General features: G+C 61.1%; 61 protein-coding genes, 1 tRNA gene and 3 pseudogenes (1 of these 65 only partly in view). 17 read left to right on the plus strand and 48 right to left on the minus strand.

Annotated features, from left to right (window positions below; all coding sequences use genetic code 11):
* A partial coding sequence (locus AWT75_RS12230; protein WP_193394079.1) for an MBL fold metallo-hydrolase occupies nt 1–550 on the plus strand: 550 nt, incomplete at its 5' end.
* Between the two features lie 161 nt (nt 551–711).
* Nucleotides 712–2,429: pseudogene (gene argS / locus AWT75_RS12235) on the plus strand (arginine--tRNA ligase).
* A gap of 72 nt (nt 2,430–2,501) precedes the next feature.
* Here the strand turns inward: argS and AWT75_RS12240 are convergent.
* The 6 genes and pseudogenes from AWT75_RS12240 to tyrS all read right to left on the minus strand — a co-directional run bounded on the left by AWT75_RS12240 (nt 2,502) and on the right by tyrS (nt 9,277).
* Entirely contained in the window at nt 2,502–4,289 is a 1,788-nt protein-coding gene (locus tag AWT75_RS12240) for an aminopeptidase P family protein (protein ID WP_420835423.1), read from the minus strand.
* 172 nt (nt 4,290–4,461) lie between these two features.
* Complete coding sequence (locus tag AWT75_RS12245; protein WP_045848663.1) at nt 4,462–5,817, minus strand: DEAD/DEAH box helicase; 1,356 nt, start codon at nt 5,815–5,817, stop codon at nt 4,462–4,464.
* A 363-nt stretch (nt 5,818–6,180) separates the two neighbouring features.
* Nucleotides 6,181–6,735: pseudogene (locus AWT75_RS12250) on the minus strand (TIM barrel protein); the annotation flags it as partial.
* 34 nt (nt 6,736–6,769) lie between these two features.
* Nucleotides 6,770–6,967, minus strand: coding sequence for a hypothetical protein (locus AWT75_RS22185; RefSeq protein ID WP_204377018.1), 198 nt, complete (start codon nt 6,965–6,967; stop codon nt 6,770–6,772).
* Complete coding sequence (locus tag AWT75_RS12255) at nt 6,961–7,842, minus strand: NAD(P)-dependent oxidoreductase (protein WP_062789350.1); 882 nt, start codon at nt 7,840–7,842, stop codon at nt 6,961–6,963. Before AWT75_RS12255 ends, AWT75_RS22185 begins: the two co-directional genes overlap by 7 nt.
* A gap of 157 nt (nt 7,843–7,999) precedes the next feature.
* Nucleotides 8,000–9,277 (minus strand): tyrosine--tRNA ligase, encoded by a 1,278-nt coding sequence (gene tyrS / locus AWT75_RS12260; RefSeq protein ID WP_062789351.1) that lies wholly within the window; start codon nt 9,275–9,277, stop codon nt 8,000–8,002.
* A gap of 277 nt (nt 9,278–9,554) precedes the next feature.
* On the opposite strand from tyrS, the gene AWT75_RS12265 reads away from it, so the two are divergent.
* Complete coding sequence (locus AWT75_RS12265) at nt 9,555–10,208, plus strand: cytochrome b/b6 domain-containing protein (protein WP_062789352.1); 654 nt, start codon at nt 9,555–9,557, stop codon at nt 10,206–10,208.
* Nucleotides 10,209–10,284: 76 nt separating this feature from the next.
* Here AWT75_RS12265 and AWT75_RS12270 read toward each other — a convergent pair whose 3' ends face one another.
* The gene (locus tag AWT75_RS12270; RefSeq protein ID WP_045848667.1) at nt 10,285–10,722 is read right to left on the minus strand and encodes a c-type cytochrome; all 438 of its coding nucleotides are present in this window, start codon (nt 10,720–10,722) and stop codon (nt 10,285–10,287) included.
* Between the two features lie 93 nt (nt 10,723–10,815).
* Nucleotides 10,816–11,256: a c-type cytochrome gene (locus AWT75_RS12275; protein WP_062789353.1), complete on the minus strand. Its 441-nt coding sequence runs from the start codon at nt 11,254–11,256 to the stop codon at nt 10,816–10,818.
* A gap of 145 nt (nt 11,257–11,401) precedes the next feature.
* Between AWT75_RS12275 and AWT75_RS12280 the strand changes: the two genes are divergently transcribed.
* From AWT75_RS12280 to AWT75_RS12305, 6 genes are read left to right on the plus strand one after another with little or no spacing between them, the layout of a single operon-like run.
* Nucleotides 11,402–11,836 carry a Fur family transcriptional regulator gene (locus tag AWT75_RS12280; protein ID WP_045848669.1) on the plus strand — a complete coding sequence of 145 codons (435 nt, stop codon included), beginning with the start codon at nt 11,402–11,404 and terminating at the stop codon, nt 11,834–11,836.
* Nucleotides 11,824–12,750 carry a CobW family GTP-binding protein gene (locus AWT75_RS12285; RefSeq protein WP_045848670.1) on the plus strand — a complete coding sequence of 309 codons (927 nt, stop codon included), beginning with the start codon at nt 11,824–11,826 and terminating at the stop codon, nt 12,748–12,750. The genes AWT75_RS12280 and AWT75_RS12285 overlap by 13 nt, the downstream gene beginning before the upstream one ends.
* Nucleotides 12,751–12,758: 8 nt before the next feature.
* Nucleotides 12,759–12,980 (plus strand): hypothetical protein, encoded by a 222-nt coding sequence (locus tag AWT75_RS21690; RefSeq protein ID WP_062789354.1) that lies wholly within the window; start codon nt 12,759–12,761, stop codon nt 12,978–12,980.
* Complete coding sequence (locus AWT75_RS12295; protein ID WP_045848672.1) at nt 12,977–13,720, plus strand: metal ABC transporter ATP-binding protein; 744 nt, start codon at nt 12,977–12,979, stop codon at nt 13,718–13,720. Before AWT75_RS21690 ends, AWT75_RS12295 begins: the two co-directional genes overlap by 4 nt.
* Nucleotides 13,720–14,595, plus strand: a complete 876-nt coding sequence (locus AWT75_RS12300) for a metal ABC transporter permease (protein ID WP_045848673.1) — start codon at nt 13,720–13,722, stop codon at nt 14,593–14,595. Before AWT75_RS12295 ends, AWT75_RS12300 begins: the two co-directional genes overlap by 1 nt.
* A 10-nt stretch (nt 14,596–14,605) precedes the next feature.
* Complete coding sequence (locus AWT75_RS12305; RefSeq protein ID WP_062789355.1) at nt 14,606–15,493, plus strand: metal ABC transporter substrate-binding protein; 888 nt, start codon at nt 14,606–14,608, stop codon at nt 15,491–15,493.
* 49 nt (nt 15,494–15,542) lie between these two features.
* On the opposite strand, the gene AWT75_RS12310 is transcribed toward AWT75_RS12305, so the two are convergent.
* On the minus strand, nt 15,543–16,214 hold the full coding sequence (locus tag AWT75_RS12310; protein ID WP_062789356.1) for a sulfite exporter TauE/SafE family protein: 672 nt from the start codon (nt 16,212–16,214) through the stop codon (nt 15,543–15,545).
* Between the two features lie 299 nt (nt 16,215–16,513).
* Here AWT75_RS12310 and AWT75_RS12315 point away from each other — a divergent pair, with 299 nt between their 5' ends.
* Together AWT75_RS12315 and AWT75_RS12320 are read left to right on the plus strand one after the other, a co-directional pair.
* Nucleotides 16,514–17,293, plus strand: coding sequence for an enoyl-CoA hydratase (locus tag AWT75_RS12315; RefSeq protein WP_062789357.1), 780 nt, complete (start codon nt 16,514–16,516; stop codon nt 17,291–17,293).
* Nucleotides 17,294–17,556: 263 nt separating this feature from the next.
* A complete protein-coding gene (locus AWT75_RS12320; protein WP_082696084.1) occupies nt 17,557–18,468 on the plus strand; it encodes an N-acetylmuramoyl-L-alanine amidase in 912 nt (303 codons plus the stop codon).
* 101 nt (nt 18,469–18,569) lie between these two features.
* Here the strand turns inward: AWT75_RS12320 and serS are convergent, their stop codons facing one another.
* Together serS and AWT75_RS12330 are read right to left on the minus strand one after the other, a co-directional pair.
* Nucleotides 18,570–19,856 (minus strand): serine--tRNA ligase, encoded by a 1,287-nt coding sequence (serS, locus tag AWT75_RS12325; RefSeq protein WP_062789358.1) that lies wholly within the window; start codon nt 19,854–19,856, stop codon nt 18,570–18,572.
* Between the two features lie 283 nt (nt 19,857–20,139).
* Entirely contained in the window at nt 20,140–21,450 is a 1,311-nt protein-coding gene (locus AWT75_RS12330; protein WP_062789359.1) for a replication-associated recombination protein A, read from the minus strand.
* Nucleotides 21,451–21,538: 88 nt separating this feature from the next.
* Between AWT75_RS12330 and AWT75_RS12335 the strand changes: the two genes are divergently transcribed.
* A complete protein-coding gene (locus AWT75_RS12335) occupies nt 21,539–22,456 on the plus strand; it encodes an alpha/beta hydrolase (protein ID WP_082696085.1) in 918 nt (305 codons plus the stop codon).
* A gap of 30 nt (nt 22,457–22,486) precedes the next feature.
* Here the strand turns inward: AWT75_RS12335 and lolA are convergent, their stop codons facing one another.
* From lolA to AWT75_RS12350, 3 genes are all read right to left on the minus strand, one after another.
* A complete protein-coding gene (lolA, locus tag AWT75_RS12340; RefSeq protein ID WP_045848680.1) occupies nt 22,487–23,095 on the minus strand; it encodes an outer membrane lipoprotein periplasmic chaperone LolA in 609 nt (202 codons plus the stop codon).
* 159 nt (nt 23,096–23,254) lie between these two features.
* Nucleotides 23,255–24,262, minus strand: coding sequence for a hypothetical protein (locus AWT75_RS12345; protein ID WP_153013318.1), 1,008 nt, complete (start codon nt 24,260–24,262; stop codon nt 23,255–23,257).
* A 71-nt stretch (nt 24,263–24,333) separates the two neighbouring features.
* Entirely contained in the window at nt 24,334–25,929 is a 1,596-nt protein-coding gene (locus AWT75_RS12350; protein ID WP_062789395.1) for an NAD+ synthase, read from the minus strand.
* A gap of 73 nt (nt 25,930–26,002) precedes the next feature.
* On the opposite strand from AWT75_RS12350, the gene AWT75_RS12355 reads away from it, so the two are divergent.
* Complete coding sequence (locus AWT75_RS12355) at nt 26,003–27,133, plus strand: GNAT family N-acetyltransferase (protein WP_239689570.1); 1,131 nt, start codon at nt 26,003–26,005, stop codon at nt 27,131–27,133.
* A 63-nt stretch (nt 27,134–27,196) separates the two neighbouring features.
* Nucleotides 27,197–27,287: transfer RNA gene (locus tag AWT75_RS12360), tRNA-Ser, on the plus strand.
* 671 nt (nt 27,288–27,958) lie between these two features.
* On the opposite strand, the gene AWT75_RS12365 is transcribed toward AWT75_RS12360, so the two are convergent.
* Genes AWT75_RS12365 through AWT75_RS12375 form a run of 3 tightly spaced genes read right to left on the minus strand, consistent with a single transcriptional unit; the run spans nt 27,959 to nt 29,746 of the window.
* Nucleotides 27,959–28,267, minus strand: coding sequence for a YciI family protein (locus AWT75_RS12365; RefSeq protein ID WP_062789362.1), 309 nt, complete (start codon nt 28,265–28,267; stop codon nt 27,959–27,961).
* A gap of 26 nt (nt 28,268–28,293) precedes the next feature.
* Nucleotides 28,294–28,899: an FMN-dependent NADH-azoreductase gene (locus tag AWT75_RS12370; protein ID WP_062789363.1), complete on the minus strand. Its 606-nt coding sequence runs from the start codon at nt 28,897–28,899 to the stop codon at nt 28,294–28,296.
* A gap of 25 nt (nt 28,900–28,924) precedes the next feature.
* On the minus strand, nt 28,925–29,746 hold the full coding sequence (locus AWT75_RS12375; RefSeq protein ID WP_153013319.1) for an alpha/beta fold hydrolase: 822 nt from the start codon (nt 29,744–29,746) through the stop codon (nt 28,925–28,927).
* Between the two features lie 727 nt (nt 29,747–30,473).
* Between AWT75_RS12375 and AWT75_RS22190 the strand changes: the two genes are divergently transcribed.
* The gene (locus tag AWT75_RS22190) at nt 30,474–30,863 is read left to right on the plus strand and encodes a helix-turn-helix domain-containing protein (RefSeq protein ID WP_204377028.1); all 390 of its coding nucleotides are present in this window, start codon (nt 30,474–30,476) and stop codon (nt 30,861–30,863) included.
* A 168-nt stretch (nt 30,864–31,031) separates the two neighbouring features.
* On the opposite strand, the gene AWT75_RS12385 is transcribed toward AWT75_RS22190, so the two are convergent.
* The 9 genes from AWT75_RS12385 to AWT75_RS12415 form a co-directional block, all read right to left on the minus strand.
* Complete coding sequence (locus tag AWT75_RS12385; RefSeq protein ID WP_062789365.1) at nt 31,032–31,862, minus strand: DNA cytosine methyltransferase; 831 nt, start codon at nt 31,860–31,862, stop codon at nt 31,032–31,034.
* Nucleotides 31,834–32,025 carry a Com family DNA-binding transcriptional regulator gene (locus AWT75_RS20940; RefSeq protein WP_082696086.1) on the minus strand — a complete coding sequence of 64 codons (192 nt, stop codon included), beginning with the start codon at nt 32,023–32,025 and terminating at the stop codon, nt 31,834–31,836. The genes AWT75_RS12385 and AWT75_RS20940 overlap by 29 nt, the downstream gene beginning before the upstream one ends.
* A 150-nt stretch (nt 32,026–32,175) precedes the next feature.
* A complete protein-coding gene (locus AWT75_RS12390; protein WP_062789366.1) occupies nt 32,176–32,700 on the minus strand; it encodes a phage tail assembly chaperone in 525 nt (174 codons plus the stop codon).
* Complete coding sequence (locus AWT75_RS12395) at nt 32,697–33,512, minus strand: hypothetical protein (protein ID WP_062789367.1); 816 nt, start codon at nt 33,510–33,512, stop codon at nt 32,697–32,699. The genes AWT75_RS12390 and AWT75_RS12395 overlap by 4 nt, the downstream gene beginning before the upstream one ends.
* A gap of 9 nt (nt 33,513–33,521) precedes the next feature.
* Nucleotides 33,522–33,935, minus strand: coding sequence for a hypothetical protein (locus AWT75_RS12400; protein WP_062789368.1), 414 nt, complete (start codon nt 33,933–33,935; stop codon nt 33,522–33,524).
* Nucleotides 33,936–34,076, minus strand: coding sequence for a hypothetical protein (locus tag AWT75_RS22910; RefSeq protein WP_239689571.1), 141 nt, complete (start codon nt 34,074–34,076; stop codon nt 33,936–33,938).
* The gene (locus tag AWT75_RS12405) at nt 34,025–34,504 is read right to left on the minus strand and encodes a putative phage tail protein (protein ID WP_239689572.1); all 480 of its coding nucleotides are present in this window, start codon (nt 34,502–34,504) and stop codon (nt 34,025–34,027) included. Before AWT75_RS12405 ends, AWT75_RS22910 begins: the two co-directional genes overlap by 52 nt.
* Nucleotides 34,501–35,565 (minus strand): baseplate J/gp47 family protein, encoded by a 1,065-nt coding sequence (locus AWT75_RS12410; RefSeq protein ID WP_062789369.1) that lies wholly within the window; start codon nt 35,563–35,565, stop codon nt 34,501–34,503. The genes AWT75_RS12405 and AWT75_RS12410 overlap by 4 nt, the downstream gene beginning before the upstream one ends.
* Complete coding sequence (locus AWT75_RS12415; RefSeq protein ID WP_062789370.1) at nt 35,565–35,918, minus strand: phage GP46 family protein; 354 nt, start codon at nt 35,916–35,918, stop codon at nt 35,565–35,567. Before AWT75_RS12415 ends, AWT75_RS12410 begins: the two co-directional genes overlap by 1 nt.
* Before the next feature lie 81 nt (nt 35,919–35,999).
* Here AWT75_RS12415 and AWT75_RS21305 point away from each other — a divergent pair, with 81 nt between their 5' ends.
* On the plus strand, nt 36,000–36,701 hold the full coding sequence (locus tag AWT75_RS21305) for an ETEC_3214 domain-containing protein (RefSeq protein ID WP_153013320.1): 702 nt from the start codon (nt 36,000–36,002) through the stop codon (nt 36,699–36,701).
* Here the strand turns inward: AWT75_RS21305 and AWT75_RS12420 are convergent.
* From AWT75_RS12420 to AWT75_RS12435, 5 genes are all read right to left on the minus strand, one after another.
* Nucleotides 36,698–37,324, minus strand: coding sequence for a phage baseplate assembly protein V (locus tag AWT75_RS12420; protein ID WP_062789371.1), 627 nt, complete (start codon nt 37,322–37,324; stop codon nt 36,698–36,700). The two genes, AWT75_RS21305 and AWT75_RS12420, sit on opposite strands and share 4 nt — an antisense overlap.
* Nucleotides 37,325–37,457: 133 nt before the next feature.
* A complete protein-coding gene (locus AWT75_RS22915; protein ID WP_239689573.1) occupies nt 37,458–37,964 on the minus strand; it encodes a hypothetical protein in 507 nt (168 codons plus the stop codon).
* A complete protein-coding gene (locus AWT75_RS22920; protein ID WP_239689574.1) occupies nt 37,895–38,470 on the minus strand; it encodes a phage baseplate assembly protein in 576 nt (191 codons plus the stop codon). Before AWT75_RS22920 ends, AWT75_RS22915 begins: the two co-directional genes overlap by 70 nt.
* Nucleotides 38,454–39,725 (minus strand): DNA circularization protein, encoded by a 1,272-nt coding sequence (locus tag AWT75_RS12430; RefSeq protein ID WP_062789372.1) that lies wholly within the window; start codon nt 39,723–39,725, stop codon nt 38,454–38,456. The genes AWT75_RS22920 and AWT75_RS12430 overlap by 17 nt, the downstream gene beginning before the upstream one ends.
* A complete protein-coding gene (locus AWT75_RS12435) occupies nt 39,725–41,737 on the minus strand; it encodes a phage tail tape measure protein (protein ID WP_062789373.1) in 2,013 nt (670 codons plus the stop codon). Before AWT75_RS12435 ends, AWT75_RS12430 begins: the two co-directional genes overlap by 1 nt.
* A gap of 9 nt (nt 41,738–41,746) precedes the next feature.
* Here AWT75_RS12435 and AWT75_RS21310 point away from each other — a divergent pair, with 9 nt between their 5' ends.
* Nucleotides 41,747–41,932, plus strand: coding sequence for a hypothetical protein (locus tag AWT75_RS21310; RefSeq protein ID WP_153013321.1), 186 nt, complete (start codon nt 41,747–41,749; stop codon nt 41,930–41,932).
* Nucleotides 41,933–41,974: 42 nt separating this feature from the next.
* On the opposite strand, the gene AWT75_RS12440 is transcribed toward AWT75_RS21310, so the two are convergent.
* The 17 genes and pseudogenes from AWT75_RS12440 to AWT75_RS12520 form a co-directional block, all read right to left on the minus strand.
* Nucleotides 41,975–42,448 (minus strand): hypothetical protein, encoded by a 474-nt coding sequence (locus AWT75_RS12440; protein WP_062789374.1) that lies wholly within the window; start codon nt 42,446–42,448, stop codon nt 41,975–41,977.
* Between the two features lie 3 nt (nt 42,449–42,451).
* Nucleotides 42,452–42,823 (minus strand): hypothetical protein, encoded by a 372-nt coding sequence (locus tag AWT75_RS12445; protein WP_062789375.1) that lies wholly within the window; start codon nt 42,821–42,823, stop codon nt 42,452–42,454.
* A 63-nt stretch (nt 42,824–42,886) separates the two neighbouring features.
* Nucleotides 42,887–44,356: a phage tail sheath subtilisin-like domain-containing protein gene (locus tag AWT75_RS12450; protein ID WP_239689575.1), complete on the minus strand. Its 1,470-nt coding sequence runs from the start codon at nt 44,354–44,356 to the stop codon at nt 42,887–42,889.
* The gene (locus AWT75_RS22195; protein ID WP_062789376.1) at nt 44,356–44,610 is read right to left on the minus strand and encodes a hypothetical protein; all 255 of its coding nucleotides are present in this window, start codon (nt 44,608–44,610) and stop codon (nt 44,356–44,358) included. Before AWT75_RS22195 ends, AWT75_RS12450 begins: the two co-directional genes overlap by 1 nt.
* Nucleotides 44,607–44,852, minus strand: coding sequence for a phage protein Gp37 (locus AWT75_RS22200; protein ID WP_062789377.1), 246 nt, complete (start codon nt 44,850–44,852; stop codon nt 44,607–44,609). The genes AWT75_RS22195 and AWT75_RS22200 overlap by 4 nt, the downstream gene beginning before the upstream one ends.
* A gap of 56 nt (nt 44,853–44,908) precedes the next feature.
* Nucleotides 44,909–45,271 (minus strand): annotated as a pseudogene (locus tag AWT75_RS23855) (DUF1834 family protein); the annotation flags it as partial.
* Nucleotides 45,271–45,693, minus strand: coding sequence for a gp436 family protein (locus tag AWT75_RS12470; protein ID WP_062789379.1), 423 nt, complete (start codon nt 45,691–45,693; stop codon nt 45,271–45,273). The gene AWT75_RS12470 and the pseudogene AWT75_RS23855, both read right to left, overlap by 1 nt.
* A gap of 84 nt (nt 45,694–45,777) precedes the next feature.
* Nucleotides 45,778–45,978 carry an HI1506-related protein gene (locus AWT75_RS12475; protein WP_153013322.1) on the minus strand — a complete coding sequence of 67 codons (201 nt, stop codon included), beginning with the start codon at nt 45,976–45,978 and terminating at the stop codon, nt 45,778–45,780.
* A gap of 13 nt (nt 45,979–45,991) precedes the next feature.
* Entirely contained in the window at nt 45,992–46,900 is a 909-nt protein-coding gene (locus AWT75_RS12480; RefSeq protein WP_062789381.1) for a Mu-like prophage major head subunit gpT family protein, read from the minus strand.
* A gap of 10 nt (nt 46,901–46,910) precedes the next feature.
* The gene (locus AWT75_RS12485) at nt 46,911–47,315 is read right to left on the minus strand and encodes a hypothetical protein (protein WP_062789382.1); all 405 of its coding nucleotides are present in this window, start codon (nt 47,313–47,315) and stop codon (nt 46,911–46,913) included.
* Between the two features lie 3 nt (nt 47,316–47,318).
* Nucleotides 47,319–48,389, minus strand: coding sequence for a phage protease (locus AWT75_RS12490; protein ID WP_062789383.1), 1,071 nt, complete (start codon nt 48,387–48,389; stop codon nt 47,319–47,321).
* Nucleotides 48,390–48,523: 134 nt separating this feature from the next.
* Entirely contained in the window at nt 48,524–49,324 is an 801-nt protein-coding gene (locus AWT75_RS12495) for a hypothetical protein (RefSeq protein ID WP_161937748.1), read from the minus strand.
* Nucleotides 49,266–49,763 (minus strand): DUF488 domain-containing protein, encoded by a 498-nt coding sequence (locus AWT75_RS12500; RefSeq protein ID WP_062789385.1) that lies wholly within the window; start codon nt 49,761–49,763, stop codon nt 49,266–49,268. The genes AWT75_RS12495 and AWT75_RS12500 overlap by 59 nt, the downstream gene beginning before the upstream one ends.
* A gap of 167 nt (nt 49,764–49,930) precedes the next feature.
* Entirely contained in the window at nt 49,931–50,494 is a 564-nt protein-coding gene (locus AWT75_RS12505; RefSeq protein ID WP_062789386.1) for a phage virion morphogenesis protein, read from the minus strand.
* Between the two features lie 267 nt (nt 50,495–50,761).
* On the minus strand, nt 50,762–51,238 hold the full coding sequence (locus AWT75_RS12510; RefSeq protein ID WP_062789387.1) for a hypothetical protein: 477 nt from the start codon (nt 51,236–51,238) through the stop codon (nt 50,762–50,764).
* Nucleotides 51,163–52,038, minus strand: coding sequence for a phage head morphogenesis protein (locus tag AWT75_RS12515; RefSeq protein WP_062789388.1), 876 nt, complete (start codon nt 52,036–52,038; stop codon nt 51,163–51,165). Before AWT75_RS12515 ends, AWT75_RS12510 begins: the two co-directional genes overlap by 76 nt.
* Nucleotides 52,025–53,247, minus strand: partial view of a DUF935 domain-containing protein gene (locus tag AWT75_RS12520; RefSeq protein WP_062789389.1) — the 3' portion only. It continues 361 nt past the right edge of the window; 1,223 of the gene's 1,584 nt are visible here — the last part of the coding sequence; its start codon lies off the right edge, out of view — the gene reads right to left on this strand; it ends in the stop codon at nt 52,025–52,027. Before AWT75_RS12520 ends, AWT75_RS12515 begins: the two co-directional genes overlap by 14 nt.

Below are 53,247 nucleotides of genomic sequence, written 5' to 3' on the forward strand. Positions count from 1 at the left end.
CGCCGCTGGCCGTTGTCCCGCTGGGCGTGGCGCGTGCCTTGCGGCGCGCGGTTCCCTCGCCCGGCGCATCATTCAGCTTGACTGGTGGCAGCAGCATCAGCACGGGGCGGTCCGTGTGCAACTTACCCCGGCACACCATTGGAGCAATCGCGGGCCATGGGGCGACCTGAACCGGGCCTTGTGGGGTGGTTTCCTGTTGCAAGGGGCAGGCTTGAAAATCTGGTTTCCCGGCGATACCGGTTATCAGGCGCAATTGTTTGATGAAGTCGGCCAGCGCATCGGGCCGGTGGATTTTGCCTTGCTGCCGATTGGTGCTTACGAGCCGCGCCATATCATGCGGCAGCAGCATGTGAATCCGGAGGAGGCGGTGCGCATCTTCCGGCAGGTGAAAGCCCGGAAGGCGTGGGCAGTGCATTGGGGGACTTTCATCCTGACTGATGAACCTATCCAGCAGCCTATGGCCGAGCTGGCCATGGCGCTGCGCGAGCAGGGCGTGTCTGCGCACGATTTCCAGTTACCCGCGATCGGGGAAACCATCTGGCTATCATAATCCGCCACGATCAGCTGCCGTTCGCCGCGCTTTGACGACTGTTATCCCGTTTTGCTGCGATGCAAACATTGCCCGTCAAGGCCTGGGGGCATACAATCGACACTGTTAAATTTTTCGAAAACGAAGGCGTTTTTTCGTTTTCACGGCAATATGGGGCAAGCATGACAATTTTGCAGTTGATCAATCAACGGGTACAGGCAGCACTGGCAGCTGCCGGTGCGCCGGACGCGCCGGCAGTGATCCAGCCGGCTTCCAAACCGGAATTCGGTGACTATCAGGCTAATGGTGTGATGGGTGCGGCCAAGGCGCTCAAGACCAATCCGCGTGAGCTGGCCCAGAAAGTAGTGGCCGCGCTGGACCTGCAAGGCATTGCCGACAAGGTGGAAATTGCCGGTCCGGGCTTCATCAACATTCATCTTGCCCCTGAATACCTCGCCCGTCGCAGCGAAGCAGCCCTGAAGGACGACAAGCTGGGCATCAGCCCGGTGACAGCCCAGCGCGTGATGGTGGAGTACTCCTCGCCCAACCTGGCCAAGGAAATGCACGTTGGCCACCTGCGCTCGTCGATTATTGGTGATGCACTGGCGCGGGTGATGGAATTCCTGGGTCACGATGTCGTGCGTGCCAACCACGTGGGCGACTGGGGTACCCAGTTCGGCATGCTGACCGCCTATCTGGTGGAAATCCGTCAGGCGGGTGACAACGCGCTGGAGCTTTCCGATCTGGAAACCTTCTACCGCAATGCCAAGGTGCGTTTTGACGAAAGCGAAGAGTTTGCCGACCGCGCCCGTGACTACGTGGTACGTCTGCAAGGTGGCGATGAAGAAGTGCTCAAGCTGTGGGCGCAGTTTGTCGACATTTCGCTCAAGCATTGCGAAGCGGTGTATCAAAAGCTGAATGTCGGCCTGAAGCGCGAGCATGTGCGCGGTGAGTCCGCCTATAACGACGACCTGCCGGTGATTGTGGAAGAGCTGCGTGCCGCAGGCTTGCTGAGCGAAAGCGAAGGCGCCGAGGTGGTGTTCCTGGAGGAATTCCGCACTCAGGACGACGAGCCGATGGGCGTGATCATCCGCAAGAAAGACGGCGGCTTCCTGTACACCACCACCGACCTGGGCGCAGTGCGCTACCGTCACAAGGTGCTGAATCTGGACCGCGTCATCTATGTGGTGGATGCGCGCCAGAGCCAGCACTTTGCCCAGATGTTCAGCATCTGCCGCAAGGCTGGTTTCGCCCCGGAAAGCATGAAGCTGGAACATATCGGCTTTGGCGTGATGATGGGCGACGACGGCAAGCCGTTCAAGACTCGCTCCGGCGGCACCGTCAAGCTGATCGAGCTGCTGGACGAGGCGGAAGAGCGTGCCTATGCGCTGGTGTCGGAAAAGAACCCGGAGCTGTCCGAGAACGAGAAGCGCGAAATCGCTGCGGCGGTGGGCATTGGTGCGGTGAAGTATGCCGACCTGTCCAAGAACCGCATGAGCGATTACATCTTCAACTGGGACACCATGCTGGCCTTTGAAGGCAATACCGCGCCGTATCTGCAATACGCCTACACTCGCGTGCAGAGCGTATTCCGCAAGGCGGAAAACGTGGACGCCAATGCGCCCATCGTGATTACCGAGCCGGCAGAAAAACATCTGGCTGCGGCACTGGCCCAGTTTGAAGACACGCTGTTGTCGGTGGCAGAAGGTTGCTACCCGCACTACCTGTCCAACTACCTGTACCAGATTGCCACGCTGTTCTCGCGCTTCTACGAAGCCTGCCCGATCCTGAAGAGCGAAGGCGATGTACGTGCCAGCCGCCTGCAACTGGCTGCGCTGACTGCCAGACCCTGCGCACCGGTCTGGACCTGCTGGGTATCAAGGTGCTGGAAGCGATGTAAGCCATTCTGTCTGGCTTGGCATGAAAAAACGCCCTGGATTCCAGGGCGTTTTTCATTGTGGGTTTGTCTTGCTCAGATGGCTTGGGTGGCGTGCAGCAGCCAGTCACGGGCAGCGCCTGTCACCAGTGGCAGCAGACGGCGTTGTACCTCGGCGTGGTAGTGATTCAGCCAGTCCACTTCCTGACGGGACAGCAGGCTGTGCTCGATGCAGCGGGTGTCGATCGGGCAGAGCGTCAGTGTTTCAAAGCGCAGGAAGTCGCCAAAGCCGTTTTTCTGTGCTGGCACATTCAATACCAGGTTCTCGATGCGCACCCCCCACTGGCCGGGGCGATAGATGCCCGGTTCCACCGAGGTGATCATGCCTTCCTGCATTGCCATGCTGGCATCCGGCAAGCTGCGCGAGATGGTTTGCGGGCCTTCATGCACATTGAGGAAATAACCCACGCCATGGCCGGTGCCGTGGCCGAAGTCGATATCGTGTTGCCACATCGGGGCGCGGGCCAGTGCATCCAGCATCGGCGACAGGGTGCCACGCGGGAAGTGGGCCATCGACAGATTGAGTGTGCCCTTGAGCACCAGGGTGAAGTCGCGCTTTTGTTCCGGGCTGGGCGTACCGACCGCCACCACGCGGGTGATGTCGGTGGTGCCGCCATGATACTGACCGCCGGAGTCGATCAGCAGCAGGCCGTCACCGGCAATGCTGGCATGGGCCTGTTCCGTGGCGCGGTAGTGCGGCAGGGCGCCGTTGGCATTGAAACCGGCAATGGTGGCAAAACTGGGTGAGACAAAGCCGGGGCGGCGGGCGCGGGCGGCGGTAATCTGCGCGTCGATGGTCAGTTCGGTGATGGCTTCGCGGTTGACCACCTGTTCGAACCAGGCGAAGAACTCGCACAGCGCAGCGCCATCCTGCTCCATGGTGTGGCGGATGTGTTCTGCCTCGGCGGCGGTCTTGCGGGCTTTCAGCAAGGTGCTGGGGTTGATGGCCTGCACGCGCGGCATGCTTTGCGGCATGGCCTGATGGAAACCCAGCGTGATGCGGCGCGGGTCCAGCAGCATGGTGCTGCTGTGGGGCAGGGAAGTCAGTACCGACTTGGCACTGTGGTAATCGGCCAGTTGCACGCCGTCGGCTGCCAGTTCGGCTTGCAGCTTGGCATCCACTTTCTTGCCATCAACAAACAGGGTGGTGCTGTCCGGGCCCAGCAGCAAGTGGCTGATGAACACCGGGTTGTAATTGACATCCGCACCGCGCAGGTTCATCAGCCAGGCAATATCGTCCAGCGTGGAAATGAAGTGGTAATCCGCGCCGTGCTGCCGCATGGCCTGTCGTACTGCGGCCAGTTTGTTCTGGCGGCTGGTGCTGGCAAACGGTGGCAGGTGCGGGTAGATGGCGACTTGCGGCAATGAGGGGCGGTCGCTCCAGATCTGCGCGGGTAAATCCAGCTCGGTGCGCAGGGCAATGCCGCGTGCGCTCAGGCTACTGTGCAGCGCATTGGCTGCGGCCAGGCTCAGTACGTCGCCTGCCACCGCTACGGTTTGTCCGGCTTGCAGGTTTTCTGCCAGCCAGTCCAGATGCTGGCTGCTGGCGGCGGTCTGGATTTTCATCAGGGCGATGCCGCTGCCGTCCAGCTCCTTGGCGGCCTGTTCCCAGTAACGGCTGTCTGCCCACAGTCCGGCCTGATCCTGCGTGACAATCAGCGTGCCCATCGAGCCGTGAAAACCGGACAGCCACTGCCGGGCCTGCCAGTAGGCGGGCAGGTATTCGGACAGATGCGGGTCGGAAGAGGGAATCAGGCAGGCAGCAATATGTTGTTGTTGCATGGCCTGGCGCAAGGCGGCCAGGCGCTGGGGAATGGTGAGCAGGGTAGTCATGCGTTATCCAGTGCTGTGTGTACAGCTATTCTGGTGCGCGCATGGCAGGCTGACAAGCGAGTTTATGCCGGGGTCGCCATGCATTTTGTGCATGCCTGAGACGGCAAGGCGCAAAAAAGGCGATCCGTGGATCGCCTTCTTGTCTTACTGAACGACTGGGTGCTTAGTCGGCACGCTGGGTGCTGCGCTGACCCTGACCGGCAGAGCGCGGGCCACGACGGTCGTAGCTGCCACCACCATTGCCACCGGTGCCACGGCCGTAGCCGCCTTCGCGACGTTCGCGGCCATAGCCGTTACCGTTGCCGCTACCGCCACGACGTTGGCCCTGGGCACCGTAGCCACCCGGCTTGCCATTGCGACGCGGGCCTTTCGGCGGACGACGGGTCGGTTCCATGCCTTCGATCACGCCTTCGGTGATCTGACGCTTCAGGTATTGTTCGATGCGGCGTACCTTGTGGAATTCTTTCGATTCCGCCAGGGTGATGGCAGTGCCGTCACGACCGGCACGACCGGTACGGCCGATACGGTGTACATAGTCTTCAGCCTGTTTCGGCAGGTCGAAGTTCACCACGTGGGTGATGGTGGGTACGTCGATACCGCGCGCAGCAACGTCGGTGGCCACCAGAATCTTGATACGACCGCGACGCAGGTCGTTCAGGGTGCGGTTACGCCAGCTTTGCGGCATGTCGCCATGCAGGCAGGCGGCGGAGTAGCCCTGGTCGGACAGCTTGTCAGCCAGTTCTTCGCTGTAAGCCTTGGTGGCGGAGAAGATCACGCACTGGTCAAAGCCGGACTCTTTCAGAATGTGATCCAGCAGGCGATGCTTGTGGTTCAGGTCGTCCGCGTACAGCAGGTGTTCTTCGATGGTGCCGCCGGAAGTTTCGGTACGGGCAATTTCGATACGCTGCGGTTCGCGGGTGATTTTTTCAGCCATGCGGCCAACGGTGCCATCCAGCGTAGCGGAGAACAGTACGGTCTGACGGCTTTCCGGAGTGGCCTTGACGATGGTTTCGATGTCTTCGATGAAGCCCATGTCCAGCATGCGGTCGGCTTCGTCCAGCACCAGCATTTCCAGGCGGGAGAAGTCAACACGGCCGGAGCGCATGTGGTCCATCAGACGGCCCGGAGTGGCCACGATCAGGTCGATCGGGCGGGACAGGGCGCGGGTCTGGTAGCCGAAGGAGGCGCCGCCAACCAGGCAGGCGGTACGCATCCAGCGCAGGTCCTTGCCGTATTCCAGGGCGTTCTTTTCCACCTGTTGCGCCAGTTCGCGGGTCGGGCACAGCACCAGAACGCGCGGGCCCTGGCCTTTGCCGGTGGAGCGCTCGGACAGCTTGGTCAGTGCTGGCAGCAGGAAGGCTGCGGTCTTGCCGCTACCGGTTTGAGCGGAAACCAGCAGGTCGCGGCCAGCAATGGCAGCAGGAATGGCTTCGGCTTGTACGCCGGTGGGGGTGTCGTAGCCGGCAGCTTCGAGTGCACGCAGGATGGTCGGGGCAACGCCCAGGTCGGAGAAATGCATAATGTCCTTTCAAACCGGAGTAGAGCCGGTGTCGCTTGGCCAGGAGATGTGGCGGTTAGCAGCCTCGTGTGAGGCTGTCGGTCATCGGCACCAACCTGTGCAAGCGGCGAACAGCAGTCCAGTCAAAAGAGACACTACGTGGACGAAGCCTGGAATATCGGTCAGGGACGATGAAGCATCACGCCGGCAGTTGCTGCATTGCTGCTGCTGAATCTGCCGGTGGAATTTGGAAATCAGAAGGGTTCGCACTGTACGGTAAAAAATAGCCGTTTGCAAGCCTTTTCTGCAAAATGGCCTGCTAAGTGATTGATTCCCTGTCAGGAGATGTGGCGGAAAATCAAAAATTGCAGCCGGCTGCAAGTTTCAGTGCCGCAGTGCAGCATCGTCCTGCTGGCCTGGCAGTGAGACCAGCCACCCCATGTCGCCGTTATTGTCACGGTATTCTGCGCCACTCCAGAAGGCATAAGGCAGTACCTTGATTTGACTGAACAAGCTGGCAAAGTCCAGCGCACCGCTGCCCGGTGCGCCACGGCCGGGGTAGTCGGCAAACTGCAAGTGGCCGATGCGTTGCCAGTGTTGTGCCAGCAAGGGGGACAGTGCTTCGCCCATGCTGGCCATGTGATAAAGGTCGATTTGCCAGAAAAGATCGGGGTGAGCGGGCAGTTGCTGCAATTCGGCCAGGGTACTCACCAGAAAACCGGGCATGTCGTGGCGGTTGATGGCCTCCACGGTGCAGCGGATGTGATGCTGGCCAAGCAGATCAGCAGCCATCAGCAGATTGGTATTGAGTGTGGACAGGGCCTGTGTGCGGCTGCAGCCTTCTGCCAGCCGTCCGGGCAGGATGTTCACCGCTTCCACGCCCAGTTGCGTGGCGTAATGCAGGCATTGCTGCAGGCCGCTGGCAAATTCTGCTTCCTTGCCGGCTGGCCGGCCAGCCCGGCGCCGCCTTGCATCAGGTCTCCGGCCGAGCGTTGATCAGTACCAGCTTCAGCTGATGCTGATTCAGCCAGCCTTGCAGCTGTTCCACCGTATGTTCATAGGGGAACTGGATTTCCACTGCAGTAAAACCGGCGGCGCGGGCGGCGGCAAAGCGCTCCGGCCACGGCAGGTGGCTGAACAGCATGCTGAGGTTGGCACAGAGTTTCAACATGGTCTGGTTTCCTGATGATGGTCCTGGTACAGATTGATGACGCTGCTGAGGTCGGCTGTGGCATGGCCTTGTGCGGCATGCAGGCGCATTAGCTGGCTGGCCAGCGCAGCCAGCGGGGTGGCGGACTGGCTTTGTTTTGATAGCTGACTGGCGTTGTCCAGATCCTTCAGCAGAGTGGCCACCTTCCACTGTACCGGCTCGGCCTGACGCGCTGCCATGCGCGGAGCGAGAATCTGCAAGGGAAGCGAATCGGCAAAGCCGCCAGCCAGCGCTGGTGCCAGCAGGCTGGCATCCACACCATTGTTTTCGGCCAGCGCCACGGCTTCGGCAATCAGCATGGCATTGGCGGCCACAATCAGCTGGTTACAGATTTTGGTCACCTGCCCGCTGCCGACATCGCCCATGCGGGTAATGCGCTGCGACAGCGGCTGCAGTGCCTGGCTGGCTCGGCGGATGTCCTCTGGACTGCCACCGGCCATGATCACCAGTGTGCCTTGTTCCGCCCCCCTTACCCCGCCGGATACCGGCGCATCCACCCAGCTGGCACCCTGTTGGCCAAGCTGCTCTGCGCAGCGGCGGGTGGTGTCGGGGTCGATGCTGGACAGGTCAATGATGAGCTGTCCGGCGCGCAAGACTGGAAGCAATTGCGCCACCACGCTTTGCACCGCAGCGGCATCGGCAATGCACAGCATGATGATGTCACTGGCACCCGCCAGTTCCACCAGCGATGTTGAGACTGACATGCTCTCGGCGCGGGCCTGTTCCAGCTTGTCCGGCGAACGGTTCCAGACGGTGAGCGGGAAGCCGGCAGCCTGCAGCCTGCGGCACATGGGCAGGCCCATCAGGCCCAGTCCGATAAAACCGATTCTTTCCATGGTGTCAGCCTTGCGTGGCGGAGGAGTGGGCAAAATTCTAGCGGCATGGCAGCCGTGGCGTCGAGCATTGGGATGTCGGCATGAAAAAACGGCCCGTCTGCATGTGCAGAAGCGGGCCGCCGTGGCATTGCCCGACAAAGCGGGCATCAGGCCGGAATCAGGCCTTCCATTCAATCAGCGCATAGTTCTTCTTGCCGCGCTTGAGCAGGCTGAAGCGACCGAACAGTCGGTCATCGGCGGTAAAGCGATGCTCGATGCTGTCTGCCTTGTTGCCGTTGATGCTGACCGCGCCACTCTGGATGAAGGTACGTGCCTCGCTCTTGGACTTGGCCAGGCCGCCATTGGCCACCGCGTCGATCAGGCTGTCCTCGGCCGCATTCAGCACGAAGTGCGGCAGGCCGTCCTGTGCCAGTTGGGCGAAGTCGTCTTCGGTCAGGCTGGACAGGTCGTTGCTGAACAGGCTGTGGGTGATTCGCTGGGCGGCGGCCAGGGCTGCCTTGCCGTGTACCAGTTCGGTCACTTGTTCGGCCAGGATGCGCTGGGCTTCCGGCTTGCCATCACGGGCCTTGTCGGCTTCTTCGATGGCGGCGATTTCCGCTACCGACAGGAAACTGAAGTAGCGCAGGAACTTGTACACGTCGGCATCGGCGGTACCCAGCCAGAACTGGTAGAAGGCGTAGGGTGAAGTCTTGCGCGCATCCAGCCAGATGGTGCCGGATTCGGTCTTGCCGAACTTGGTGCCATCGGACTTGGTGACCAGCGGCATGGTCAGGCCGAACACCTGCTGCTGGTTCAGGCGACGGGTGAGGTCGGTACCGGCGGTGATGTTGCCCCACTGGTCGGAACCGCCGATTTGCAGCTTGCAGCCCAGACGGCGGTTCAGCTCGGAAAAGTCATAACCCTGCAGCAGGCTGTAGGAGAACTCGGTGTAGGAAATGCCCTGATCGTCGCGGTTGATACGCTGTTGCACCGCTTCTTTCTTGATCATGGCGTTGACCGAGAAATGCTTGCCGATGTCGCGCAGGAATTCCAGTGCGCCCATGCCGCCAAACCAGTCGTAGTTATTGGCCATGACAGCGGCGTTATCGCCTTCGAAGGACAGGAAGGGCGAAACCTGGGCGCGGATTTTGTCCACCCAGCCTTCAATCACGTCCGGGGTGTTCAGCTTGCGTTCGGTGGCCTTGAAGCTGGGGTCGCCGATCATGCCGGTGGCACCGCCCACCAGGGCGATAGGGCGATGGCCCGCCAGCTGGAAGCGTTTGAGCATCAGAATGGGAACCAGGCTGCCGATGTGCAGGCTGTCAGCAGTCGGGTCGAATCCGCAATACAGGGTTACCTGTTCCTTGGCCAGTAGTTCGGACAAGGCGGCGGCGTCTGTGGTTTGCGCGATCAGGCCGCGGGCCTCCAGATCCTCGATCAGTGAAGCTTGGGTCATTACTTTCTCCAACTCAATGCGTGAAAACACAGCCGCAGCGGGCTGTCAGTGCGTTGGCCGTCTGTGGTCAGCCGTGCTTGGGCAAGCTGCGCTATCACGGACGGCGAAAGGGGTAATACTACCCGAAAACGGCCTGATCAGAATCCAATTCCGGCATTTTTCCGGCATTGTCCATACGGCTGGCCTTAGCAACAGTTCTTCAACACTTGGCAGTAGGCAGTAAGTGGGCAGCTGGTTAAACTGCGTGCTTTGCACTGTTTGCTGCACGAGGTTGCGCATGGAAAAGAGCATCAAGGTATGGGATTGGCCAACCCGCCTGTTTCACTGGAGCCTGGTTGTGCTGTTTGGCGGCATGTGGTTCACCGGCGAGCAGGGTGGCGACTGGTTGCAGTATCACATCTGGAGTGGCGAGGCGATTGCCGTGCTGCTGCTGTTCCGGCTGATCTGGGGCGTGATCGGTAGCGAAACCGCCCGTTTCAGCCAGTTTGTCAAAGGCCCGGCGGCCATTCGCGCCTATCTGCAAGGCAAGTGGACGCCGCGTCCCGGACATAATCCGCTGGGTGCGCTGATGGTGCTGGCCTTGCTGGCGGTGCTACTGGTGCAGGTAGGGAGTGGCCTGTTTGCCACCGACGTGGACAGCTACACTTTTGACGGCCCGCTGGCCCGGCTGATTTCGGGCGAGCTGTCCGAATCCGTCACCCGCTTTCACAAGCTGTTGTTCAACCTCATCCTGCTGCTGGTAGGCCTGCACATTGCTGCCATTGTGGCTTACCGTGTGATCAAGAAGCAGAACCTGGTGCGCGCCATGCTGACCGGCTGTCAGGCGGTCGATGGCCAGACGCCGGCTCCGTATTTCCGTGCCTGGCAGCTGGCCTTGCTGAGCCTGCTGTTGTCGGGTGGCGGGGTGTATCTGCTACTGACCCGCTTGTGAGCATGATCTTGTATCAACGAAAAAGCCCTGAGTTGTCAGGGCTTTTTGTTTTGCTGTCGTGTGGCTGGCTACAGATTCATTTTTCCGGGCCACGGAAACTGTCGTGACAGGCTTTGCAGCTTTGTGCCACCACGCCGTAGCTCTTCTTGATGCTGGCCAGGTCTCCATTGTGGGCGGTGCTGTCCAGGTCGTTGACGGCTTTCAGGAAGGTGTCGCGCGCAGCCTGGAACTTGGCCGGCTGGCTCCAGATTTCCGGCTTGGCGCGGCTCTTGCCATCAATGCTGTTAGCCGGGAAATGATTGAACGGTTCGGCAGAAACCTGCTTCAGGCTGTCGGCCATGGCAATGAATTTTGCCTTGTTGTAAGGGTCGCGGTCGCGTACCACCATGCCCATCGGCTCGAAGGCACGCAGGATTTTCTTGAAGCTCTGGGTGCGGATTTCCGCCGGAGAGTCGGCCATGGCGGCAGGAATGGCTAGGGCAGCCAGCAGCAGGGCAGTAACAGTGTGTTTCATGGATTCTGTGTCGGGGTGATGTTGGCAAGATGGATTGCAGGTGCGCGCCAGAATGCAAGCCCTGGCCGCACCTGCGACAGGTGGAAAATTCTATCAGTCTTTACGGAAGGCGTCGTGACAGGCCTTGCAGGTCTTCTGAACCGCGGCGAACTGGTTCTTGATGCTGGCGGTGTCACCGGCTGCCGCAACTTGCTTCAGCTTGGCGGTCTCTGCCTTGAAGGCATCTGTCGCCTTGGTCCATTCGGCGGGCTTGCTCCAGATTTCGGCCTTGGCTTCGGTCTTTTTGGCGGTTTGACCACTGGCGGTGCCAGCCGGGAAGTGCTGCCACGGTTGCTGGGCGACTTCATCCAGATGGGCAGCCAGCTTGCTGAATTCGTCCTTGTTGATGGCATCGCTCTTCACCATCTTGCCCATGGCACCGGCGTCTTTCTTGAACTGCTTGAAAATGTCCTGACGGGCGGATACCGGATCGGTGGCGGCGAAGGCAGAGCTGGCCAGAACGGCGCAAAGGCTGAGCATGAGGGCTTTTTTCATGTGAACTCCTTTGAAGGTTGCAAGCTGCTACAGGGGATAACGCAGGCTAACACGGACGGATGACAGACAATACCCACTGAGTGTTAATGGTTGTATTGTCGTGATGTTATACAGTAACATTCGCCATCGTTAACAGGAGTCGTCAATGAACCGCACGGATTACATCCAGGCCGCCGAAGCGCATTGCGAGCGCCGTGGCTGCAAGCTGACCGCCTTGCGCCGTCAGGTGCTGGAGCTGGTGCTGCGCCATCAGGGCGTGGTGAAGGCTTATCAGGTGCTGGCCGATTTGCAAAAGGAACGCGGCATTGCCGCCCCGCCTACCGTATACCGCGCGCTGGACTTTCTGGTGGAGCAGGGCCTGTTGCACCGGGTGGATGCCTTGAACGGCTTTGTTGTCTGTGACCATTTCGAGTGTCAGCACGAAAGCATGATTCTGGTATGTGAAACCTGCGGCAAGGTGCAGGAAGTCGACGTGATGGCGGCACTGGCCGGCTTGCACGATGTGGCAGACGCCGCCGATTTTACCCTGAGCCGCCAGAACCTGACGCTGACCGGACTTTGCAAGGCATGCCGCATATGAAAAAAACCATTGTCAATCTGTTTACCGGCTTTCTGGGCGTGGGCAAGACCACGGCCCTGCGTCATCTGATTGCTACTCGTCCGGCCAGTGAAAAGTGGGCGGTCATCGTCAATGAATTCGGTGAAGTGGGCATCGACGGTGCCGCGCTGATGAACGACGACCTGCCGGTGGCGGAAATCGCCGGTGGCTGCCTGTGCTGCGTGGCCGGTCCGCAAATGACCACCACCGTGGCTACCTTGCTGCGACGCGAGCGGCCGGACCGCCTGCTGATCGAGGCCAGCGGTCTTGCCCATGCTGCCGGGGTGATCGACGAGTTACGCGCCAAGCCCTTGGGCGATGCGCTGGAAGTGGGCGCGGTGCTGACGCTGGTGGACCCGCGCCAGTTTGTCAGCCCGGACTACCTGCGTCAGCCGCTGTACCGCGACCAGGTGGCCATTGCCGACGTGCTGGTGGCCAACAAGATCGACATGGCCGACGTGGAAACCCTGCAAGCCTTCCATGCACAGGCGGGCAAGCTGTTTCCACCCAAATCGGTGATTGCCGAAGTGCGGGATGGCCTGGTGGATGTGCAATGGCTGGATGCCGCCGTCACCGTCAAGCCGCGCTACCGGCCAGCCATTCCGGCTGATAGTGGCAATGGCTGGGATTCCGCCGGCTGGACCTTCCCGCCGGAGCAGTCCTTCAGCGGCGAACAACTGACCGACTTTTTTGACCGGCTGCCCAAGCTGGTGCCCGGACTGGTGCGCGCCAAGGGCGTGTTCAAGGTGCTGGACAGCTGGGTGTGGCTGAACTGGGCCGAAGGGCAGTGGGGAGCCAGTCAGGTGTCCTGGCGGCGTGACAGCCGCTTCGAGCTGATTGCGCCAGCCCTGGATAACGCCGCGGTCGAGGCCGCGCTGCAAGCCTGCTTCGAGTAAATCAAACAATGAAACATCAACATTCTTCACCCGATGACCATGCGCATCTGCATGAGCATGCCCATGGCCATCAGCATGGTGCCGCCCCGCACCAGCACCTGACTGCCGCCAACCTGCGTCCCCCCATCAGCCTGCTGGCCATGTCGGCCTGGCAACGGCTGGCCCTGGTGGCGCTGGTGCTGGCCGTGTTGTGGGCGGTGGTGCTGTGGGCATTGCAGGAGGTGGCATGAAGGTCGCACTGGATAATCTGACGGTGTCTTACCAGCGCCATCCGGCCGTGCATCATGTCTCGGGCAGCTTTGTCACGGGCGATGCCACGGCCATCTTCGGCCCCAATGGCGCGGGTAAAAGCACCTTGCTCAAAGCCATGATCGGCGCGCTCAAGCCCGATTCCGGCCATGCCCGGCTGGATGGCTTTGTCCGTCAGGACATTGCCTACCTGCCGCAGCAGTCGGAAATCGACCGCTCCTTGCCGGTCAGCGTGCTCGACCTGGTGGCCACCGGCCTGTGGCACCGTACCGGGCCGTTTGGCCGGGTAGGGCGTGCCGGCCTTGGCCAGGCCATGGATGCACTGGAACAAGTGGGCCTGGCCGACTTTGCCACCCGCTCCATTTCGGCGCTGTCCAGCGGGCAATTCCAGCGCGTACTGTTCGCCCGCATCCTGCTGCAGGATGCGCGGCTGATCCTGCTGGACGAGCCATTCACCGCCATGGATGCCAAAACCACCTTCGACCTGCTGGAACTGGTGCGGCGCTGGAAGGAAGAAGGCCGCACCATCATTGCGGTTCTGCACGACTACGAGCAGGTACGTGCCTATTTCCCGCACACGCTGCTCTTGGCGCGTGAAGTGGTGGCCTGGGGTCGTACCGAGCAGGTACTGACCGATGCCAATCTGAAACGGGCGGTGGATACGGCCGCCCACTGGCAAGACCGTGCCGCGGTGTGTCAGGTCGATGGAGTCAATGCCTGATGCAACACCTTTACGATGTACTGATTGCACCTTTTGTCGACTTTGCCTTCATGCGCCGGGCGCTGGCCGGCTGCCTGGCCCTGTCGCTGGGCAGCGGCCCCATCGGCCTGTTCCTGGTGATGCGCCGCATGAGCCTGATGGGGGATGCCATGAGCCATGCCGTGCTGCCCGGCGCTGCCGTCGGCTTCATGCTGGCCGGCCTCAGCCTGCCGGCCATGAGTCTGGGTGGCTTTGTTGCCGGTGTGCTGGTGGCGGTGCTGGCGGGCCTTGCCACGCGCTTTGCCGGTATCAAGGAAGATGCCAGCTTTGCGGCGTTCTACCTGTTGTCACTGGCCATCGGCGTGCTGCTGGTGTCCAAGAGCGGCAGCAATGTGGACCTGATGCACATCCTGTTCGGTTCGGTGCTGGCGGTGGACGACGCTGCCTTGTATCTGGTGGGTGGTGTTGCTTCGGTCACCCTGATCACCCTGGCCTTTATCTATCGCCCGATGTTGCTGGAAAGCCTGGATCCGGTGTTCCTGCGCTCGGTAGGCGCGCGCGGTGGCCTGTGGCACATGGCCTTCCTGATGCTGGTGGTGCTGAACCTGGTATCCGGCTTTCAGGCACTGGGTACGCTGATGGCGGTGGGCCTGATGATGCTGCCCGCCATTACCGCCCGGCTGTGGTCGGAAACGGTGGAAGGCATGCTGGTGATGGCAGTAAGCGTGGCCTTTGGCAGTGGTCTGGCCGGCCTGTTGTTGTCCTATCACTTCGAGCTGCCTTCCGGCCCCGCCATCATTCTGGTGGCCGGCTTGTTCTACCTCTTTTCCCTGCTGTTCGCTCCGGCGGGCGGTGCCTTGCCGCGCTATATCCGCGCGCGGCATTTTGAATCCTGAGGAGTTCGGTGTGAAAAAAAGTCTGTTGAGCCTGTTGCTGCTGGGTTTGCCCATGGCGGCCATGGCGGCAAAGCTGCCGGTTGTTGCCAGTTTCAGCATTGTGGCGGACATGACCCGTGAAATCGGTGGCCAGCGGGTGGATGTGGTATCGCTGGTAGGGCCGGATCAGGACGCCCACGTGTTTCAACCTTCCCCGGCCGATGTGAAGGCGCTGTCGGCGTCCCGTGTGTTTGTCACCAACGGGCTGGGGCTGGAAGGCTGGATGGGTCGGCTCACCAAGGCATCCGCCTACAAGGGGGTGATGGTGGAAGCCGGCAAGGGAATCAAGACCCGCATGGCACCGGAGGAAGAGGGCGAAGCGCATGGCCACGATGTGGTGGATCCGCATGCCTGGCACGACCCGCAACGGGTGCAGGTGTACATCCGCAATATCACTGCCGCGCTGATCAAGGCCGATCCGCAAGGCAAGGATGAATACAATCGTCGTGCGGCTGACTTTTCGGCCCGGGTGAAGCAGGAAGATGACTGGGCGGCCAGGCAGTTTGCCGCCGTGCCGCAGGCCAAGCGCAAGATGCTGACTTCGCACGATGCCTTTGGCTACTTTGGTGAGCGTTATGGCATCAAGATGCTGGCCATCCAGGGCGTGAGCACCGAAGCAGAAGCATCGGCCAAGGGCGTGGCGCAGTTGGTGAAACAGGTCCGTCAGGAAAAGGTGAATGCGGTGTTCATGGAAAACATGACCGACAAGCGCCTGCTGGAACAACTGACCCGCGAAGCCAAGGTCAGGATTGGCGGCGAATTGTATGCCGATGCCCTGTCCAAGCCCAATGGCCCGGCCAGCAGTTATCTCAAGCTGTTCCACCACAATGTGGAAACCATCATGCAGTCCTTCCGCTAAACTGCGCGAGGCATCCTAAAGCCGCCCCGATCACACCGGGCGGCTTTTTTCATGCCTGCATTGCCAGTAGCAGCAAGCGGGTCAGCCCCATGCCTGCCACCAGCAAGCCCGCCAGCAAACGCACCGGCTTGCGCTGGATGAACTGGCGCAGCGTGTCGGCAAACACCCCCATCAGCAACAAATTGGGCAGCGTGCCCAGGCCGAATGCCAGCATCAGCAGGCCGCCTTGCAAGGCCTTGCCGCTGGCCAGTGCTGACAGCGAGGCGCTATACACCAGGCCGCATGGCAACCAGCCCCACAGCATGCCGGCCAACAAGGCGGCTTTGGCACTGCGGATGGGCAGCAGGCGGGCGAGCAAGGGTTGCAGTTTGCTCCAAACCGGACGGCCGATTTTTTCCAGGGTGGTAATGGCGCTGGAGAGCCCGGCCAGATACAGGCCCATGGCAATCAGCATCAGGTTGGCCAGTACCAGCAAGGCCATTTGTGCCGGTCGGGTGGCAATCAGGCTCAAGCCGGCTTCAGCCAGGCCACCCAGCAACACGCCTGCGCTGACATAACTGAGCAAGCGCCCGCTGTTGTACGACAGCATGATTTGCCAGCGTTGCTGCCCGGCAGGCAGATTCAGGGTCAGCGCCGTCACAATGCCGCCGCACATCCCCATGCAATGTCCGCCACCCAGCAGGCCGGCCAGGAAAATCACCCAGAAACCCGTTTCTAACATGCGACAACCTGTTGCTTAAATCCCTATTCTACCAGAGGGCTTGTTAGCTCGGCTTGCCTGATTTTTAAGCAAATTGTGACAATGTAATAGTAAAAAAAAGCCAAATTCTGTTTGGCATTGAGGAGGAATGCCAGCTAGAAAAAAAGTACGGGGAAACGGTTATTCGCGCTGGAAAAAGGCGGGCCAAGCCCTGAGAATGCTCATTCTTTCCTGCCGTAATCGGGGAGGCCACAAATAAAAAGGCCAAACGGACAGGTGCTGCAATGTGTAACGACCCACAAAGAAACTGAGGAAACTACATGGCCAAGTATTTGACGCTCGAACATCTGGGCCAGTCTGCAATCATCACGATCAACAATCCTCCCGCCAATGTGTGGACCATCGACAGCCTGCATGAACTGGCTACCGTAATGGCCAAGCTGCAAGCGGACAGCTCGGTGCGCGCAGTGGTGATCACCGGGGCTGGAGATGCTTTCTTCTGTGCTGGCGCTGATCTGAATCTGTTCAGCAAGGGTAGCAAGCAGGATGTAGCCGAAATGCTGGACGCCTTTACCGCCGCATTTGCAGCGCTGCGCAACTATTCAGGCGTGACGGTTGCCGCCATCAACGGTTATGCCCTGGGCGGCGGGCTGGAATGCGCGCTGATGTGTGACTACATGGTGGTGGAACGCGGCGCCAGGCTGGGTTTGCCGGAAGCCCGGGTTGGCCTGTTGCCGGCCGGTGGTGGCAGCAAGACGCTGGCCGACAAGGTAGGTGTGTCCTGGGCCAAGCGCATTCTATTGGGTGGCGAGATCCTGAGTGCGGAAAAGGCTTATGAAATAGGTCTGGTGGAAGAAATTGTCGATCCGGGTTTTGCCAAGATCATGGCAGTAAGCCTGGCGGGCAAGGTGGCGAATCAGGCGCCGCAGGCGGTGGCACGTGCGCGCCAGCTGATTGAAGCCAGTGCTGGTGCCACGCTGGAAGAGCACCTGCAACGGGAACGCGAGGCCTTGCTGTCCCTGATCGGGGAAGAAGAGCAGCTGGAAGGGGTGTCGGCCTTTCTGGGCAAGCGGTCCCCAAGCTGGGCAGACGAAGATTGATACTGATTTGTCGATGGAAGTAGACCATGAAACAGCCGGGCGAGTCCCGGCTGTTTTATTGTCCGAAGCGGCTGTTGAACGGCAGTGATGTGTCGGGGCTGAGGTGTTTGCCAAGCTGGTTGTGATTCACAATTTCCTGATTTGCAGAGAAGAAAACTGGAACTTTGGTCAGTACCGTCTGATTTTCATGTTGTTGATAATTATTATCAATCAAAAAGTAAGTATTGATTGTTTTTTTAATTGATCAACAAAGCCAGAGCCCCATGAAAACCAAAAAACCAGTTCTTTCCCGCAGTTATCTGTATCAAACCATTGTCCTGAGCACCAGTCAGCTTGTTCTGGCTGGCTGCAGCAACACCATGTCGGCCAAGCAGGCTGAACCGGCAGCAAGCCGGCCTGCCTACGAAAAAATGGCGGAGCATTACTTGCTGAATACCAGCTTTACCGCCCAGGGCCAGGACGAGCGCATCCGTTTTGTCATCCTGCATTACACGGCACTGAATCAGGCAGATTCCCTCGCCATGCTGACCGGTCCGCAGGTCAGCACACATTATCTGGTGCCGGAAAACCCGCAATGGCGTGGTGGAGAGCCAGTCATCATGCAGCTGGTGCCGGAAAGCAAGCGTGCCTGGCATGCCGGTGTCAGTAGCTGGGGCGGCTGGCGTGCGCTGAATGCGTCTTCGGTGGGCGTGGAAATGGTCAACCGTGGCTACACTGAATTACCTTCTGGCTGGCGTCAGTGGTATCCGTATACGCCTCAACAGATCAAGGCCGTGTCTATCCTGCTCAAGGATGTGATTGCCCGGAACCAGATCCAGCCCTACAACGTGCTGGGTCACAGCGACGTGGCACCCTTGCGCAAGTCCGACCCCGGCCCTTTGTTTCCCTGGGAGCAATTGGCCGGCATGGGAATCGGCGCCTGGCCGGACCCGCAAACGGTGGAAAAACATCTTGCAGGGCGCGCGCCCAAACAGGCGGCCGTGGTGCTGGAAGTGCAGAAAAGCCTGAAACGCTATGGCTATGACCAGATTCCGCAAACTGGTGAGCTGGATGAAGATACCCGCAAAACCATCAGTGCATTCCAGATGCACTTTCGCCCGGCAGACTACAGCGGTAATGCCGATGCGCAAACCGAGGCCATTGCCAAAGCCTTGCTGGAAAAATACCGCCAGTAACAATTGCCTGACTTCCGCCCAGGCCCGTCAAGCAGACTTGCTTCACCAAACAAAAAAGCCACGACATGTCGTGGCTTTTGGGCTGGCAGAACCGGCGGATATCAGCCGCCGATTATTTCCTTGCCGCCCATGTACGGACGCAGCACGGCCGGAATGGTCACGCTGCCATCGGCATTCTGGTAGTTTTCCAATACCGCCACCAGGGTACGGCCTACAGCCAGACCGGAACCGTTCAGGGTGTGCACCAGCTGGTTCTTGCCGTTTTCGTCCTTGAAGCGGGCCAGCATGCGGCGCGACTGGAAGGCTTCACAGTTGGAGCAGCTGGAAATTTCGCGGTAAGTGTTCTGTGCCGGCAGCCATACTTCCAGATCGTAGGTTTTGGCAGCGCCAAAGCCCATGTCGCCCGTGCACAGGGTAATCACGCGGTAGGGCAGTTCCAGTGCCTTCAGGATATTTTCGGCGTGGCCGACCATTTCTTCCAGCGCAGCATAGGAGTGGTCCGGATGCTCGATACGCACCATTTCCACCTTGTCGAACTGGTGCTGGCGGATCATGCCACGGGTATCACGGCCATAGCTGCCGGCTTCGGAGCGGAAGCAGGGCGAGTGGGCGGTCAGCTTGAGCGGCAGCTCTTCCATTTTCAGGATGCTGTTGCTCACGGTATTGGTCAGGGTGATTTCCGAGGTGGAAATCAGGTACTGGTCTACCGTGCCTTCTTCACCGCCCTTGGTCACCTTGAACATGTCTTCGGCAAATTTCGGCAGTTGGCCGGTGCCCAGCAGGGCGCTGTCATTGACGATGTAGGGGGTGTAGTGCTCGGTATAGCCATGCTCGCCGGTATGGGTGTTGAGCATGAACTGCGCCAGCGCGCGGTGCAGACGGGCAATGTCGCCCTTCAGCACGGTGAAGCGGGCACCGGACAGCTTGGCACCGGTGTCGAAATCCAGGCCCAGCGGGGTGCCGATGTCGACATGGTCTTTTACTTCAAAGTCGAACTGGCGCGGCACGCCAACACGGCGCACTTCCACATTGTCGTTCTCGTCCTTGCCCACCGGAACGGATTCGTTCGGCAGGTTGGGAATGCTCATCAGCAGGGCGTCCAGCTTGGCTTGCACCGCTTCGAAGGCGGCTTCGGCTGCTTTCAGTTCATCACCCAGGTTCGCCACTTCGGCCATGATGGCAGACACGTCCTCACCCTTGCGCTTGGCTTCGCCAATTTGCTTGGAAGTGGCATTGCGGCGCGATTGCAGTTCCTGCATGCGGGTTTGCAGGGATTTGCGGTCGGCTTCCATTGCGGTGAAAGCGGCGGTGTCCAGGGTGTAGCCACGGCTGGCCAGGCGGGCAGCAACAGCGTCCAGATCGTTACGGAGCAATTGAATGTCTAGCATGGAAAATCCTGATGGTATTGAAGTGTCTTGCTGGTAGCGGGCTGTGCAACAGCATCAGCCCCTTACTGAATCCTGCATGCGGAGGGAAAGCAACCGCTGTGTGGTGCTGCACTGTCTGCCTGTGGCTGGCAGCACCCACTCATTCTGTAAAACGCAAGTGTAACGGTAACAGGCGGGCTTTGTCCTGCCTGTTGCTGGCAAAAACAGCATTATAAGCAATGCTGGCGGGCTTGTAGATGCTGGCAGGCGACGTCCTGTTGGCTAGCCCTTGGTCGCTGCGGCCTTACTTCTTGCCGGCTTCCTCATCCCACTTTTTCAGCAGGGCCAGTTTTTCCCCGATCTTGATTTCCAGCCCGCGCGGCACCGGCTGATACCAGCCCGGTTCCGGCATGTCATCCGGCAGATAGCTTTCACCGGCGGCATAGGCATTCGGTTCGTCATGGGCATAGCGGTATTCATGGCCATAGCCCAGCTCTTTCATCAGCTTGGTGGGCGCATTGCGCAGGTGTACCGGCACCGGGCGGCTCTTGTCCTGCTTGATGAAGGCGCGCGCCTGGTTGTAGGCCATGTAGCCGGCATTGCTCTTTGCCGCCACCGCCAGGTAGATGGCGGCTTGCGCCAGCGCCAGTTCGCCTTCCGGGCTGCCCAGCCGCTCGTAGGTGGTGGCGGCATCGTTGGCAATCTGCATGGCGCGCGGGTCGGCCAGGCCAATGTCTTCCCAGGCCATGCGTACCAGGCGGCGCGCCAGATAGCGCGGGTCCGCGCCGCCATCCAGCATGCGGGTGAGCCAGTACAGGGCGGCATCCGGGTTGGAGCCGCGCACCGATTTGTGCAGGGCGGAAATCTGGTCGTAGAAGGCATCGCCGCCCTTGTCGAAGCGGCGGGCGTTGACGCTGAGCACTTCGGCCAGAAAGTCCTGCGTGATCTGACCGGTTTTGCGTGCCAGCGCGGCGGTGCGGGTTTGCTCCAGCAGGTTAAGAAAGCGCCGTGCATCGCCATCGGCATAGCCGGTGAGGGCAGCGATGGCCTGCTCGTCGAATTCCAGCCCGTCCAGCGCGCCCTTGTCGCGCGCACGCTGGAACAACAGCACCAGCTCGTCTTCCCCCAGGCTGTTCAGCACATACACTTGCGCCCGTGACAGCAGGGCGGAGTTCACTTCGAACGACGGGTTTTCCGTGGTGGCACCAATAAAGGTGAGCAGGCCGGATTCGACAAAAGGCAAAAACGCATCCTGCTGGCTTTTGTTGAAGCGGTGGACTTCATCGACAAACAAAATGGTGTGACGGCCAGAGCGTTGCAGCGCGGCATGCGCCTGTTCCACCGCGTCGCGAATGTCCTTTACCCCGGAGAACACGGCAGAGAGCGGAATGAACTCGGCATCGAAACTGCCGGCCAGAATGCGCGCCAGCGTGGTTTTACCCACGCCGGGCGGGCCCCACAGAATCATCGAGTGCAAGGTGCCGGATTCCACTGCCAGCCGCAGCGGCTTGCCGGGGCCGATCAGGTGCTGCTGGCCAATCACCTCATCCAGTGCGGCGGGGCGTAGGGCCTCGGCCAACGGTTTTTTGGCTTCCTGGGCAAACAGATCATTCATGGCGGCTGACACGGCAAAAGAAACAGGCTGCTAGTATATCAGCTGTGTTCTGCCTGCCGCAGGCGCTATGAATCGGGAGGGGAGTGGAATGAAGCCGGTTGTACTCTGTTTATGGCTGCTGCTGGCATTGCCGGTGCAGGCTGGCCCCCTGCAGAACTGGCTGCAGCAGCGGGCGGCCAGTCACGATGCTCTGGCGGAGGAGGATGTTGCCAGCAGTGGCCGTTTGCCTGCTGGTGCACGCAAGCTGGCGGACTTGGCGTATGGACCGGATGTGCGCCAGCGACTGGATGTTTATCTGCCTGCAGGCGAAGGGCAGGGTCGGCCATTATTGGTCATGGTGCATGGCGGGGCATGGCGCTTGGGCAGCAAGCAGGCGTCCAATGTGGTGGATAACAAGCTGGCGCACTGGCTGCCTGCCGGTGTGGTGCTGGTGTCGCTGGATTATCGCCTGCTGCCGCAGGCCCCGGTGGAGGAGCAGGCGGATGATGTGGCCCGCGCGGTGGCCTGGGTGCAGGCGCATGCTGCCGAATGGGGTGCAGACAAGCGGCAACTGGTATTGATGGGCCACTCTGCTGGCGCGCATCTGGTCGGCTTGCTGAGTACCGATACCGCACTGCGCCAGCGCCATGGCGTGCAGCCCTGGGTGGCCAGCGTGCTGCTGGACAGTGCAGCGCTGGAGGTGGCGGGCATCATGCGCGGCCCGCATTTCCCCTTGTATGACAAGGCTTTTGGTAGCGATGCCGCGCTTTGGGACCGTTTGTCGCCCACCCGTTTGCTGGGCGCGGGCACACCGCCACTATTGGCCGTGTGTTCCATGCAGCGGGCCCAGTCCTGCCAACAGGCACATGGCCTGGCTGACAAAGGCAGGCAGGCCGGGGTGGTGGTGCAGGTATTGCCGCAGGACCTGAGCCACGCGCAGATCAACCAGCAGCTGGGCGTGACTGGTGACTATACCCGCCAGGTTGACCGTTTCTTGCAGCAGTCCGGCTGGAAGCCGTCCCCCTGAGCCGGCCGCTACATGTCAGTTGGCGGTTGTTCAGTCGCCGCTGACCACATCCGCGCCCTTGGGCGGGGTGAAGCTGAAATGGCTGGCTGCCAGGGCAGGGTTTTTCTGCTGATTGGCAAAACGGATGCGGGTGTTGTTGCCAAAACTGTCGGTCAGCTCCATTTCCACCAGCATCTTGTTGCTAAAGCCCATGCGGATGGCGTTGAAGGTGTTGTCCTGTTTTTTCGGGCTGGCGCTCAGCCACTCCACGTCGCCTTGCTTGCCCGCTTCTTTCAGGATGTAGTCGCGTTCGATGGCATTATTGCCGGCCAGCAGCGCGGCCGGGCTGCTGCCCAGTGCGCCGTCCAGGTTCTTGCGGGTGACCTGGGCCAGGTCCTTGTCGTAAATCCACAGTGTCTTGCCATCACCGACAATCAGCTGTTCGTACGGCTTGTTGTAACTCCAGCGGAATTTGCCGGGACGGGAGATTTCCAGCTGACCGGAGACTTCTTCTTTCTTGTTCTTGGCGCTGACCACCTGGGTAAAGCTGGCGGACAGGGTTTTGGTGTCATTGACAAAGGCCTTGAGCTGGGCGATGGCGGCAGCCTGTACCGGCAAGGTCAGCACGGTGGCCAGCATGGCCAGGGCGAATTTTTTCATCTGGGGTCCTTGAGGCAATTGCAAGTGACTGTCATGGCAGTGCCGGCAACCGCCGTATGGCAAACGCGCCCCTGTCATGCTCACCTTGCTGGGCAGCAAAGTGTGACAGCAAGTGGGGGCGGCGGTTCGGATCATGCTGTTAAGGAGTGTTGGCCATGCTTACTTGGCCAGGTCCTGCAGCCATTGCGGCTTGGACAGTTTGTCGTAGTCGATGATGTCTGACGCTGCAGGCTGGTAGGCAAACACCGGCTTGCCGTGATTGCTGTAGCGCATGTGGAGATAGGCCAGGCCGCGCAGCTGCGGGGTGTCCAGCGTGATTTCCTGGTTTATCCCCAGCAACTGGCCCTGACGGTTGGCATACAGGTGCGACACCGTGCGCGTGGCTTGCAAGTCGGCAGCCGAACGCTGTGTCAGAGCGCGAACCAATTGCGCGGCGGCGGCAGCTTGCTTGCCATCTTCCGGACGGCCCTGGCGCTCGGCCTCCTGCTGGATCACCTTGACCAGGCCATCCACGATATGCACCACCACTTGGCTTTCCTGCAGCGGATTCATGGCAATGCGCAACTGGTAGCTGGCACCCAGCTGGCGGGCGGTGTCATCCAGCGGCTCCAGTGCAAATACCTGCTTGTCCACCGTGCCGTAACCTTCATCCACCAGGCCGGGCAGGGCTTTTATCATGGCATCCAGCGGAATTCTGGCGGCGATGTCGCTGGGCAGCTTGAAGCGGACAAAACGTGTTTGCTCGCTATACAGCTCGGGCACGAACAAGTCGAAAGCGGATGGGTCCACCAACAGCGAGAAATCCTGCAGGTTCAGCTCCAGCGGCAGACTGAGGCTGGCTTGCAGATTGCGCCGTTCAAAGCGGAAGGACGGAATCAGTTCCATCCGCTTGCTGGTCTGGTCCAGCGCGCCATTGATGGCCACCTTGGTGGAACGCGCTATCTGGTTGATGGTGTAGGACAGCTGCGGCTTGGCATCATCGGCGCTGCTGCCGTGCAGCGAGGTAAAGCCCAGCTCGCCGCTGAAGTTGTAACTGGCATGTTGCAGGTTGTCACGCAGTACCTGGCGGGTGGCGAGGTCTGCCGGTTTGCCGGCCAGCGGGCTGGCGCAGCCGGTAAGCAACAAGGCGGCAAGGGGAAGAGCGACGAGTGCAGGGCGAAGGTTCATGGTGATCCCGGAGTCATTTGTTATGTTATGGAGGTGCATGCGGGCTGCATGGCTGTGCAGCCCGCCAGACTTCAGCTGAACTTGTTGGTGATGGGGTAGCGCCAGTCCTTGCCAAAACCACGCTGGGTGACACGCGGGCCAACCGGTGCCTGGCGGCGTTTGTACTCGTTGATTTTCAGCAGGCGCACCACCTTGCGTACATCGGCTTCGGCAAAGCCATCGGAAATGATCTGTTCGGCCGACAGGTTTTCTTCCACATAGCGCGCCATGATGGCATCCAGCACTTCATAGGGTGGCAGGCTGTCCTGGTCTTTCTGATCCGGACGCAGCTCGGCAGACGGCGGGCGGGTGATGATGCGCTCCGGAATGATTTCACCCTGGGTATTGCGCCAGCGGCACAGGGCAAATACCAGGGTCTTGGCCACATCCTTCAGCACGGCAAAGCCGCCGGCCATGTCGCCGTACAGTGTGCAGTAGCCGGTGGTCATTTCCGACTTGTTGCCGGTGGTCAGCACCAGCTTGCCGGTTTTGTTGGACAGCGCCATCAGCAAGGTGCCGCGAATGCGCGCCTGCAGGTTTTCTTCGGTGGTGTCTTCCGCCAGGCCGTTGAAATTGGCAGCCAGCGCATTCATGAAGCTTTCGTACATCGGCCAGATTTCAATTTCGTCATACTTCACGCCCACCCGGCCTATCATGTCGCGCGAATCAATGACGGAAATATCGGCGGTATAGCGCGAGGGCATCATCACCGCATGCACCTTGTCCGCGCCCAGTGCATCCACGGCAATGGCCAGTGTCAGGGCGGAGTCGATACCGCCGGACAGACCCAGCAATACGCCGGGGAAACCGTTCTTGTTGATGTAGTCGCGCACACCCACCACCAGCGCGCGGTACACGCTTTCCAGCGGGTCGGGCAGGGCAGCCTTTGCGGGGGCGGCTTGCAGATCGCCCGCTGCAAAATCCACCAGCAGCAATTCATCATCATAGGCGGCGGCCTGGGCAACCACTTCGCCAGCCTTGTTGACGGCAAAGGATGCACCATCAAATACCAGCTCGTCCTGCCCACCTACCAGGTTGACATAGGCAAACGGCAGGCCGGTTTCTTCGCTGCGGTAGCGCAGCACCTCGTGCCGGGTTTCAATCTTGTTGCGATGGAAAGGAGAAGCATTGAGCACCACCACCACATCCGCCCCGGCGTCGGCGGCCTCGGCAGCAGGGTCTACCGACCATACATCCTCGCAAATCAGCACACCCACCTTGTGTTCGCCCTGCTGGAACACCAGTGGCGTGGCACCCGGAGTAAAGTAGCGGCACTCGTCAAACACTTCGTTGTTGGGCAGCAGCATCTTGTGATACTGGCCAAGGCGGTTGCCGTCGCGCAGCACGGTGGCCGCATTGAAACGTTCATGACCCAGCTTGACCGGATGGCCAATCACCAGCGTAATGCCATCCAGCTCCAGCAACTGGTCCATAGCGGCCGAACAGGCCTGATAGAAGCTGTCACGCAGCAGCAGGTCTTCCGGGCTGTAGCCGGTGAGCGCCAGCTCCGGCGTCACCAGCACATCCGCCCCCTGGGCGATGGCAGCCTGGGCCAGATCGAGAATTTTTCGGGTATTGCCGGCGATATCGCCAACAACGGGGTTGAACTGAGCGAGCGCAATACGCATGTTGAACACAACCATGGGTTTGGATAGTGTCGATTTTACCCCAAGAATGCGCACTTGCCCGAAAGGAAACCACGTGAATCTGCAACTGGCCGATCAACTCAATGCCCTGGATGCGGCAGAATGGGACCGCCTTGCCGCAAATGCCGGCCTGTTCATGCAGCGGCAATGGTTGACCGCCCTGCATGACAGCGGCTGTGCCACCGCGGCCACCGGCTGGCAGCCCCTGCCCATCTGGAGCGAGCAGCACGGCCAGCTGCAAGGCCTGGCACCCGCTTGGCTCAAAAGCCATTCGCGTGGCGAATACGTGTTTGACTGGGCCTGGGCCGAAGCCTGGCAACGCGCCGGGTTGGACTACTATCCCAAGCTGTTGCTGGCTTCACCCTTCACCCCGGTTACCGGCCAGCGCCTGCTGGGGCAGGGCGAAGCCAGAGCCGCGCTCATCGGCGGCCTGCAGCAAGTGGTGGCGGATTATCAACTCTCCTCCGCCCATGTCCTGTTTCCTGCGGCTGAGGAACTGGAGTTGTTGCAGCAGGCCGGCTGGCTGGTTCGCCACGGTGTGCAGTTTCACTGGCAAAACCAGGGTTATGCCGATTTCGATGCTTTTCTGGCAGCACTGTCGCAAAGCAAGCGCAAGAAAATCCGCCAGGAGCGGCGCAAGGTGCGTGATGCCGGCATCAGCATACAAGTCCTGCGCGGTGCAGAAATTACCGATCAGCACTGGCAGTTCTTCGAACGCTGCTACCGCCAGACCTATCTGGAACACCGCTCGCCGCCGTATCTCAACCTGGACTTCTTCCGCATGGCAGGTCGTTTACTGCCCAGCCACTGCGTTCTGTTTATCGCCAGCAGGGGAGATCAGCCCATTGCCGCCAGCTGGTGCCTGCAAGACGGCAGCACGCTCTATGGCCGTTACTGGGGTGCGCTGGAAAGTGTCGACTGCCTGCATTTCGAGCTGTGCTATTACAGCGGAATCGAATACGCCATCCAGCATGGGCTGCAATGTTTCGAAGGCGGCGCGCAAGGCGAACACAAACTGGCCCGCGGTTTTACCCCGGTCATCACCCACTCGGCCCACTGGATTACCCACCCGCAATTTCGCCGTGCCATTACCGACTGGCTGGCACGCGAGCGTGCCGCCATCGCCGATTATCACACCACGCTTTTTTTGCATGACGCTTACAAAAAGCCTTGCACAGCCGCTTAAGGGCTTATATACTGCGCAGCCTCTGAGGCCGAAACGCAGTAAACACAGCCTCAGCAGCCATCTGGAGAGGTGGATGAGTGGTTTAAGTCGCACGCCTGGAAAGCGTGTTCAGGGTAATACCCTGACGGGGGTTCGAATCCCCCCCTCTCCGCCAAACACCCCTAAAGTGTTGTTTTTACAGTAAGTTCAGGCTGCATAAGGCTTTTTTGCCCCTGAGTTCTACACAACACTCCTACACATTGGCGATAAGAGTTCAGTTTTTTTCTTGGCTTCCTATACTCTGGTGTAACTTTGCGGCAGTTTTGGCACTCGTTTGTGTAACGTCGCAGATTCTTTTGCACACTTTCGCGCGCGCTTTTGCACTGAATATGTAACTTTGCGGCAGTTTTGGCACTCGTTTGCACTTTTATTGTCACCGCCAATTTGCAGGGTTTTTGGCACGATTTGCGCTTTTTTTGTCACCGGTGCGCAAAAATCTAACGCTTCCTTTCTGCTACCTTTCCCTGTGATGGAGGAGGGTGGTCAAGTCCTGGTTCTCCGTTCTCTACCACTACCTGCAAATAAAAACACCCTGCTTCAAGGCAGGGTGTCGTGTCCGTAGTTTGGCCAAAGCTGCCTTTCAACCGATGACTGAGGAGCGGCTAATTTACACAGAATTCCAGACATCCTTCTGTTGAAACAGCACAAACCGATAAAGGCCATGCATGAATTTGCGCATGGCCTTTCTGTAATCTCGGTTGCCCCATTGTCAGGATAAATTGCTCTAAATCTCCCTTGCGAGACAAGGTCATTTTACATGGGGGCCAGACCTTGGCTGTCTCTGTGCTAAATCACCTTGGCTTGCTGGGCCCACATGTGGGGGAAACTTTCGGCACGGATTGCTGCTGTCATTACCTGAGTGTTGAAGCCGGCCAGTTGGTGAATGGCAAAGGGGTCGGCTGCAATCATCTGCTGTATTTCCGCCTCCTGCTCAGCATATGCCAGGATGAAGCCGCCCGTGCCTCCCAGCAGCGGGCCGGCGAACAGGATGCGGCCTTGGCGGATATTGTCGGCCAACCATGTCTTGTGGCTTTCCAGTTGTGCCTGGACTTCCTGCTCCGGGCGCAGATAGTGGAGGGTAATGGCAAATAGCATGTTTGTTCTCCGGTATGGAAGGTGAGTTACAGGCTGGCAATGGCGCTTTTGGCTTTGGCAATGCCTGCCTGACGGATTTCAGCGGCTTTGGATGCACCTTCCGCGCGGATGAATTGCACATCGTCTATGCCCAGAAAGCCGAAGAATGCCCGCAGATAGCCTTCCTGGAAGTCCATGTGTGCCAGCGGGCCTTCGGCATAGAAGCCACCACGGGCCGAGGCGACAATCACGCGCTTGCCACCGGCCAGACCAACCGGGCCGCGCTCGGTGTACTGGAAGGTACGCCCAGCCTGGGCCAGGCGATCCAGCCATGCCTTGAGCTGGGTGGGAACGGAAAAGTTGTACATCGGGGTGCCCACGACAATGACATCGCTGGCCATGAATTCCTGCAGCAACAATTCCGATAGCTGATGTTCCTGCAGCGTGGCTGCGTCAAACGTGCTTACGCCGCTGGGTCGGAATCCTCCGGCAATGGCAGCGGTAAGGTGGCGGATTTCCTGCTGCACCACATCGCGGTAGACCACGCGGGCGTCCGGGTGTGTGGCTTGCAACTGCTGCACGATGGCGGCAGACAAGTCACGGGTGATGGACTGTGCGCCAAGAATGCTGGCATCAATATGCAGAATATTCATGGGTATCTCTTTGCTGGGTGAGGTGTTAACGACTGGCAGCCTGGGCTGCCCGGTCTAGCAGGCGGGCGATGGTCGCCGGGCGGGAAATCATCGAAAGATGGCTGGCAGGCACCGACCACACGGTGGCACCGATTTGCCCGGCCATGCGTAGCTGAACCGCAGGCGGCAAGGCCTGGTCTTGCGTGGTATGCACATACCAACTGGGCTTGTCGTGCCAGGCCGCATGTCCCACCTTGCCGCCAAAGCTGGCGCTGGCAATGGGCTGCTGCACGGCGGCCAACAGCCGCGCCTGTTTGAGAGGCACATCGGCAGCCATCACCTGGCGGAACTGAGCCGGCTGGTCCAGCCACAGCATGCTGTGCGCGTCGGCAGCCAGCCCTGCCATCGGGGCCTGCAGGCGGGTCAGCAAATCACTGACCGATTCATCGTTATCCGGCACCAGGGCGGACAGGTAGACCAGGCCTTTCACATTGGCAGCATTGCCCGCCTGGGTGATGACGGCACCGGCCCAGGAGTGGCCAACCAGCAGCACATCTCCCGTCTGGCGCTGCAGTACCTTTTCGGTGGCGGCAACATCGTCCGCCAATGAAGTCAGCGGGTTTTGCACCGCCGTAACGTGATAGCCCAGCCGCTGCAGCCGGCTGATGACTGGTGCCCAACTGGAGCCATCAGCAAATGCGCCATGTACCAGCACGATATTGCGAATGGCAGGCGCGGCCTGGCCAGGCGTGCTGGCCAGTGTCAGCATCACACCGGCAAGGGCCAGCAGTTGCTGCTTCCAGTTGCGGGCTTGCCGTGCGTTGGCATTCTGGCTTGAAAAGCCTGTTGCATCATTTACTTGTGACATTTTTTCCATCCGGTGAGTCAATGTCATGCAGTGTAGCCGGGTGGATGAAGGCAAATAAGATGGCGAACTTGACATTGTTCATGCAAAATTCGCCAAACAGATAAGGGGAAAATCATGCAGATCGCCATCGTGGCACTGGAAGGCAGTTTGTTATCCGCCATCAGCGGCCTGGCGGACATGTTCTGGATCTGTAATCAGGCCAGCCGCAATCCGCCACCGGGGGTGGTGACAGCCCTGGCAGGCAGTCCCAGCCCTCTGTTTCATACCCGTATTGTCAGTGCCGATGGTCAGCCACTGCGTGACCCGCAAGGGCGGTGGATTCCGGTGGATGGCGCGTTTGATGCAGATACAGCCTACGATGCCATCCTGATTGCTGGCATGGCGCTGGGGCCTGATGGCCAGCCACCGCATAGTGCGGCACACGCGCAGGCTGCCTGCTGGTTGTCATCCCGCCATCAGACTGGCGTGCTGATTGGCGCGCGTGTGCCGGTACCTTTGTGCTGGGCGAAGCCGGTTTGCTCGACCGACGCCGTTGCACCACCACCTGGTGGTTACACCATGTGTTCAAGCAGCGCTTTCCGGCTGCCTGCCATGTATGGGGCAGCGCCCTGGAGGAGCAAGACGGCATCATTACCACCGGAGGGCCACTGTCCTGGGTGGACTTGGCCCTGCATGTCATCCGCCGACTGGCGGCCCGGAGCTGGCCAGGCTGGCGGCGGACATTTCGGTGGCCGACAGCCTGCCCCTGCCGCAATTGCTGTATGCCCCGCGTGGCTTCGTCAACACCGCCAATCCTCTGTTATTGCAGGCAGAGCAAATCATCCGCCATGCCCACCCCGGAATGACGGCGGAGGCCCTGGCTCAGGCATTACACCTGAGCGAGCGCACCTTGCACCGCCGCCTGAAGCAACTGACCGGAGAGTCACCCAAGGCCTTCATCACCCGCGTGCGTATCGAAACAGCGTGTGTGTTGCTGGGTACGCCAGGCATCAGCATCAAGCAGGTGGCCGGCCAGTGTGGTTATGGAGATGAAACTGCCTTCCGGCGCGCCTTCATTCAGGCCATGGGACTCACTCCGGTGGATTACCGCCGCAGGATGCAAAGCCACCAGAATTAACACGTGAAATTGCGTGCTCCCTACACCGTTCACTACAGCCTGAATGCCTTGTGACAGCTTACTCTCAGAAACGGACATCGCTACTTACGCTAGGGATGGCAGCTATAGCCGACATCCACCCAAACAGATGGGGGCCTCCGCCCCCTTCATCCTGCTTACCCTCCAGCCCTACACATAAGTCCCCCTCAGCTTCCGGGCGATCCATTCCACGACTTGCGGCACAACGGCGTTGCCGGCAGCTTGAGCCTCTGCAAAGTTGGTCGCATCCAGTCCGAGGCGAAGCCCATGATGCTCAGACGCTCTGGCCCGCTCAGCCATCGAATCCCGTCCGTCGGCTTGAGCGATGAGGCCTGCACCATGGATAGGGATCTGGCTGGGGGCTTGTCCGGCAAGTAGTGTAGGGAAAGGCTTGAGCCCGGATTGTTGCGCTGGCGGCGTGCCAGGAACAGCTGCCACTGGGCTGGCGTCAGCCAGCAGCTCGATGGGGGGATGCTCGCGAAGACCGGCAATAAGGAATACGCGACGGCGTTTTGTGGGGACTCCGAAGCATGAAGCATCCAGCACCCGCCAGCATCCCAGATACCCGCATTCGGCAAGCGTGGAAATGACTGTCTGGAAATCCTGGCCATCTCGGCAAGAGAGCAGCCCCGTGACGTTTTCAAGGACCAGCCAGCGAGGCTGTAGCTCGCGGGCGAGGCGGCAGACTTCAAAGAACAGGCCAGAGCGCTGGCCGGCCAGGCCTTGCCGGGCTCCCATGGTGGAAAGGTCCTGGCAGGGAAAGCCGCCGACCAGGACGTCAACGGCGCTAAGGTTGTGGGCGCCGACGGTGCGCACGTCGTCGAACTGGCGGGCGTGGGGGAAACGGTCGGCGAGGACGGCGCGGCAGACGGGGTTGATTTCGACTTGCCAGGCGGTGGTGAAACCGGCGTTTTCAAAACCGATGTCGAAGCCGCCGATGCCGGCGAACAGGCTACCGATGGTGGGGTGTGGGCCATGCATGTGCTTCCTTTGCAGTGGCGTGCGGTGACGCGCTGGCAGGAGGCTCGGTGGCCTTCAGGTGATTGTGTGCCCGGCAGCGCGGGCATTTGATGCAGAGGACCAGCACGTGGCCCTCGGCGAGTTTGCGGCCGCAATGGCCGCAGCGGATTTCGGGTAGTGACATCGGCAAGGTGGTCCGGGACCGTTTAACCGTTAGACTGTCGGGGCTTCAGCGCTGAAAGTGGCAGCCTTGGGGTGACTTGCAGGTATCGTCTGCGGGTCAGCTGGCCGGGTGGGTGTTGGTAGCACCCATCCGGTCGCTGTCTCTCTATTTCTACTCGGCTTGCTTTGTTGTGGCCGCTTGCTCCTCTCCCGTCAATGCCAGTGCGGGCCATTCAATCTGTGGCCAGTCCGGTGCAGTGCTCAAATCCCGCAGCTGCTGGCGGTAAGCTTTCACCGTGTCCAGGTCGGCCGCGCTGATGGGGTAGTCCGGCATCAGCAGGTAGTCGGTGGCCAGCAGGCGGCGGTCGCGTTCGGCGCGGGTCAGGCGTTCCTGTTCATCCGGCGGCAGCGGAGGTGGCCAGGCGATGGCATTGGCCGGGTCAAAGTTGGCGATGAAGGCGTCCAGCTCGGCACATTGTTCGGGATTCAGCTGCCAGGTGTAGTCGGCATCATCCAGCTCCAGCACCGACTTGTCGGCCGGTGTGGCAGGCAGGTAGCGGATGCGAACCGGCAGGCCTTGCCGGGTGCCGTCCTCGCTGGCCGGGCGCGGGGTGAGCTGTGCCTGTTGCCGGGTGTGGAAGGTTTCGCCGTCGCGCTGCAGGCGGGTGATGTGGCCATCGTAGATCAGGCTGTTCATGGTGCGTTTCCTCGAATGTCGCCGCGGTTGATCCAGCCAAAGGCGGCGTTATTACAGATGATGGCGGCCCCGGCTGCGCCACCGGCGACGGCGCTACGGGCACCGCCGGCCTGCTTGAACAGGCCGTCGCCACCTTGCTCTCCCCAGTTACCGCCCGGCACATTGCCGCCTGGGCCACCCCCGCTATGGCCGGGGGTGTCGAAGCTCGCGGCCGATCCCCACCATTTGTTATCGGAGCCATTGTTGGTAGGGCCGCCGGAGCCAAAAGGTGCGCCACCGCCGCCGGTGGAGTTGTAGTTGCCGCTGCCGCCGTCGTACCAGCCGGTGGCTCCGGAACCACCGCCACCACCGGCAATCACGCCGTAATTAGCCACCAGCAGCGGCACGCCCTGGCTGATGATGGCGGGGCCGCCTGCCTGACCGGCGTTTTGCCAACCGGGGCCGGTGTCTCCGCCCTGGCCACCCCGACCCAGGATAAAGCCGTGGTTTTCGATGATGATCTGGCATGATCGCAATGTGCTATTCCATATATTGCCGTCAAGGGAGAAACTGGAACTGGTATTGGCTGCGATCAAGTGAACGCCGGCTTTAACAATAAAACGGATAGTGCTGTTGGCACGGACAGGTCCGATGAACGCGTTATAAAGCAGAAATGAAACCCATTCAGCGTTGACCTGTGTGGTTGAAGCATCGATAGAGATCGTTACTTCCTTCTGAAACACCAGGCGGCCGTCCAGATAGCTGCGGCTGACTTCACGACCGTCCAGCCACCAGCGCTTGATTTCCCGGCCGTCGAGATAGGTTTTGGGCATGGCGCGGCCTCAGTACTGGAAGGTCATGCGTTGTGCCAGGCGAACGTCCCACTGGCCAGCAAACTCGGCCCGGTCCAGCTTGCTGTTCAGCACCTTGTTTGCTTCGGTCAATGCCAGGGCCAGTTCATGGCTGCTGGCGGCATCGGTAATGCCGTAGCCTTCCAGCGTGGTCGGTGTCTTGCTGATGTCCGCCCATGCGTGGCCATGCCTGAGTGGCGCGGCGGCATCGCTCACCAGTTTGCTGATGGCCTGCTTGAGCTGGTCGGTCTTGGCCGCATCCAGCTTGATGCCGGCCGCCTCGATCACGCTCACCAGCTCGCCCTGCATGCTGTTGAGCCAGGCGGCGGTCACGATGGTGCCCAGCGCACCGGTTGACGGGTCGCCATCGTGAAACAGGCTGTCCGGGGTGTTGATCTTCTGCATTCAGCCCTCCTGATAGGCAAAGTAGACAAAGCTGTGGGCGGGTTTCAGCTCGCGGAACACGGTTTCGATGACCGGGTCACCAAAGCTGGTCAGCGCTTCGCCAGCACCGGCCTGGCCCGCGCGGAAACGCCAGGCCTGCACCTGGGCGGCATGCACCACCACCTGCCACACCCAGATGATGTCGGCCACCTGCAGCATGTCGCGGCGCGGTTGATGCCAGCGCGGAAAGGCTGTGGCTCGACAATGTCGATGCGGTAACCCAGGCTGCTGGCCAGCCGCTGGAAGTAAGGGATGCTCAGTCCGCCAGTGGCCGCAAGCTTGGCCAGTACTGCCTGCAAGCGCTGCTGATAGCCCGCGCCGGGTGCTGGCGTTAAGTCGCACACCCGCTCCCAGTCCGGCAGGGTGTACTCGGCAAAGAAGGGGGAGATGGCGGCGGCGGCCTGCAAACCATCGCGCTCGGCCACATCCAGCGCATGCCCCTCCGCGTGCAGTTCGACCTGCAAGGGCTGGGCGTTGCGGGCGTAGGATTGCGGCGGCAGCAGCAGTGCCAAAAGTGTGGCGTGGCTCATGGCATGGCCTTGATGTCGAGTCGCCCCAGCCGCAGCCATTCCACCCGCTGTTCATTCACCAGCGGCTGTACGTTGGCAGCAGGCAGCACAATGCGGCGATCCACCACGCCGGGCAGGCTGGAGGCCAGCGTTTCCAGCTGGCTGCGGACCAGCAGCTGGCCGGGGGCCAACTGGTCGAAACGGGTTTGCAGCTGCGGTGTCAGTTGTAGCCTGGCTTGTTCCAGCGTCAGGCCGGACAGCGCCAGTTGCAGCTCCACCTCCACCAGTCGCACGGTGGGTGCGGCCACCAGGCTGTGCCTGGCGGTGACCGGGCGCAGTGCGTCGATATGCGCCTGTACCGCTGCCAGCGTTGCCGCAGATGGCAGACCCGCAGCCGAGGTGATGATGATGTCCACCGTACCCAGCCCACGGCGCAACGGGTAAACATAAGCCGCCGATACGCCCGGCACTTCCAGCGCCCAGCGGCGGTAGTCATGCACATTGCCGCCAGCGGGTGGACGGCGGATCAGGTCCAGCAGCCGCGCCAGCAGCTCGGCATCGCTTTCTTCCTCCACGCCGCCGCGCATTTCAGTCAGCACAGCAGTCGATTGCACGCCGGGTGGCGGGGCCAGCAGTTCCAGCCGGGCATCCTCTGGTGCATTGCCAGCCAGCCCTGGCTGCATGGCAGCGGCGGCCAGTGTCAGCGTGCCATCGTCCCCAATCCGGCCTGCCTCGCGGCTGATATACAGCTGGTCTCCCCACTTGCCCTGCACCCCGGCGGCGACGGGGCTGCCGGGATTGCCACGCATCAGCATGCGGCCGCTGGCGGTGACGGCAGGCTTGGGAGCCAAGCCACGCAAGCGGGCATGCAGCAGCAAATAATCATGATCGGCGGTGTCGGGGAAGATCTGCCGCACCATCCACGCCTGATGCTGGTACAGGCCTTCCACCGCACTGGCCACCGAGGTGGCGCGGATGAAATAGTCGGAATCCGGGCCGACATCGGCCTCCGGCAGCAGATTGCGGATGTCGCGCAGCATGTCGGCGCGAATCTGCGCCATGGTGAGCAAGGGATAAGCCATCAGCCGCCCACCCGTACCGGATAACGGAAGGTCTGCAATGCGCCGCTGGCGGCAGTCACGCCAATCAGTAGCACCAACCAGCCTGGCCGGGGCCGCTGGCTGTCTACCGTAATGCGGCTGGCACGCCCGTCCTGCAACAAGGGGGCCAGCGCCTGCTCGGCATACTGCCGCGCCAGCGTGTCGATACGGCTGAGGTCTTTGGCGCGTCGCAATTCATGCAGGCGCGAGCCGAGTGACGGGTCAGCCCACCAGCTGCCCAGCGGCGTGGCCAGGCGCAGGTAGACGGCATTGGCCAGGGTGCTGGTACGGCTACCGGCATAGCTGGCGGTGTGGGGGTCGAGTAAAGCGTCCATGCCCCGATTGTCGTCGGAAGATTTTTAGGGAAGGATGTGAAATAATTCAGTACTGTTCAATAAGTGAACTAGGTGGAATGAATGGAGCTTGCCAGTTTGTCTTTGTCGATACTGAAAGGGGCTATCGCACCTTTTCTGTGGTTGTGGAAAAAAATTTCACAACCGAGTCTTTCATATGACCGAGCGCCAAGGAATATTTTGCAAATCACATTTCCAGGCAATTCGATGAGGTTGGTTGAGCAAAAATTTGGTGTACCACCACGGGAGTTTGTTTCTCCAGATGGATCAAGGGTTGTTGGCTATGTGTTTTCAAATGCGCTATTGCAAATTTGCTATAATAATTCCAATGCAATTTCTTCCGTTATATTGATGAATTTGCACAGAGGGTGGGAGCTTAGATTTCCACTTAACTTGTTTAGATATTTTATTGTTCCGTATGCAAATGTTGTTATTGGGCGATCAAGTGTAAAGGATGTTTTTGAGCAAGATGCTATTGCGTTAAGAAAAGAATATTCATCAAAATTTTGTATCTTGTGGGAAAAGATTTATCTCGGAAATCCTGGTCGATATAAGACATATCAGTTTGGATTGATGGAGGCTGATGCAGGTGCTGAGGTAGGTGTGCAGTGTGACTTTCCAGATTATATTCATGTGGATGGTGAAGGTCAGGGCTTGGCTCACTTTGGCAATGCAGGTAAGTACAAAGTAAATGTAGTACGAATTTCAGATGATAATTTTGATGAAATTGATTGGTTTGGATATTGGCATGGAATGTTTCCTTAACGTATTGGCTCCTCAGTAAATCCACCCGAATCCCCTGGATGTTTGTGCTTCCGCACACTCACCCCACCCGCCACCACATCGCCATCGGTCTGGTAGCTGCCACCTTCCTGCCGCACATCCCCACTGAACACCGCACCATCCCCCCCTTTGATGGCCATGCCGCCTTGGCCGCTTAGCTGCTGGCGCACCATGACCTGGCCGGTAAATTCGGCCTGTGGGCTATCAAACCGCATGCCTTCGGTGGCGGTGAGGGTGAAGGTCTTGGTGCTGCCTTCGATCTTGCCGTCTTTAAACACAAAGGTATCGCCAAAGGCGTTAAATACCGCGGTTTCGCCGGGGGCCAGGCCTTGCACGCGGAACTGGCCATTCTCGGTGGCGATGATGATGCCATGACTGGTTTTGCCGCCCAGCGGCAGCACCACGACGGCGGTGCCGGGTGGCGGGTTGCTGCTGAAACCGAACTGCTGGAACAGCTCCAGGTCGGGCAGGCCTTCACCGGCCAGGCCTTCCACCTGGGCCAGCTGGCTGGCCGCGCCATTGCTGGTAAGGCCCAGCACGCCACGGAAGGCCTGGCGGATGCCGGCCAGCGCACGGCTGATGCGGCGGTCGATGTCTGGGGTCATGGCTGGCCTTTGCTGACGGTGTCGGGGCGGCTGACATCCACCGCCACCAGGGTTTCGCTGGCGCTGCTGTTTTTGCCACGGCGGTGGCTGCGCTGGTGCGGGTGGGCGTCCAGCACCCAGGCCCCGTCCTCTTTCAGGGTGAGCAGGGTCTGGCTGGGGCGGCCACGCCACCGCTGAAGCGGCGCGCCATCAAAAAGTAAATGCCGTTGATGTCGTGCGGCTCGCTCAATACATGCAGGCGCTGGCCTGGCGTCCACAGCAGGCCGTCGCTGGTGCGGTGGCCCTTTACCGTGGCTTGCAGGGTGAGGCCCTGCAGGCGCGAGTCCGACAGTATCTTGCGTGCCCGGGCGCGGGCAGCGGCCAGGCTGTCGGCGTCGTGGTCGATGACAATGCGCGGGCGGTACACGCTGACGCTGCTATCGCGCTCCACCACCTTGATGGCGTGGCGGCCGGCCTGCAGTGCGCTGCCGTGCGACTGGCCCAGCACGGTGATGTCCGAGTAACGCCCGGCCATGCTGCGCACGCGGTGCAGGCGCTGCACATTATTGCCCTGGCCATCACGGCGCAGGATCAGGCTGGCCACCGGTGGGCGCTGGTAGTCCGGCCCGCCGATGACCAGCGTGCCGTCCGGTTCAACCACGGCCACAGGCCGTTGGCCTCGGCCGCATTGCGCAGGGTGTCCCAGGCGCTGTCGCCGGGTTCGACGCTGACTTTTTCGCGGGTGAGGCTATGGGCGGCGTCGATGCGGATCTTGCTTAGCCCCAGCGGCCTGACCACCTGGGCGACGATGTCGGCCAGCGTAGCCTGACGGCGGGTGAAGATGGGCGAGGAGCAGTCCACCAGCACCGCCGCGCCGTCACGGCCGCGCAGGGTGAGGCTGTGTGCGCCGTGCTCTATCGGGTCCTCGATGTCGTCAATGCGCCCGGTGAGTACCAGTTCGCGGCCGATGCGCAGTTGCACCGCCGCACCTTCTTGCAGCACTGCTGGCAGGCGGCCATCGGGCAGGCCCAGTTGCAACTGCCAGGCATCGGCCGGGGTCAGCAGATCAGAGTCGATCTCGTAGCTGCTCCAGGTCTGATGTGCCTTGCCAGCCAGCAGCAGGCTGACCACGTCATCATCCGGCGTGGTGTTAACGGGCGTAGGCATTGAGCAGATCTCCGGCGTGCAGATGGTTGGGGTTGCGCAGTGCCGGGTTGAGGCGGGCCAGTTCGGCAGCGCGGCGGTAATCGCCATACCAGGCAAACGCCTGCAGGTGCAGATTGCCGTCCTGCTCCACCCGGCGCAGGATCAGTGGCGGGGCCAGCGCGATGACGGTGCGCGCCGCTTCCTGCACCGCCAGTGCGGTGTCTTTTAACGCCTCAATCACCGGGCGTGCCTGTTCCAGCGGGTAGGCTGCCTGATGGCTGTCTATCCCTGCCTGCAATAGCTGGCGCACATCGTTGGCCATTGCCTCCAGCTGCGGCGGGGTGAGCGTGGGATGCTCGGCCTGATCGGCCAGCAGCTCACTGGCGGTGCTGGCCAGCGTGCTGGCGGCCAGTACCTGCACCAGGGCAGTGAGCTGGGCCACGTCTTGCGGGCGCGGCGGCAGGCTTGGGGCCGGGGCGGGCTGGTTCTCCGCAACAGACGGTAAGTCACGGACCGGGTCGGCCGGACGGGATTGTTGCGCCGGCAGCAGCACGATGCGGTCCAGCTGCCGGGCGAGGCTGTTCCAGTCGCTGGCGATGGTGTCGGTATCGAAACCGCGCAGGTCCACCAGCCCGTCCAGCAGCCCCGCCAGCTCTGCCGCAAAGGCACGTGGGCTGTCCAGCAGGCTGGCCCCGCCGACCAGACCATGTAGCTGGCTGCGTACCGCCGCCAGTGTGCCGGCCATCACCGCGCCCAGCGCCTGCAAGGGGGCGAGTTGGCCTTGCCATTGCTGCAACCGGGACAGCGCCTGGTCGAACACGGCAATGCCAGACTGGCGGGTAGCATCCGCCTGCAAGGTCAGGCCGTGCGCCTGCTGTGCCGGCAGCTGCTGCACAAAAAAGGGCTGGCCCGGTGTGGCCTCCTTGAAGGCCAGTTCCACCGTGCAGTAATCCACCTCCTCGGCGGAGTGGCGGACGACATGGCGCAGCAGCTGCATGCGCGCCATGCTGCCGAATACCGGGTGAATCAGCTCGCCATGGCCGGGTTCATCCAGCACCGCCAGAAAAGCCTGCAAGCGGCTGTCGTAATCGTCACCAAAAAACACCGCCGTCAGCCGCAACTGGCGCGCCTTGCGCCCCAGGTCTTCCACGTCCTCGCCGTCCATATAAGGGTAGGCATGGCTGGCGGTATCGCGCTCGGCCTCGTCCTCGGTTTGCAGGCAGTCGAACAGCAGGCCGCGGAAGCTGGCATCCAGCAGGTTATCCTTCCAGGCCATCAGTTTCTCCTCAGCATCAGGCTGTTGGCCTGATTGACGGCGGCCACCAGGTCGTTGCCGTTCAGCCGGAACTCGCCCTGCAGCTGCACCACCATGGGTTGCTGGCTGGCCTGTTGCATCTTGTCGGCGGCCAGGTTAAAGCGGGTGGAAGAATCCATGACGGATTGCAGCAGGGCCAGTGGTGGCTGCGGTTGCAAGCTGTTGCCTCCATTTCCAGCCAGGCTGCTGCTGCCGGATGGGTCACTAAACCAGGCGGTTCCGGCCGCCGTGCCTGCCTTGTTACCCAGCCAGCCGCCGCTGATGGCACCGCCAATGGCACCCAGCAGCCCGCCAATGGCGGTGCCGATGCCGGGCAGAATGGCGGTACCCAGTGCCGCGCCCATGGCCGCGCCACCCCAGCCACCAATGGTGCCACCGGCTACATCACCGGCCAGGCCGGACCAGGCGATCTTCTTTTGCTGGTCAGATAGCGTCGGGTCTTTGTTGATGTCCAGTGCCTCATTGGCCGCCAAGACACCGCCCAGCACCACGCCGCCGGCCTTGCCGATCAGCTTGCCGGTTTTGGCCAGGCGCGATTCCCGCGCCGCCGTGGCTTGCGCCTGTTCCCAGGCTTTGATTTCGGCATGGTTGGTAATCTGCCCGGCGGTGTTGGTCTTGAGCGTGGGGCGCGCTTGTGTTGCCTTTTCCAGCCGGGCGGCTTCCCGTGCTTCCATCTTGCCCAGCAACCTGGGCAACTGCCGCTTCCAGGCCCAGTGTCCGCCCACCAGCAGTGCAGCCGCGCTGCCTGCTGCAGTCAGCGGATTTTCTGCCGCCCACTTGACCATGCCCGCCATGCCGCCGGTGGCCTGCGTGGCCTTGTCCGACAGTTTGAGTTTGGCCACTTCCACCTCGGCCGCCTTGATCTTGCCGAAGCTGGCTTCCCTGATTTCTGCCACTGCCGCGCCGACCAGGTCATTCCTGGCAGCGTCCTCGCCTTGCTGCATTTCGTTTTCCAGCACATCCACATTGCCCAGCAACTGCCGGGCTGCCTTGCCGGTATACATGTCGCGGAAACCGGCCTCGGACAGCTTGAACGGGTCATCCAGGTTTTTGGCTTTCAGCTCGCGCAGGAAGGCAAACAGGCTGTCCACCGCCTTTTGCCCGCCAATCGGCTTGCCTTGTTTGTCCACCCCGCCAAAGTAACCGCCAGGCATGTATTTCTTGATGTCGATGCCCTTGTCTTTAAGGCCTTTCACATAGTGCTTCTGCGTCAGGTGGCCGAAGAAGTGCTCCATGAAAGTGGCCACTTCACTGGGTTGCGTGGCCGGGGCCAGCTTCATCAGCTGCTGGGTAATGGCACCGGTCAGGTTCACCGCCTCGATGCCGGTAAAACCAGCCGCGGCCATGGTGTTGAAGGTCTTGGGGGCATCCTGTGCCATGGCACCCACTTCGTAACGGCCAGCCCGGCCGTGATACAGCAGCATATTGTGCATGGAGGCTTGCTGCTCCGGCTGGATGCCCAGCTTTTGCCGGGCGTCCACGTCCAGCTTGGCCACGGTTTCGGCACTGGTGAAATAGGCGGTGGCGGCGCGGGAGGATTCGCTGATGGAGGCAATGGCGAATTCAAATTTTTCACCCGCACTGGTGAAGGCGCGCAGGCCGGACAGTACGTCCTCTGGCATCTGCAGGGTGCTGCTGGCCACATCCAGCGCTTTCTGTTTGGCCTGGTTGCTTTGCGCGGCCGTCATCTCCCCGGTCTGCTTCATTTCCAGCAAGTCACGATGAAAGCGCAGGTTGTCGCGCATGGCATCACGCGCAGCGGACAGGCCACCCAGGGTGGCGGCCAGTCTGGACATGGCGGAGAAACCGTTGATTTCGTGGTTAAGCTTGCGTGCCAGGCTGACGGTGTTGTACAGGGCGCGCTCAGCCCCTGTCCCAAAGGACCGCATGGCGGCTTCGGCCCGCCGCAAACCCGATACGATCTGGGTCTGGCCGTTTAAACTGAGCCGCAGGGAAACTTCCAGATTTTGCATGGGGGCACCATGACGGGATGGTTATTGACACTGGGCGCGCCGGCACTGGCCGGCGGCTTGCTGATGTTGCTGTGCGGGGTGGCTATCCTGTTTTTTGGCGGACTTTCGCTGCTGGCGCGGGCGCTGGCGGCGGTTTGCGCCGTTGCGATTTCACTCTGCGAGTACCTGTCCGCTCGCCGCGATCCTCCGCGCTGACCACCTGGGCCAGCGCCAGCAGATACAGCCACTCCGCGTCGCTCAGGGCGATGGCGGGCTTGCCAAACACCGCACCAGCCTTTTCAGCGTGGCGGTACTTGAATCGTTCAAACGCGTTGTCTGCGGCGTTTTTTTTACCTCGTCCAGCAGTGCCAGGAATGCCTCGTCCGTCATGCGGGCCGGGCTGAACTCCCGCTCAAAGGCCAGATACTCCTCCAGCAAATACGCCTTCTGTTCCCGTGTCAGCGTGGTGGCCAACTGGCTGGCAGAGGCAAATGCCGGCTGGCCGTCCTCGGCATCCAGCACCGCCAGTGCCAGCAGTTCGTTGGCCAGGTGCCGCTCGTACAGTTCGGCACTGGTGGCAGTCATGGTGATATCGGCAAAGGTCTGGTGGGCGGCCAGCCCCGCGGTGGCGTAGTCCTGCTCGGTCAGCAGGCGCAAGCACAGGCAGGCATCGCCCAGCTGCACCGGCTGGCGCTGACTGGCCGCATGTTTCAGTTTTTCCAGCAGGGTCATAGCTTATTCCTTCACCTTGCGCAGTGCGGACAGTTTGATGTCGCGCCGCGCTTCGTTATCCACGCTGTATTTCTCGCCCACTTCGGTGGTAAAGCAGTCCAGCCAGCTTTCACGCTTGCCGCCGGCACTGAGCGGGTAAATGGTGAGCTTGGCCCCCTTGATGCCTTCCCAGTCCAGGTCGCCAGTCAGCGGAATGGCGACGGTGGCGGCCAGGTCGTATTCCGCCACACCTTCGGCAAAGCCCTTGGCGCGTCCGGTCTTGTTCATGGTTTTCACCAGCTTGCGGCCGGTCTTGGTGGTAGGGGAAAGGTCGATGACTTCCACTTCCTGGCCATCGACTTCCAGCACGATGGCACCTGCGTATTCTTCCAGCATGGAGTGCTCCAGTTTGTGGCAGCGGCTTTCTCGGGTCTGGTGGCCTCCAGCCGCTGCCGGGTGTTAACAGGCCATGGCAGCGCAATGCCGCGACGGCGTTATTACGGTGGCTACAGCAGCAGGTCGATGCGGCCGGCAATCACATGCAGGCCATTCACCACATCCGCCGGAATGCGCACGCACAGCCAGCCCACGTTCTGCAGGTCGCGCTCCACCAGCACGCCATCCTTGTTGGCATCGACGGCTTCCAGGATTTCCAGCTCCTCCAGCTTGTACAGCACATCCAGGATTTCGCTGCGCACCTTGTCCGGCGTGCGTTCGGACAGCTTGTCGCGGGGAAGCGCTGGTGGTGCGCTGGCGGCAGGCGCGGCGCACATAGTCCAGCGTGCGGATGGTGGTGAGGTCCAGCAGCGCTTCATCCTCCACGCCCTGGGCGTTGCGGGTATAGCTGCTGACGGCGCGCACGATCTGCACCCGGCCGCCTGGGCCGACTTCCAGCGGGGTCAGCCCGTTGTACAGGGCGTTTTCCTGCTCGGTGCGCATGGTCTGGTCGGCCAGTGGCGGCACATCCAGCCCCTTGATTTCCAGTGTGTTGAGCGGGCGGGCCGGGTCTTCCTCGCTGGCCGCTACGGCGGCGTAACCGGCGGCAATCTCGCATGGCAGGGCGAAAGAGCCGCGATGCCAGGCCATGCTGATGCGACCGCTGTTGATCTGCGCCATCAGCGCGGTGCCGGTAGCCAGGCTGCCCGGCCAGCCTGCGGTAGCGATGGCTCCGCGCTGCTCCATGGGGCCGGAGACGAACTCCAGATGCTGGCGCAGCTGTTGCAGGGCTTCGACTTCCGCCAGCGGGCTGGCAATGATCTGATGGCCAGCCGCGGCGACCGCAGCCAGTGCCGGGCGCAGGTCGGGAGCGAGAGTGCCACCATACAGACTGCGATCGGCCCCCAGATTGATACCCTTGGCGTTGGTGGCATAACGCAATTTGATGTCATTGCCCGCCGCCCCTTTGTTGCGGGCGGTCAGCATGAGGAAGCTGTTTTCGACTTTGGCGGTAACCGGCAAATCAGCCTGGCGCGTAATGGCGTTTTGCAGCGCCTTGGCCACCATCTGGCCGGTGTCACCGATGGCCACCGGCACGTCAATTCGCTGTGCGCCTATCCACATGCTGAACACGCCGGCGTTTTCTGCGACGCCGCCCATGTCGAACTTGCCGATGGCCGGGTTGGATGCCGGATTGTCATCCACTGCCACCACGGTGAGTTGCAGATAAGGATTGGCCGTAATCGCTGCCCGTGCCATCAGGTGGGCCTGGCTGCCCTGGCCAAACAGCTGGGCGGCCTGGGCATCGCTGAACACGTCCACCGCTTGCAAGGCCGGCTGGCTGCCGGACGCCAGTCGCTGGCCAATCACCAGTACGCGCTGCGGGTTGCCCGGCAGGGTGCGTACTGCCAGCCGGGTGTTGAATTCGTAGTAATGGCCCGGCTTGCGGGTACTGGCCGGGATGGTGTCGAAGTTGATGTGCTGGCTGGCCATCAGGCTGTTCCTTTCTTGCTGCTGGCGGTTTTTTTGACACCGACTGCGGCCAGCTCTGCGCTGTCGTCGGGCAGGTGGTCGAGGGCAGCCAGATCCTGGCTGTCAGCCTGGTCTGCCTCCAGCAGGTCACCATCGGCCAGCTGGCGCAAGTAATAGGCAGTCGGCTCCACCGTTACAGATTCGCTGTCGCTGATGTAGCGGCGCGGCTGGTCTTCCATCGGCACTTGCAGGCCGGGGGCGGCAATCACGTTCATGAGGTACTCCTGAGCATGTCCTGGGCGTCGGCCTGGCCGTCGTCCGGAGACAGGTGGTAGTTGAGGCCGATACCCAGCAAGGGCGGGTCGGCTGCGCCGGTCTGGCCATGGGCCAGGCTGAACACGGCATCGGGGTCGCGGGCGTCGATGGCACCGTCTTCATCTGCGGCCGGAGGTGTCGGCCAATGGCCAGGCGGCAAGGCTTGCTCCAGCCAGCTGCAGGCAAATTCACAGGCGAACACGCTGAATGCCTGGTCGCCAGACGGGTGTTAAACAGGGTGCGCACCTTGCCTGGCGTTAACGGGCTGATGGCCAGGCCCAGGTCCTGCTCGGTCAGCAGGCGGCGCACCGCCCGTACAAGGGCATAGCTGCCGACTTCGCCGGGGCCGGGGCCGCCCTGACGACCAGCCAGGTGACTGCGTACCGAACGTTCACCCACCATCACCACGTACTGGCCCTGCACCCGGTATTGCTGGCGGCTGGTACTGCGCGGCTTGCTGTCGACAATGCCGCCAAAGGTCACCCACACCGCCGGAAAGCGGCGGATGGCTTCGGGCAGCTCGTCGTCCAGCTCGCCGCTATAGCTGCCCACCTCGCGTACCAGCTGACCCAGGCCCAGCTGCAGGCGGTGGATGATGGCGTTTTCGATCAGGGCAATCATCAGTAGCCTCCGGCATCACGGGCAAACACGCGGCTGCCCGGCTGAAACTGCACGGTGTTGTCGGTAGCCGCCACGCCGCCGTTTGGCATGCCGCCCAGCGTCACCTTGCCAGCGGCGGCCAGGGTGAGAAAGCGGATGGCGTCCTGGTAGCGTTCGCGGATCAGCTCGGTTTGCAGGGTTTCGCTGCCACACAGGCGGTAGCGGGCAATGTCACAGCAATAGCCGCTGATGATGCGCGGCGGCCCGGCCAGCGGCAGCGCATAGCGGGCAGCCAGATAGCCGTCGATTTCCGCCGAGGCATCCACCAGCGCCGCTTGCAGCACGGCCGCATCGATATCGCCGTGCAGGCTGCGGTCGGTCAGGGCGATGACCTCGCGCATGCCAAAACGAGCCGTCATTTCAACCTGCGTGGCGTAAGCCATGCACACCTCCTGTCAGGCGAGTTTCTGCGAGCCGCCCTGCGGCGAAGCTAAATCGAGCCGTCATGTCATCCTGCGTGGCGTACATCAGCTGGCCCCCTTGGCTTTGCTGTTGGCCTTGGCCGTGGTTGCGGGGTCGGGAAGCACTTCCACAACCAGCAGCGGCTCGGCTTGAAGCTCCTGCAGTTGTTCCGGGGTGAAGGTCTCGTCCGGGTGTTCGGTGGGCGTGGCGCTGTGTGCCATGCCAGCACGGCGGAAGCCGTCGTCCCGTGCAGTAATGCGGATCATGTTGTGCTCCTCCTTACCCAGCAGTGCCGTCAGAACCATAAGCAAGCTGCCAGAAACCATAGCCGCCGGCCGCGCGTGCTTCGGCCCCGAACTTGTAACGCTTGCGCATGAACACGTCGTCGGCCTGCGGGTCGGTCTGCTGCACGAATTCCGGCCGCTTGCGCTCCTGGTAGACAAAGGGCTTCACCGGCTTGCTGGTATCCAGCAGATACCAGGCGGTATCCGAGTTCAGCCACGGAGCGACAACGACTTTTGCGGTGCCCTTGTAGGGGTTGGCCTTGCCATCCTCCAGCCGGTCCACCGTCATCAGTGCGTTGGCTTCGTCTTCCAGCGCGGGCCCCACCAGCAGCACATTGGGAGTGATGTTGAGGGGGCGGCCTTCGTCGTCACGGAATTTGCGCATGGCGGTGCGGGCGGCACCGTAGCTGGCGCGTGCCGCCGCCACGCTGGCAGCGGACAGTTTGGCCGTACCCCGGTTGGACACCGACTTGCCATTCACCGGGTGGTCCTTGTCAAAGAAATACTGGCCGTCGTAGCAGCGGCTGCTGAATCCCAGGTTGACCAGCTCGAACACGATTTCATCCGGCAGCTGCTTGGCAGAGAAACCCGCCATCTCGGCCTGCGGCTTGTAGATGCCGAGCTGGTCGTCTTCGATGTCGTTGCGGTCCACCTCGACGGTGGCTTCCCAGTCGTCGTTGACAATGGTGTATTTCGAGGCTTCCAGCGCCTTGACCGCCTTGTCTCCAATCCACTTTTTCATGCGCGGGAAGCGGCTGAGCCAGGCATAGTCGTTCTGCCGGGCACTGGACGGCACCAGCATGGCCACTTCCTGCCACTGGCTGGGCGCGGCCTCGAATGCTTTGTTGAAGATGGTCTTCAGGTTGAGGAAGATGGTCTTGAGGTTGTGGGCATTGATCAGCATGAAGCGCTCCTTACATCAGTACCCAGACGCCGTCCGGGTCGATCTGGATGACGGTGCCGGCCTGGGGCATCTGGCCCCCCATATCAGTGCGACGCACCGTCTGGTTGTCCTGCACATAGCAGGGGCGGTACAGGTTGGTGGCCGGGACGGGATCGTTGGGGCTGTTGTCCCACCTGAAAGCCTTGCCACGGCGCACCAGCACAAATTCGCTACCCGCCGCGCCACTGTTTTGCTTGTTTTCCTCTGCCCGGCCCACGGCCACCATGCTGGGGTTGGGAAAGCTGTAAGCCATGCCGTCGTTATTGGAAACCGTGACGAGGCTGCCTGCAGGGATGGTGACACCCGCTGCCATGGGGAGGCGTAGCAACTGGCCGTCCATCATTGGCGTGTTGCGGTCCTTGTTGGTCTGGGCCATGGCTTAGTCCTTGAGTGCTGCCGGGTCGAGGCCGAACTGCTGGCAAATGGCCAGGGTGTCGGCATCCGGCGTGGTGGGGGCATCGCCTGCCGGTGGTTTTCCACCGGTCTGGGTGCCGGACAGCGCGGCAATGCGCGGTGCAGTAGCCAGATAACTGGTCAGCGCGGCCAGATTGCTGCCGGCCAGCTCCCGCGCCCAGGCTTCCTGCGCCGGCAGCAGCCGGCCATCGGCCAGTGCCGCGCTAATCAACTGCTCCTGCGAGCCGCTTTGCAGCTGGGCGCTGAGGCTGGCGACCTGTTGTTGCAGGGCGCGCATGGTGTCGACCGGCACAAAGCGCGCCGGGTCGGCCTGGTTAGCCGTCAGCGCGGCAATCTGCGTCTGCTGGCTGGCCAGCAACTGGCGCAGGTCCACGCTGGCGGCAGCCATGCCTTTGCCATCCGACAATTGGCCTATCAGTGCCGTTAAAGCGGCCTGTGCCGCAGCTTGGTCGGCCTCGGCGGGCAGGCCCAGCAGCCAGCGCAGTTGCGCCAGCAATTCCTCTATATCCATGGGGGTGGTCTCCGTAGCGGGAGTGGGGAAAAGCGCCCCGGCCAGACGAGACAGGGCCGCCAGTTGCAGCTCCGGCAATTCGTCCAGCGCGGGGTTGTTGGTGAGGGCGACATGCAGCAGGGCAATGACATTGCCCGCCTTGTCGTAAGCGAACACCGGCGACAGATAGCGGTATTCCAGCGCGTCTATCATGGCGGCGGCGCGGGCCGTCCATTGCACATCGGTGGCGTACAAGCCATCGTCACGCCACTCCAGCGTGCCGAACCAGCCGGCAGCCGGCGCAGGCTGGCCATTGACCGGACTGTTCAGGGTCTGGTGTTCGTAGTCGATGACATAGCGCGTCTGGCGCTGGGCTGCCGCAATTACCAGCGCAGCGGCCAGGGCGGCATCCATCCGCCAGTAAGGGCATTCGGTGGGGCGGCCATCACGAGCACGAAAGGTCCCCGCCGGCAGCAGCTTGAGGGCTGTCTGTCCGGGGGTGATGTCAACCGTCAGTGCGGCGATGTGGTGTTCAATAAGTGCCATGCCCCGCAGTGTGCGGGGCATGCTGGGGGTGGGACTGTGTGAAGGGGTTCAGTGCTTAGCGTAGCTAACAAAAAACCTGCTGCTGCCTAGCGCTGCCTTGTGCCAGGGCCGCTACGCTATTTTGTTAGCCGTTCTTAAAACAAAGTGGGTTGGCTCTGAATGGCCTCTAGGTTTTTCGGGCGAAGCAAACCGATAGCAATAAATTGATGTGGATGTGCCTTCATGGTGCCCAGAATGATATGCAGATTCCTTTCTGGTAGCTCGGTTTGATATTTGTACCGTAGTTTGTCCAACCCTTCGGAATGGCCATACTGGCGCGTAAAATTCCAGTAGGCCGCCTGAACTTCCCAATCGTGCAGTGTCATCTCGGAAGATTTACCTGCGGAGGTGTAACGGTATTTAAAGCTGTACTGCGGACTTGGTAGCGGGGATGTTGCATTGTCGTTAAACAACAATGACTGTTGATATACCGACTGAATGGCTTCACGTTCTGCCATCTGTTCATCTGATAATTTGTTCATGATGAACCTGATCGAACCTTCGTCTGGTTTGATGATGCCCAGGCTACGTTTGGTGATCTGGTTTTCGGCCCGAAGGGCCTCCAGTGAGGCTGATACGTGAGGTAACCATAACCGATGCTTGCTTTCCTGTTCGCTTGCTTTGGCTGCTGTCAGTATTTTGATGCTGTCAGGGTTGACCTTGTAACTTTCAGGTCGGTGATCGCTGGTATTTCTGGCACAGGACACTTCGATAATGTCGTAGCGGTTGAAGCGTTGCTCCTTGCTCAACTGGCGATAAGGTATCGGATACAGCCGCAGAAACTGGCCGGTATCAATACAGATACCAGCACAGCAAACTGTTTCACGCATTAATTGACTAGGCTGGGGATGTGCCTTGACTAAAACACAGATCCTGCGGGTTTCCGGTTCTGACATGGTGTTGAACGCCCAAGTGAACGGGTCTGGCACCTGTGATATTGCCCAACTCCCTAGCCACAGATGAGCGGTGGCATTGCTTGGGGTCACGCTCGTAACACATCAGTGCGACATTCCCATCGATTTTAGATGACAAATCAATGAGAAAATCATACTGCGTATCCAGATAGGCATCAAACTCCCTAAAGTACTGGCCCCAGTCGCCAGTGGCCTTCAGATTGTTGCGTACTGGCTTGGGTGCTCCCAAGCTTCTGATATGCTGGTACTCGATACCAGCGCAAGTAACCAGCAGATTAAGGGCAGTCTTGGAAAACCCGGTCTTGCGCGAGAGGGGCATTTCTCGGATGTCCAGCAATACATCGACATTGGCGGACTTGAGGGTGGCAATGAAGTCGGCAACATCTGCCCCTTCGTAGCCAATGGTAAAAATCTTATTCATGGTAAACAGGCTCCTGCCCAGAGTGTAACTGCTTGCGCTTTCCAATAGTAGTTGTCTTGTTGCCCGTTTAAACCCCGTTTAATTTCAACGATCGCCCCTGCGCTGCGGCACTGCCCCATCCGGGCAGCTTGCAACGCGCCAGAGGCCGTTTCTGCGCCTTGTTGCTATTACTGCCCGACCACCCCGCGCAGATAGTCCTCCACCGCCCGTTCTATCTCTCCCTCATCCCACGCCGTCAGTTGCAGGAAGGGCCGTGCCGGGATCTTGCTGCCGGGGTGGTTCACCTGCTTCACCGGGTGGCGGCCGGTGGCCCAGGCCAGGGCTTTCTTGTTGCGGGGGCGGATGGTGTGGGCGCTGGTCTGGCCGCCGAACTGGTGGATGGCGGCGTATTTCACATTGGTACCGACCTGGGCGCTGTTGGCATCGCTAGCCGGGGTGATGCTGCTGGCCAGGCGGCCGCTGTCTTGCAGCATCTTGCCACCGCGTACCTTGCGCTCGAAGCGGGCGGCGGATACCTGGCCGCGTTTGGTCAGTGCCCCGGCGCGGGACAACCAGGATGAAGGTTTCAGCCCCAGCCAGGCCGGGCGGCCTTCTTCGGCAAAGTTCTGCTCCACCGCATCGGCCATGATGCCGGCGATATTGCGCATCAGCGGGGCGGTGTGGCTGGTGGCCTGTTGCAGGCGGCGCAGTGTCTGTTCTACAGAATTTATCTTTACATTAAGAGAAATCATGGTCTAATTTTAAACAAGGTATCGGTAGCAGGGTTTTACCCGGGATGTTGTATGAGGCGAGGGCTGGTCCGTCGCTGTCTGTCTGTCGAGCGCTTTTTCAGGTTCTCCCGGTACCACCAATTTCACAAGCCGTCCTTTGGGGCGGCTTGTCACTTTGTAGTGCAGTGCTGCGCTATACTGGTGACTAGCCCGGAAACACGGTGAATCTCCCTGCCGTAGGACGTTGCAAGACGGATCGCGTGAGAGTGCCGGGAGCCTCTCCCGGGCTTATTTCTCCCATATCAAACGGCTGCTCTTTCTGATGCGGCTGACTTCCTTGTCACTGGTTGGATAGAAACTCTGCAACCAGTTTTCCTTGCCGTCCCGCGTCACCTTGACCACCGCCGCCCACCAGCGGCCATGCTGTCGAACAAACTTCAAATGCAGATCGCGTTCGGCCAGGATCAATTCCGGCTGCTCCAGCACCTGTTGCACCCGCCAGTAGTCTTCCAGTGCCACTGCCTGTCCCTGGCGGTGAGCCAGTTGTTTGATCAACGTGTCGTCAGACAGCCAAACCGTCTGGCTGTGTGTGCTCAGTCTGGCCATGTCGGACGGGTGCAGCACGCCCACCGGCCAGCGCTGGCCGCTGCCCAGTGCCTGGCGCAGTACGCTGCTGTCTTTGCCATCCTTTAATGACTGACTGACCGCCTGTTCCAGCCGGGTATAGCTGCGGGCGAAGTCCGGCCCGCTGAGGCTGCCTTGCACGTAGTGGCGGGCGATGTCAGCCGGGTAATTGTCCAGCTCCGGTTGCCAGGCGGCGGCGGCCGGGGTTCCAAGCCAAAACCGGCATCGGCCATGAAGCGCTGGCCGGTGAGCGGGTTGGTCCATGCCGGGGCCGGGCGGGTGTTGCCCTGGCGGTCGATGGGCTGGTCCACGGTTGCCAGTTGGCCGTTGCTGTCATCGGCCTGCAGGCCCAGGCGGGTGAGGTCTGCACTGCTGCGGGTGCGTACCCGGCAGCGGCAGCGCCAGCCATTGGGCGGGTAAAAGCTGCGCCAGAACGGGTCGTCAAAGCGGAACACACGGCCATGCAGCTGACGGTGCATGGGGCGGGTGCGGTTGTCCATCACCGCCACATATTCCCACCACGGCCGCGCCTCGGCATTGTCCAGCTGCGCCCGGTAGCGCCCGGCCATATAGGCCGACTGCAGATTGGTGCGGAAGATGGTGTCCAGCCGGCGCGGGTTCAGCCGCTTGCCGATGATTTCGCCGCTGTCCGGGTCCACGATGCGGCCCTTGCCCCACCAGCCCTTGGCCTCCAGTAGTGGTTGCAGGCGGTTCTGGAAGTCGGCCAGGGTTTGGCCATTTTTTAATACTTCGGCAAGTGCCTGCTTGATGTCAGCCAGGATGTCGAGTTTGGTGACGCCCGCCACGGTAAAGGCGCGGGCGTGGGCTTCGCCCCACACCTCCTGCCAGTTAAAGCCGATGGTGTAGCCCTTGGCTTCAAAGTAGCGGATGGCCTGCTCTGGCGGCAGGCTGATGGCAAAGCTTAAGTCAGCTGTCGCCATGCAAGCGGCCCCACAGATCAGCCACAAAGATGGCCTGGGCCAGCAACTGTTGCAGCTGGCTGTCTTCCAGTTCCGGCCAGGCCATGGCCAGGCTGGCCATCACCTTATCCGGATTTTCGCCGGACTGAATGCGGGAAATCAGTGGGGCCAGCAGCTGCTGCACGGCACTGTCCAGCTGCGGCAGGCTGATGTCGTCGATGGCTTGCTGGTCCGGGTAGACCAGTTCGCCGTCGCTATTACGCAGCACGGCGCGGTAGTGCAGCGCGGCCTTGTCGGGTTTGGTTGCTGGCCGCAGTGCCGGTGGCAAGGCCAGCTCCGGCCGTGGCGCGCTCAGCACTTCCTCGCCCTCGGCCGGGGCCGGGATGGCCAGCTTGTCACGCACCCAGCTGACCGGCACTTTCAGGCCCAGCCCCACCAGCCTGGGCAGGCTGTCGGCATAGCTGGCCATGTCCTCCACGGCGCGGGTGTCGAACACCAGGCGCGGCAGGCGGCGCGGGTCGATCTGGCCACTGTTGAGCACCGCCAGCGGGTAGAGCAGATCGCGGCTGAGCGTGCCTTCCAGCTGGCGGGCATCGCTGACCGTCAGGTCGTGGCGCACTTCATTGTGGATCTGCCCCAGTGCGTTGGTGCTGGTTTTGCCGTCGGCCTGGCTGGTGAGGGTGCCGCCCAGGATGGCCTTGCTCTGGGTGCGTTCGCACCAGTCCATCATCGCCTGAAAAGGGTCGTGACTGCCCTTGGCTGCTTCCTGGAACTCGATCAGCATGCCTTCCGGGATGATGCCGGCAGCGTTGTGGCCAATGCCCGCCACCGCCTGCAGCAGGGTGGTTTTTTCAGCATCGGTGGCCCCGCTGGGGTATTTGCCCACCCGCAGCGGCAGGCCGTAGATTTCCAGAAACTCGGCCAGGTCCCGCACCGCGTAGTTCTTGAACAGATAAGGCCAGCACAAAACACGGTGCAGCCCGGCGCGGGTAAGGTAGCCGGACTTGGCGCGGTGCTGGTGCAGTACCCAGCCAAACGGCCATAACACTGCGCCTTCGGTGCTGCCATCGCGCAGGCGCAGTGCGTTGCCGTTTTCTGGCAGGGTCTGGAACCAGCGCTGTGGCCGATGACTGAGCTTCTCCGGCAGCCACTCCCGCCCCAGCTGCTGCCAGTGGATTTCCAGCGCGGCAAAGCCATGGCCGATGCCGTCCAGGCAATCCAGCAGCACGT

It is taken from the genome of Aquitalea pelogenes (assembly GCF_001515305.1).
Taxonomy (GTDB): Bacteria; Pseudomonadota; Gammaproteobacteria; order Burkholderiales; family Chromobacteriaceae; genus Aquitalea; species Aquitalea pelogenes.

Bases quoted from the DNA above. Each gene is read 5' to 3' on its own strand.
- AWT75_RS12245 (WP_045848663.1), bottom strand. From the start codon at position 5,817: ATGCATTTCTCCGACCTGGGCGTTGCCCCGACCATCCTGCGTGCACTC.
- AWT75_RS22185 (WP_204377018.1), bottom strand. From the start codon at position 6,967: ATGTTGAAACTCTGTGCCAACCTCAGCATGCTGTTCAGCCACCTGCCG.
- AWT75_RS12255 (WP_062789350.1), bottom strand. From the start codon at position 7,842: ATGGAAAGAATCGGTTTTATCGGACTGGGCCTGATGGGCCTGCCCATG.
- tyrS (WP_062789351.1), bottom strand. From the start codon at position 9,277: ATGACCCAAGCTTCACTGATCGAGGATCTGGAGGCCCGCGGCCTGATC.
- AWT75_RS12265 (WP_062789352.1), top strand. From the start codon at position 9,555: ATGGAAAAGAGCATCAAGGTATGGGATTGGCCAACCCGCCTGTTTCAC.
- AWT75_RS12270 (WP_045848667.1), bottom strand. From the start codon at position 10,722: ATGAAACACACTGTTACTGCCCTGCTGCTGGCTGCCCTAGCCATTCCT.
- AWT75_RS12275 (WP_062789353.1), bottom strand. From the start codon at position 11,256: ATGAAAAAAGCCCTCATGCTCAGCCTTTGCGCCGTTCTGGCCAGCTCT.
- AWT75_RS12280 (WP_045848669.1), top strand. From the start codon at position 11,402: ATGAACCGCACGGATTACATCCAGGCCGCCGAAGCGCATTGCGAGCGC.
- AWT75_RS12285 (WP_045848670.1), top strand. From the start codon at position 11,824: ATGCCGCATATGAAAAAAACCATTGTCAATCTGTTTACCGGCTTTCTG.
- AWT75_RS21690 (WP_062789354.1), top strand. From the start codon at position 12,759: ATGAAACATCAACATTCTTCACCCGATGACCATGCGCATCTGCATGAG.
- AWT75_RS12295 (WP_045848672.1), top strand. From the start codon at position 12,977: ATGAAGGTCGCACTGGATAATCTGACGGTGTCTTACCAGCGCCATCCG.
- AWT75_RS12300 (WP_045848673.1), top strand. From the start codon at position 13,720: ATGCAACACCTTTACGATGTACTGATTGCACCTTTTGTCGACTTTGCC.
- AWT75_RS12310 (WP_062789356.1), bottom strand. From the start codon at position 16,214: ATGTTAGAAACGGGTTTCTGGGTGATTTTCCTGGCCGGCCTGCTGGGT.
- AWT75_RS12315 (WP_062789357.1), top strand. From the start codon at position 16,514: ATGGCCAAGTATTTGACGCTCGAACATCTGGGCCAGTCTGCAATCATC.
- AWT75_RS12320 (WP_082696084.1), top strand. From the start codon at position 17,557: ATGAAAACCAAAAAACCAGTTCTTTCCCGCAGTTATCTGTATCAAACC.
- serS (WP_062789358.1), bottom strand. From the start codon at position 19,856: ATGCTAGACATTCAATTGCTCCGTAACGATCTGGACGCTGTTGCTGCC.
- AWT75_RS12330 (WP_062789359.1), bottom strand. From the start codon at position 21,450: ATGAATGATCTGTTTGCCCAGGAAGCCAAAAAACCGTTGGCCGAGGCC.
- AWT75_RS12335 (WP_082696085.1), top strand. From the start codon at position 21,539: ATGAAGCCGGTTGTACTCTGTTTATGGCTGCTGCTGGCATTGCCGGTG.
- lolA (WP_045848680.1), bottom strand. From the start codon at position 23,095: ATGAAAAAATTCGCCCTGGCCATGCTGGCCACCGTGCTGACCTTGCCG.
- AWT75_RS12345 (WP_153013318.1), bottom strand. From the start codon at position 24,262: ATGAACCTTCGCCCTGCACTCGTCGCTCTTCCCCTTGCCGCCTTGTTG.
- AWT75_RS12350 (WP_062789395.1), bottom strand. From the start codon at position 25,929: ATGCGTATTGCGCTCGCTCAGTTCAACCCCGTTGTTGGCGATATCGCC.
- AWT75_RS12365 (WP_062789362.1), bottom strand. From the start codon at position 28,267: ATGCTATTTGCCATTACCCTCCACTATCTGCGCCCGGAGCAGGAAGTC.
- AWT75_RS12370 (WP_062789363.1), bottom strand. From the start codon at position 28,899: ATGAATATTCTGCATATTGATGCCAGCATTCTTGGCGCACAGTCCATC.
- AWT75_RS12375 (WP_153013319.1), bottom strand. From the start codon at position 29,746: ATGTCACAAGTAAATGATGCAACAGGCTTTTCAAGCCAGAATGCCAAC.
- AWT75_RS12385 (WP_062789365.1), bottom strand. From the start codon at position 31,862: ATGCATGGCCCACACCCCACCATCGGTAGCCTGTTCGCCGGCATCGGC.
- AWT75_RS20940 (WP_082696086.1), bottom strand. From the start codon at position 32,025: ATGTCACTACCCGAAATCCGCTGCGGCCATTGCGGCCGCAAACTCGCC.
- AWT75_RS12390 (WP_062789366.1), bottom strand. From the start codon at position 32,700: ATGAACAGCCTGATCTACGATGGCCACATCACCCGCCTGCAGCGCGAC.
- AWT75_RS12395 (WP_062789367.1), bottom strand. From the start codon at position 33,512: ATGCCCAAAACCTATCTCGACGGCCGGGAAATCAAGCGCTGGTGGCTG.
- AWT75_RS12400 (WP_062789368.1), bottom strand. From the start codon at position 33,935: ATGCAGAAGATCAACACCCCGGACAGCCTGTTTCACGATGGCGACCCG.
- AWT75_RS12405 (WP_239689572.1), bottom strand. From the start codon at position 34,504: ATGAGCCACGCCACACTTTTGGCACTGCTGCTGCCGCCGCAATCCTAC.
- AWT75_RS12410 (WP_062789369.1), bottom strand. From the start codon at position 35,565: ATGGCTTATCCCTTGCTCACCATGGCGCAGATTCGCGCCGACATGCTG.
- AWT75_RS12415 (WP_062789370.1), bottom strand. From the start codon at position 35,918: ATGGACGCTTTACTCGACCCCCACACCGCCAGCTATGCCGGTAGCCGT.
- AWT75_RS21305 (WP_153013320.1), top strand. From the start codon at position 36,000: ATGGAGCTTGCCAGTTTGTCTTTGTCGATACTGAAAGGGGCTATCGCA.
- AWT75_RS12420 (WP_062789371.1), bottom strand. From the start codon at position 37,324: ATGACCCCAGACATCGACCGCCGCATCAGCCGTGCGCTGGCCGGCATC.
- AWT75_RS22920 (WP_239689574.1), bottom strand. From the start codon at position 38,470: ATGCCTACGCCCGTTAACACCACGCCGGATGATGACGTGGTCAGCCTG.
- AWT75_RS12430 (WP_062789372.1), bottom strand. From the start codon at position 39,725: ATGGCCTGGAAGGATAACCTGCTGGATGCCAGCTTCCGCGGCCTGCTG.
- AWT75_RS12435 (WP_062789373.1), bottom strand. From the start codon at position 41,737: ATGCAAAATCTGGAAGTTTCCCTGCGGCTCAGTTTAAACGGCCAGACC.
- AWT75_RS21310 (WP_153013321.1), top strand. From the start codon at position 41,747: ATGACGGGATGGTTATTGACACTGGGCGCGCCGGCACTGGCCGGCGGC.
- AWT75_RS12440 (WP_062789374.1), bottom strand. From the start codon at position 42,448: ATGACCCTGCTGGAAAAACTGAAACATGCGGCCAGTCAGCGCCAGCCG.
- AWT75_RS12445 (WP_062789375.1), bottom strand. From the start codon at position 42,823: ATGCTGGAAGAATACGCAGGTGCCATCGTGCTGGAAGTCGATGGCCAG.
- AWT75_RS12450 (WP_239689575.1), bottom strand. From the start codon at position 44,356: ATGGCCAGCCAGCACATCAACTTCGACACCATCCCGGCCAGTACCCGC.
- AWT75_RS22195 (WP_062789376.1), bottom strand. From the start codon at position 44,610: ATGAACGTGATTGCCGCCCCCGGCCTGCAAGTGCCGATGGAAGACCAG.
- AWT75_RS12470 (WP_062789379.1), bottom strand. From the start codon at position 45,693: ATGGCTTACGCCACGCAGGTTGAAATGACGGCTCGTTTTGGCATGCGC.
- AWT75_RS12475 (WP_153013322.1), bottom strand. From the start codon at position 45,978: ATGATCCGCATTACTGCACGGGACGACGGCTTCCGCCGTGCTGGCATG.
- AWT75_RS12480 (WP_062789381.1), bottom strand. From the start codon at position 46,900: ATGCTGATCAATGCCCACAACCTCAAGACCATCTTCCTCAACCTGAAG.
- AWT75_RS12485 (WP_062789382.1), bottom strand. From the start codon at position 47,315: ATGGCCCAGACCAACAAGGACCGCAACACGCCAATGATGGACGGCCAG.
- AWT75_RS12490 (WP_062789383.1), bottom strand. From the start codon at position 48,389: ATGGCACTTATTGAACACCACATCGCCGCACTGACGGTTGACATCACC.
- AWT75_RS12495 (WP_161937748.1), bottom strand. From the start codon at position 49,324: ATGTCAGAACCGGAAACCCGCAGGATCTGTGTTTTAGTCAAGGCACAT.
- AWT75_RS12500 (WP_062789385.1), bottom strand. From the start codon at position 49,763: ATGAATAAGATTTTTACCATTGGCTACGAAGGGGCAGATGTTGCCGAC.
- AWT75_RS12505 (WP_062789386.1), bottom strand. From the start codon at position 50,494: ATGATTTCTCTTAATGTAAAGATAAATTCTGTAGAACAGACACTGCGC.
- AWT75_RS12515 (WP_062789388.1), bottom strand. From the start codon at position 52,038: ATGGCGACAGCTGACTTAAGCTTTGCCATCAGCCTGCCGCCAGAGCAG.